43 protein-coding genes (1 of these 43 running past the window's edge) are annotated in these 49,738 nt (G+C 50.0%); 29 read left to right on the top strand and 14 right to left on the bottom strand.

The window, feature by feature from the left end:
- The 11 genes from mraY to RDU59_07320 form a co-directional block, all read left to right on the top strand.
- A protein-coding gene (mraY, locus tag RDU59_07270) for a phospho-N-acetylmuramoyl-pentapeptide-transferase (protein ID MDQ7838276.1) crosses the window boundary here: on the top strand, nt 1–348 show its end. The gene continues 732 nt to the left of window position 1, outside the view; only the last 348 of its 1,080 coding nucleotides appear in the window; the start codon falls outside the window, past its left edge; it ends in the stop codon at nt 346–348.
- Between the two features lie 18 nt (nt 349–366).
- The gene (gene murD, locus RDU59_07275; protein MDQ7838277.1) at nt 367–1,737 is read left to right on the top strand and encodes a UDP-N-acetylmuramoyl-L-alanine--D-glutamate ligase; all 1,371 of its coding nucleotides are present in this window, start codon (nt 367–369) and stop codon (nt 1,735–1,737) included.
- Between the two features lie 30 nt (nt 1,738–1,767).
- Nucleotides 1,768–2,862, top strand: a complete 1,095-nt coding sequence (gene murG / locus RDU59_07280; GenBank protein MDQ7838278.1) for an undecaprenyldiphospho-muramoylpentapeptide beta-N-acetylglucosaminyltransferase — start codon at nt 1,768–1,770, stop codon at nt 2,860–2,862.
- A gap of 3 nt (nt 2,863–2,865) precedes the next feature.
- Nucleotides 2,866–4,239, top strand: coding sequence for a UDP-N-acetylmuramate--L-alanine ligase (gene murC / locus RDU59_07285; GenBank protein ID MDQ7838279.1), 1,374 nt, complete (start codon nt 2,866–2,868; stop codon nt 4,237–4,239).
- The gene (murB, locus tag RDU59_07290) at nt 4,236–5,156 is read left to right on the top strand and encodes a UDP-N-acetylmuramate dehydrogenase (protein ID MDQ7838280.1); all 921 of its coding nucleotides are present in this window, start codon (nt 4,236–4,238) and stop codon (nt 5,154–5,156) included. The genes murC and murB overlap by 4 nt, the downstream gene beginning before the upstream one ends.
- Nucleotides 5,149–5,955 carry an FtsQ-type POTRA domain-containing protein gene (locus RDU59_07295; protein ID MDQ7838281.1) on the top strand — a complete coding sequence of 269 codons (807 nt, stop codon included), beginning with the start codon at nt 5,149–5,151 and terminating at the stop codon, nt 5,953–5,955. Before murB ends, RDU59_07295 begins: the two co-directional genes overlap by 8 nt.
- Before the next feature lie 12 nt (nt 5,956–5,967).
- A complete protein-coding gene (gene ftsA, locus RDU59_07300; GenBank protein ID MDQ7838282.1) occupies nt 5,968–7,200 on the top strand; it encodes a cell division protein FtsA in 1,233 nt (410 codons plus the stop codon).
- Between the two features lie 27 nt (nt 7,201–7,227).
- Complete coding sequence (ftsZ, locus tag RDU59_07305; protein ID MDQ7838283.1) at nt 7,228–8,448, top strand: cell division protein FtsZ; 1,221 nt, start codon at nt 7,228–7,230, stop codon at nt 8,446–8,448.
- Nucleotides 8,449–8,595: 147 nt separating this feature from the next.
- Nucleotides 8,596–10,299, top strand: coding sequence for a radical SAM protein (locus RDU59_07310; protein ID MDQ7838284.1), 1,704 nt, complete (start codon nt 8,596–8,598; stop codon nt 10,297–10,299).
- A complete protein-coding gene (locus RDU59_07315) occupies nt 10,284–10,655 on the top strand; it encodes a ribbon-helix-helix domain-containing protein (GenBank protein MDQ7838285.1) in 372 nt (123 codons plus the stop codon). The genes RDU59_07310 and RDU59_07315 overlap by 16 nt, the downstream gene beginning before the upstream one ends.
- The gene (locus RDU59_07320; protein ID MDQ7838286.1) at nt 10,652–10,963 is read left to right on the top strand and encodes a type II toxin-antitoxin system PemK/MazF family toxin; all 312 of its coding nucleotides are present in this window, start codon (nt 10,652–10,654) and stop codon (nt 10,961–10,963) included. The genes RDU59_07315 and RDU59_07320 overlap by 4 nt, the downstream gene beginning before the upstream one ends.
- 250 nt (nt 10,964–11,213) lie before the next feature.
- On the opposite strand, the gene RDU59_07325 is transcribed toward RDU59_07320, so the two are convergent.
- Nucleotides 11,214–11,618, bottom strand: a complete 405-nt coding sequence (locus RDU59_07325) for a ribonuclease G (protein MDQ7838287.1) — start codon at nt 11,616–11,618, stop codon at nt 11,214–11,216.
- Between the two features lie 369 nt (nt 11,619–11,987).
- On the bottom strand, nt 11,988–14,939 hold the full coding sequence (locus RDU59_07330) for an AbfB domain-containing protein (protein ID MDQ7838288.1): 2,952 nt from the start codon (nt 14,937–14,939) through the stop codon (nt 11,988–11,990).
- A 555-nt stretch (nt 14,940–15,494) separates the two neighbouring features.
- Here RDU59_07330 and RDU59_07335 point away from each other — a divergent pair.
- Complete coding sequence (locus tag RDU59_07335; GenBank protein ID MDQ7838289.1) at nt 15,495–15,632, top strand: hypothetical protein; 138 nt, start codon at nt 15,495–15,497, stop codon at nt 15,630–15,632.
- 242 nt (nt 15,633–15,874) lie between these two features.
- Here RDU59_07335 and RDU59_07340 read toward each other — a convergent pair whose 3' ends face one another.
- The 3 genes from RDU59_07340 to RDU59_07350 form a co-directional block, all read right to left on the bottom strand.
- On the bottom strand, nt 15,875–16,621 hold the full coding sequence (locus RDU59_07340; GenBank protein ID MDQ7838290.1) for a class I SAM-dependent methyltransferase: 747 nt from the start codon (nt 16,619–16,621) through the stop codon (nt 15,875–15,877).
- Nucleotides 16,622–16,752: 131 nt separating this feature from the next.
- A complete protein-coding gene (locus RDU59_07345; protein MDQ7838291.1) occupies nt 16,753–17,655 on the bottom strand; it encodes a hypothetical protein in 903 nt (300 codons plus the stop codon).
- Nucleotides 17,656–17,748: 93 nt separating this feature from the next.
- On the bottom strand, nt 17,749–20,136 hold the full coding sequence (locus tag RDU59_07350; protein ID MDQ7838292.1) for a DUF4062 domain-containing protein: 2,388 nt from the start codon (nt 20,134–20,136) through the stop codon (nt 17,749–17,751).
- A gap of 411 nt (nt 20,137–20,547) precedes the next feature.
- Between RDU59_07350 and RDU59_07355 the strand changes: the two genes are divergently transcribed.
- From RDU59_07355 to RDU59_07370, 4 genes are all read left to right on the top strand, one after another.
- Nucleotides 20,548–21,018, top strand: coding sequence for a hydrogenase maturation protease (locus RDU59_07355; GenBank protein ID MDQ7838293.1), 471 nt, complete (start codon nt 20,548–20,550; stop codon nt 21,016–21,018).
- 17 nt (nt 21,019–21,035) lie between these two features.
- The gene (locus RDU59_07360) at nt 21,036–21,614 is read left to right on the top strand and encodes a 5-formyltetrahydrofolate cyclo-ligase (GenBank protein ID MDQ7838294.1); all 579 of its coding nucleotides are present in this window, start codon (nt 21,036–21,038) and stop codon (nt 21,612–21,614) included.
- A gap of 193 nt (nt 21,615–21,807) precedes the next feature.
- Entirely contained in the window at nt 21,808–22,098 is a 291-nt protein-coding gene (locus RDU59_07365) for a type II toxin-antitoxin system RelE/ParE family toxin (GenBank protein MDQ7838295.1), read from the top strand.
- A 9-nt stretch (nt 22,099–22,107) separates the two neighbouring features.
- Nucleotides 22,108–22,434, top strand: a complete 327-nt coding sequence (locus tag RDU59_07370) for a putative addiction module antidote protein (protein MDQ7838296.1) — start codon at nt 22,108–22,110, stop codon at nt 22,432–22,434.
- A gap of 216 nt (nt 22,435–22,650) precedes the next feature.
- Here the strand turns inward: RDU59_07370 and RDU59_07375 are convergent, their stop codons facing one another.
- Both RDU59_07375 and RDU59_07380 read right to left on the bottom strand, forming a co-directional pair.
- Nucleotides 22,651–23,664 (bottom strand): potassium channel protein, encoded by a 1,014-nt coding sequence (locus RDU59_07375; protein ID MDQ7838297.1) that lies wholly within the window; start codon nt 23,662–23,664, stop codon nt 22,651–22,653.
- Nucleotides 23,665–23,950: 286 nt separating this feature from the next.
- The gene (locus tag RDU59_07380) at nt 23,951–24,448 is read right to left on the bottom strand and encodes a chemotaxis protein CheW (protein ID MDQ7838298.1); all 498 of its coding nucleotides are present in this window, start codon (nt 24,446–24,448) and stop codon (nt 23,951–23,953) included.
- Between the two features lie 480 nt (nt 24,449–24,928).
- On the opposite strand from RDU59_07380, the gene RDU59_07385 reads away from it, so the two are divergent.
- From RDU59_07385 to RDU59_07415, 7 genes are all read left to right on the top strand, one after another.
- Nucleotides 24,929–27,043: a hypothetical protein gene (locus RDU59_07385; protein ID MDQ7838299.1), complete on the top strand. Its 2,115-nt coding sequence runs from the start codon at nt 24,929–24,931 to the stop codon at nt 27,041–27,043.
- Between the two features lie 10 nt (nt 27,044–27,053).
- On the top strand, nt 27,054–27,617 hold the full coding sequence (gene hxlB, locus RDU59_07390) for a 6-phospho-3-hexuloisomerase (GenBank protein ID MDQ7838300.1): 564 nt from the start codon (nt 27,054–27,056) through the stop codon (nt 27,615–27,617).
- Nucleotides 27,618–27,619: 2 nt separating this feature from the next.
- Complete coding sequence (hxlA, locus tag RDU59_07395) at nt 27,620–28,909, top strand: 3-hexulose-6-phosphate synthase (GenBank protein MDQ7838301.1); 1,290 nt, start codon at nt 27,620–27,622, stop codon at nt 28,907–28,909.
- 514 nt (nt 28,910–29,423) lie between these two features.
- Nucleotides 29,424–30,521 carry a hypothetical protein gene (locus RDU59_07400; protein MDQ7838302.1) on the top strand — a complete coding sequence of 366 codons (1,098 nt, stop codon included), beginning with the start codon at nt 29,424–29,426 and terminating at the stop codon, nt 30,519–30,521.
- 469 nt (nt 30,522–30,990) lie between these two features.
- Nucleotides 30,991–32,025, top strand: coding sequence for an energy-coupling factor ABC transporter permease (locus RDU59_07405; GenBank protein MDQ7838303.1), 1,035 nt, complete (start codon nt 30,991–30,993; stop codon nt 32,023–32,025).
- 48 nt (nt 32,026–32,073) lie between these two features.
- The gene (cbiQ, locus tag RDU59_07410; protein ID MDQ7838304.1) at nt 32,074–32,892 is read left to right on the top strand and encodes a cobalt ECF transporter T component CbiQ; all 819 of its coding nucleotides are present in this window, start codon (nt 32,074–32,076) and stop codon (nt 32,890–32,892) included.
- Between the two features lie 143 nt (nt 32,893–33,035).
- Complete coding sequence (locus RDU59_07415; protein MDQ7838305.1) at nt 33,036–33,848, top strand: ABC transporter ATP-binding protein; 813 nt, start codon at nt 33,036–33,038, stop codon at nt 33,846–33,848.
- On the opposite strand, the gene pyk is transcribed toward RDU59_07415, so the two are convergent.
- Entirely contained in the window at nt 33,777–35,195 is a 1,419-nt protein-coding gene (gene pyk, locus RDU59_07420) for a pyruvate kinase (protein ID MDQ7838306.1), read from the bottom strand. The genes RDU59_07415 and pyk overlap by 72 nt on opposite strands.
- A gap of 284 nt (nt 35,196–35,479) precedes the next feature.
- Here pyk and RDU59_07425 point away from each other — a divergent pair, with 284 nt between their 5' ends.
- Nucleotides 35,480–35,698 (top strand): NifU family protein, encoded by a 219-nt coding sequence (locus RDU59_07425; GenBank protein ID MDQ7838307.1) that lies wholly within the window; start codon nt 35,480–35,482, stop codon nt 35,696–35,698.
- Between the two features lie 4 nt (nt 35,699–35,702).
- Here the strand turns inward: RDU59_07425 and RDU59_07430 are convergent, their stop codons facing one another.
- Nucleotides 35,703–36,179 carry a 23S rRNA (pseudouridine(1915)-N(3))-methyltransferase RlmH gene (locus RDU59_07430; protein ID MDQ7838308.1) on the bottom strand — a complete coding sequence of 159 codons (477 nt, stop codon included), beginning with the start codon at nt 36,177–36,179 and terminating at the stop codon, nt 35,703–35,705.
- 266 nt (nt 36,180–36,445) lie between these two features.
- Here RDU59_07430 and RDU59_07435 point away from each other — a divergent pair, with 266 nt between their 5' ends.
- Complete coding sequence (locus tag RDU59_07435; protein ID MDQ7838309.1) at nt 36,446–36,688, top strand: hypothetical protein; 243 nt, start codon at nt 36,446–36,448, stop codon at nt 36,686–36,688.
- A gap of 150 nt (nt 36,689–36,838) precedes the next feature.
- Here RDU59_07435 and nadE read toward each other — a convergent pair whose 3' ends face one another.
- From nadE to RDU59_07450, 3 genes are read right to left on the bottom strand one after another with little or no spacing between them, the layout of a single operon-like run.
- Nucleotides 36,839–37,573, bottom strand: coding sequence for an NAD(+) synthase (nadE, locus tag RDU59_07440; GenBank protein MDQ7838310.1), 735 nt, complete (start codon nt 37,571–37,573; stop codon nt 36,839–36,841).
- On the bottom strand, nt 37,570–39,450 hold the full coding sequence (mnmG, locus tag RDU59_07445; GenBank protein ID MDQ7838311.1) for a tRNA uridine-5-carboxymethylaminomethyl(34) synthesis enzyme MnmG: 1,881 nt from the start codon (nt 39,448–39,450) through the stop codon (nt 37,570–37,572). The genes nadE and mnmG overlap by 4 nt, the downstream gene beginning before the upstream one ends.
- Nucleotides 39,451–39,492: 42 nt before the next feature.
- Nucleotides 39,493–42,144: an adenylate/guanylate cyclase domain-containing protein gene (locus RDU59_07450; GenBank protein MDQ7838312.1), complete on the bottom strand. Its 2,652-nt coding sequence runs from the start codon at nt 42,142–42,144 to the stop codon at nt 39,493–39,495.
- Nucleotides 42,145–42,502: 358 nt separating this feature from the next.
- Here RDU59_07450 and RDU59_07455 point away from each other — a divergent pair, with 358 nt between their 5' ends.
- From RDU59_07455 to RDU59_07465, 3 genes are all read left to right on the top strand, one after another.
- Nucleotides 42,503–43,846 (top strand): ATP-binding protein, encoded by a 1,344-nt coding sequence (locus RDU59_07455; GenBank protein MDQ7838313.1) that lies wholly within the window; start codon nt 42,503–42,505, stop codon nt 43,844–43,846.
- 110 nt (nt 43,847–43,956) lie between these two features.
- Nucleotides 43,957–44,580 (top strand): DUF4124 domain-containing protein, encoded by a 624-nt coding sequence (locus RDU59_07460; GenBank protein ID MDQ7838314.1) that lies wholly within the window; start codon nt 43,957–43,959, stop codon nt 44,578–44,580.
- Between the two features lie 645 nt (nt 44,581–45,225).
- Entirely contained in the window at nt 45,226–46,047 is an 822-nt protein-coding gene (locus RDU59_07465) for a cytochrome c3 family protein (protein ID MDQ7838315.1), read from the top strand.
- Nucleotides 46,048–46,070: 23 nt separating this feature from the next.
- Here the strand turns inward: RDU59_07465 and RDU59_07470 are convergent, their stop codons facing one another.
- The gene (locus RDU59_07470; GenBank protein MDQ7838316.1) at nt 46,071–46,829 is read right to left on the bottom strand and encodes a hypothetical protein; all 759 of its coding nucleotides are present in this window, start codon (nt 46,827–46,829) and stop codon (nt 46,071–46,073) included.
- A 394-nt stretch (nt 46,830–47,223) separates the two neighbouring features.
- Here RDU59_07470 and RDU59_07475 point away from each other — a divergent pair, with 394 nt between their 5' ends.
- Nucleotides 47,224–48,468 carry a cytochrome c3 family protein gene (locus RDU59_07475; protein MDQ7838317.1) on the top strand — a complete coding sequence of 415 codons (1,245 nt, stop codon included), beginning with the start codon at nt 47,224–47,226 and terminating at the stop codon, nt 48,466–48,468.
- A gap of 76 nt (nt 48,469–48,544) precedes the next feature.
- Here the strand turns inward: RDU59_07475 and truA are convergent, their stop codons facing one another.
- Nucleotides 48,545–49,372: a tRNA pseudouridine(38-40) synthase TruA gene (gene truA, locus RDU59_07480; GenBank protein MDQ7838318.1), complete on the bottom strand. Its 828-nt coding sequence runs from the start codon at nt 49,370–49,372 to the stop codon at nt 48,545–48,547.
- Nucleotides 49,373–49,738 lie beyond the last annotated feature (366 nt).

Below are 49,738 nucleotides of genomic sequence, written 5' to 3' on the forward strand. Positions count from 1 at the left end.
GTAGGCGCCGGTATGGGATTCTTATGGTTTAACAGCTATCCGGCTCAGGTCTTTATGGGTGATGTCGGTTCTCTGTCGCTGGGGGGAGCCTTGGGGACGGTGGCCGTGATAACCAAGCACGAAATTTTGCTGGCCATTGTGGGCGGTATATTTGTGGTCGAGGCCCTGTCCGTCATCTTTCAGGTGGGATATTTTAAGGCCACCAACGGCAGGCGTATTTTCCGCATGGCCCCGCTCCACCACCACTTTGAGCTTAAAGGATGGCCGGAGCCCAAGGTCATCGTGCGCTTCTGGATTATTGCTATTCTTCTGGGATTGGTAGCCATGAGCACCCTGAAGCTTAGGTAAACAGAGGATACATCGGGTATGGACTTGAAAGACAAAAAGGTCTTGGTAGTAGGGCTGGGCGCAAGCGGTAAGGAATCTGCTGCGTTTTTGCTGGAGCGCGGCGCTAAGGTCTCCGTATCCGAATCGGCGGCCCTTAAGGATATCCCTGCAGATAAGCTGGCCTGGATTGAAGAGAACAGGATTCCTTTGGAGGCCGGTGGACATAACATAAAGACCTTCCTTGCGGCCGGGTTGATCGTGGTCAGCCCGGGGGTGCCTCTGGAGATTGGGCCCCTTCAGGCGGCAAGGCGCGCCGGTATTCCGGTCATCGGGGAGATAGAGCTGGCCGCCCGTTTTATAGATACGCCTGTCATCGCGGTAACCGGCACTAACGGCAAGAGCACGACTACGGAATTAATCGGGCACATCCTGGCGCATGCGGGTAAAAAGATATTCGTGGGCGGCAACATCGGCCGTCCCTTGATCGGCTATGCGGGGCAGAAACAGGACAGGGATTTTGTGGTGGCAGAGATAAGCAGTTTTCAGCTGGATACTACCGAATTCTTTCGACCCTGGCTGGGGCTCCTTTTGAACATAACCGAGGATCACCTGGATCGTTATCCATCTTTTAATGCCTATGTCCTCTCCAAGTTCAGGATTTTTGCCAACCAGACAGCCGGCGACTTTGCCATTATTAACGATGATGATCCTGTGGTGACGCAGTACGTAAGTAAAATACCCTCCCGCATACTCACCTTCAGCCATAAGCCGCACGGCAAAGGGGCCTACCCGGAGGGGAACAGGCTGACCTGCCGCCTGGATCAGGAAGCGGGGGAGACATATTCATTAGAGAAGATCAAACTGACGGGCGAGCATAACCTGGAAAACATCATGGCCGCCGTCCTTGCGGCCCGGGTGTGCGGCTGTACGCCATCCGCCATACAGGAGGCCCTGGAGGTGTTTGAGGGTCTGCATCACCGTACGGAATTTGTCTGTGAGATTGGCGGCGTAAGCTTTTATGATGATTCCAAGGGGACCAATGTGGGTTCGGTGGTCAAGTCCCTGGCCGGGTTCGACCGGCCGGTCATACTGATTGCCGGCGGCCGGGACAAGGGCGGCAGTTATGCGGTATTGGAAGATATGGTGCGCAATAAAGTGAAGGCGCTTATCCTTATCGGCGAGGCCGGAGAAAAGATACGCCGGGCCCTGGGACATCTGACCCGGACTATGGAGGCCGGGACGCTGCCGGAGGCCGTGCGCCTGGCCTATGCGGAGTCTGCGTCGGGAGATGTGGTCCTCCTCTCCCCGGCCTGCGCGAGTTTTGATATGTTTCGTAGTTATGCGGAGAGGGGAGATATTTTTCAGGAAGCAGCCCGGAGCTTGCCAAAACAGCAGGCCGCCGCGATATGATAGATCCGTTCGAACGTTCGAACGCTTGACATGTATGAAGCAAAGAGAATACGCATCATTGTAGCCGGGGGTGGAACCGGCGGGCATCTTTTCCCGGGGATTGCCGTGGCCAGGGAACTGATGAGCAAAGGAGACGTGAGCATCCTGTTTGTAGGCACGGACAGGAAAATAAACGTAGAGGCCCTGCGCAGGTACGGATTTTCGTTCAAGACGATACGGGCCGAGGGTATCAAGGGGCGTGGCGTGGTTGGTACGGTTCGGGCCCTGGCCATGGTCCCTCTAGCGATATTACAGACACTGGCTATTTTGAGAGACTTCCGGCCTCATTTAATCCTGGGCGTCGGCGGTTATGTCTCCGGGCCGGTAACCCTTGGAGGTTGGCTTATGGGAATAAAGACCGCGATACAGGAACAGAACTCCATCCCGGGTCTGACTAACCGTATCTTAGGTCGTATCGCAGACCGGGTATTTATCTCTTATCCGGAAAGCGGAGATTATTTCCCCGGCCGAAAGGGCATGCTTACCGGGAACCCGGTACGGAAAGATTTACTGGACTCAGTCGGCAAAAATAAGGGGGTGAACGGCCGGTTCACCGTCCTTATCCTGGGCGGCAGTCAGGGCGCACACCGCATAAATGAGATTATAACTGCTGCCCTGGCCGGTCTGAATGACCTGAAGGAACGACTTTACTTTATTCACCAGACCGGCGAGAAAGACGAGGTCTGGGTGAGGGATGCTTATCAGCAGGCCGGGTTTGAGGCCACGGTCTCCGCATTTATTAATGACATGGGATGGGCCTATGGCCGGGCAAGCGTTGTGGTATGCAGGGCCGGGGCCGGTACTCTGGCTGAATTGACCGCTATCGGGAGGCCTGCCCTGTTAATCCCTTATCCTTATGCGGCCAATAACCATCAGGAGGTAAATGCCCGCTGTCTGGAAAGGGCCGGCGCCGCCAAGGTATTTCTACAGGCCGACCTCAGGCCGGATATTCTGGCCGGGGAGATTAAATCGCTGTATGAAGATCAGAGCGCCCTTAAGAATATGGCCGGCCGGTCGTTGGCGCTGGGCAAGTCAAACGCCGCTGCGCTTATTGCGGAAGAGTGTCTTAAGATGATAGGTGGCTAGTAAATGTATAAGACCGGTCAACATGTACATTTTGTAGGCATAGGCGGCATCGGCATGAGCGGCATAGCCGAGGTTCTAATCAACCTTGGCTATAAGGTCAGCGGCTCCGACCTGGCCGAGACGGACATTACCCGCCGCCTCAGCAGACTGGGTTGTACCGTACATAAAGGACATGATCCCCAAAATGTGCATGGGGCCGCTGTCCTGGTTACTTCTTCAGCCGTAACCAGGGATAACCCTGAGGTACAGTATGCCCGGGAGGCTATGATCCCGGTCATCCCGCGGGCGGAGATGCTGGCGGAGTTGATGCGTCTGAAGTACGGCATTGCCGTAGCCGGCGCACACGGCAAGACCACCACCACTTCCATGGTAGCCACGGTACTGGCTCAGGGCGGTCTTGATCCCACGGTGGTTATCGGCGGCAAGCTCAACAGCCTGGGAAGCAACGCCAAGCTGGGACAGGGCAAATTTCTGGTGGCCGAGGCCGATGAGAGCGACGGTTCCTTCATGCATCTTTCCCCAAGCATTGTGGTGGTAACCAATGTCGATGTCGAACACCTCGACTACTACGGCAACCTGGAGTGCATTAAGACTACCTTCCTCGAATTTATAAATAAAGTGCCTTTTTATGGGATAGCCATCGTCTGCCTGGACGATAACCATATCCCATCTTTGATCCCCTATATTAAAAAACGCTATGCTACCTATGGCCTCAGCGCTCAGGCTGATTTTCAGGCGCGGGATGTCCGCTGGTCAGGGTTGGGAGGACGCTACATTGCTTATCATCTGGGGCAGGAACTTGGAGAGATCAACCTGAACATCCCCGGCATACATAACGTATATAATTCCCTGGCGGCGGTGGCCTGCGGTCTGGAACTCGATATACCATTCGCCGACATACAGACCGCCCTGCAACAATTCAGCGGCGTCCAGCGACGTTTTCAGATCAAAGGGGAAGTGAGCGGCATTATCTTCGTAGATGATTACGGTCATCATCCCACGGAAATCAAGGCCACCCTTACCGCGATGCGACAATGCTGGGAAGAGAAGCGGCTCATCGTCATTTTCCAGCCTCACCGTTACACGCGGACGCAGGCCCTTTTCGAGGATTTTGTGAAGGCCTTTTACCAGACAGACATGCTCATACTGACCGAGATTTATGCGGCCGGCGAGAAGCCGATCCCGGGTGTGGAGGCAAAAGATCTGTGTGAGAGTATCCGCCGGCAGGGGCATAAGGACGTGCAATTTATACCGGACAGAGCGGCTATAGCCTCTCATCTCGAGGCGATAGTCCGTCCCGGGGATGTGGTCTTGACCCTGGGAGCCGGCAATATCTGGCAGGTAGGAGAAGAGCTGCTGACGCGGCTTGGAAAATGAACAAAAGGGTAAAAAAGCAATTAGAGAAGTTATGTGACGGCGCGGTATTGTTTGATGAGCCGTTGGCGCGCTGGACGTCCCTTAAAGTGGGCGGCCCGGCCGGCGCCGTGGTCATGCCCCGCAGTCTCAACGCCCTGGGGCAAATCCTGACCTTTGCGCGCCAGGAAAGCGTACCTTGTTTTGTTATCGGCCGGGGGACAAACCTGGTAGTTAAAGACCGTGGATTTAACGGTGTAGTTATTTCCCTGAAGATGGGATTCAAAAAGATGACGGTCACGGACTTAAAAGACAGGCCCACCGTTTTGGTTACCGTGGAGGGAGGGGTTTATCTCCCGCAACTGGTTCGGTTTACGGCCAAGGCCGGATTTTCCGGCCTGGAGTTTGCTGCCGGTATCCCCGGCTCAACAGGTGGAGCCATATCCATGAACGCAGGCTCCTGGGGCGGTGAGATAAAAGACTGTTTGCAAGAGATCAGCGTCCTGGATGAGGAAGGAAAGGTCGGGCGATGGGAGAGGAGCCGGCTCTCCTTTGGCTATCGCACTCTTTTAGCCCCTAAGGGGGGCGCCATCCTTTCCGGCACCTTTTGCCTGGAGAGGAGCAATCCCGGGCAGGTTCAGGATATAGTTACCTCCAACTTGGCGCGTAAACGCGCCACCCAGCCCCTTCGTCAGCCCAGCGCCGGCTCTATTTTTAAAAACCCGGCCGGCCTGGCCGCCGGTAAATTGATTGAGATGGCCGGATTAAAGGGTATGCGTTGTGGAGGGGCCTTGGTATCACGGAAGCACGCCAATTTCATAGTCAATACCGGCGGGGCCACGGCCTCGGACATCCTCGGCCTGCTGGGCCTGGTTCGCGATCAGGTCCAGGCCCGCTTTGGAGTAAAATTGGAGCCAGAGGTAGAGATCATTGGTGCGTAGCTATAAAAGGATGCCTCAAAGGGCGGACAGCCGCCGTAAAAGGCGCATAATCTTATTGCTTGGGTTGGCGCTGCTGCTGTCTTTGTCCGCGGGCGGCATCTTTTTGACAAGGACTTGCTGCCGCTGGGTGTATCAATCCAGCCTCTTTCGTATTAATTCAGTGCACATTACCGGGTGCCAGCGCATTTCCAAGGAAGAGATACGTAATCTGGCCAATGTGGATATACACAGCAATATACTGGCTATTGATGCGGACAAAATCGGCCGGACACTGGAGACGCACCCTTGGGTCAAACAGGCCATCGTGCGCAAGGAACTGCCCGACCGCCTTTATATCCGCATCGTGGAAAAACAGCCGGTAGCGCTGCTGCAGGATAACGGGCTTTATTACGTTGATAAAGAGGGCGTAATAATCGCACGGACAAATCTGGCTGAGAATATGGATTATCCGATTATAACCGGCTTAAAGAAGGGAGAGCTGCTCTCTGATTCGGAAAAGGTCGGGCATCTGCGGGAGCTTTTGCCGCTTCTCTATGCCCAAAAGAACGTTGAAGATGTGCTGCCGGCCAGAAATATCTCCGAAATCCACATAGACCCCAGGATGGGCCTGGTTCTACATACAGTAGACGGTCGCTTTCCCATAAGAATGGGGATGGGAGATATGGCAAAAAAATTCAGGCGACTGGAAATGGTCCTTTACGACCTTTATTTGAAAGAGGCCTATAATTCGGTCAGCTATGTGGATTGCGAGTATTATAATGGAAAAATTATGATCCGAAAGACCATCAACCTATCCTAGGGGAATTTAATTATGGATAAAGATCAAGGGGATATCATTGTCGGCTTGGATATCGGCACGACCAAGATCTGTGCGGTAGTAGGAGAAGTAAATGAAAATACGATAAAGATCGTGGGAGTCGGCTCCCATCCGTCTATCGGCCTGCGCAAGGGTGTGGTGGTTAACATTGAAAGCACCGTCAACTCTATCCAGAAGGCCATAGAAGAAGCAGAATTAATGGCGGGCTGTGAGATAAAGTCCGTCTATGCCGGTATCGCCGGCAGCCACATCAAAGGGTTTAACAGCCACGGCGTGATTGCCATCAAAGGGCGTGAGGTTGGGCAGAATGATATAGACCGGGTGATCGACGCGGCCCGGGCCGTAGCTATACCAATGGACCGTGAGGTCATCCACATCCTGCCGCAGGAATATATCGTAGATGATCAGGACGGCATACTTGACCCCTTAGGCATGACCGGTGTCCGCCTGGAGGCCAAGGTGCACATTATAACCGGGGCCGTTACCTCGGCGCACAACATAATAAAGTGTTGCAACCGGGCCGGACTGGATGTCTGCGATATAGTGCTGGAGTCTCTGGCCTCGGCGGAAGCAGTCTTGAGCAATGAAGAAAAAGACCTGGGGGTGGCGCTGATCGATTTTGGCGGCGGCACCACCGATTTAGCTGTTTTTACCGGCGGCAGTATAAGGCACACCTCGGTACTGGGTCTGGGCGGCAACAACCTGACCAATGATATTGCTGTGGGCCTGCGCACACCCATGGCCGAGGCGGAAAAAATCAAGGTCAGGCACGGTTGTTGTCTGAATACCATGATCCAGAAAGATCAGACTATCGAAGTCCCCAGCGTAGGCGGCAGGAAACCGCGCATCGTCTCGCGGTATATATTGAGTGAGATACTGGAGCCGCGGGTGGAAGAAGTTTTTAGCCTGATTGATCAGGAGATAATTCGTTCCGGTTTTAAGGAGCTTGTTGCCGCGGGTCTGATAGTTACCGGCGGCTCAGCCTTGCTGGAAGGCATACCGGAGATGGCCGAACAGATCTTCAACTTACCGACACGCGTCGGTTATCCCAAGGGCGTTACCGGGCTGGTGGATGTAATAAACAGTCCCATGTATGCAACGGCTGTGGGTCTTCTCATATACGGACTCAATAATGAACCGGAAAGAAAATTCCGCATCCGGGACGAGCATATCTTTAACCGGGTCACAAACCGGATGAAAAGATGGTTCAAAGATAAGATATTATAGTATTCATATATAAGGGGGTAGGGAGTTATGCTCTTTACGTTTGCAGAAGATGATTATGCGGCGAAAATCAAGGTCTTCGGCATTGGCGGCGGCGGCACAAACGCGGTCAGAAATATGATCAGGTCCGACTTAAAGGGCGTTTGTTTTGTGGCCGCCAACACAGACGCCCAGGCCCTGGAGGTGGCCAGCGCAGACATTAAGATCCAGCTTGGCACAGAAGTAACCCGGGGGCTGGGGGCCGGGGCCGATCCGGACAAGGGCCGCCAGGCCGCCCTGGAGAGTATAGACAAGATACGCGAAGCCCTGGCCGGCAGTGACATGGTCTTTGTTACCGCCGGTATGGGCGGCGGGACCGGCACCGGCGGCGCGCCGATTGTGGCCCAGATCGGTAAGGAGCTGGGCGCCCTCACCGTAGCTGTAGTTACCAAGCCATTTCATTTTGAGGGAAAAAAACGCATGCGGCAGGCCGAAGACGGCATTCGCGAATTAAAAAAACATGTGGATACCCTCATCACTATCCCTAATGACCGCCTCCTGAGCCTTGCAGAAAAGAATGCTACTTTCCTCGACATGCTGAAAAAGGCCGACGATGTGCTTCTTTATGCCGTAAGGGGAATCTCAGATGTAATTACCGTGCCCGGTCTCATCAATGTGGATTTTGCCGATGTCAGAACCATTATGTCGGAAATGGGCCTGGCCCTCATGGGCACCGGCATTGCCTCCGGCGAAAACCGGGCCATTGAGGCCGCGCAGAAGGCTATTTCCAGCCCCCTCCTGGAAGATATATCCATAAGCGGAGCGCGTGGAGTCTTGATCAACATCTCCTGTAACCAGAGTCTGACCATGGATGAGGTATATGCCGCCTCTTCCCTTATCCAGAAAGAGGCGCATGAAGATGCCAATATCATCTTCGGTTCGGTTCTGGATGATGCCCTTGGGGATGAACTCCGCGTCACGGTCATCGCCACCGGCATCCATACAGAGGAAGAAAGCGAGAAGGAGGCATCCCCGCCTCAGACCGTTCTGCCGCGGCTTCAGCCCAGAAAACAGGATGCTCCGGCCCGGCCTTGGCTCGGGAGCAGAGGACCGTCTTCGTCTCCGGAAGGCCAGACCGTGGAGCGTTTTCAGCCCAGGGCCATACTGCCCGGAAATACTAACTTACAGCGAAAACGTAGTTTCTCCGATGCCGCGGCCATGGATGAAGAAGAACTGGATGTGCCGACATTTTTGCGCCGGCAGGCAGACTGATTTTGACGATTGCCACAGAGAACACGGCGCGCCATAGTCGCAACCAAAGAAGTTCACGGTTCCGGGTTCCACGTTCACGGTTTTTTAACCCTGAACTTTGAACCCTGAACTTTGAACTGTGAACCTTGAACCTCTTGAAGGAGATTATTGTACAAAAAGCAGGTTTTAAGCAAGGAACTTCTCGCCGCCGAAAAGGGAGTAATCAGGAAGAAATGGCACGGTAAATTACCCGTAGCCCTCATTTATCCCAACCATTACCATGTGGGCATGTCCAGCCTGGGCTATCAGGTTGTTTATGCCCTTTTTAATCGGAATCCGTACGTGGTTTGTGAACGCATCTTCCTGCCGGAGGAGGGCGAGTCTCCTGTTTCCATAGAGTCCCACCGGCCCCTGGCCGATTTTAAGGTCCTGGCATTTTCCATCTCTTTTGAGAACGATTATCTAAATGTCCTCAAGATCCTCCAGGCCGCGGGTATCCCCATACGGACAGAAGATCGCAGCGATAAACATCCCCTGGTCATGGCCGGGGGGGTAGCAACCTTCCTCAATCCGGAGCCGTTGGCCGGATATATAGACTGCTTTTTACTGGGCGAGGGGGAAGAGACCATCCAGCCTTTTCTCGATCTGTTGATAGAAAAGCAGTTTTTCGGACAGGATCGCCGGAAGGCCCTCCGGGAACTGGCCTCCCGCTTTGACGGCCTCTATGTCCCGCAATTTTATCAGCCGGGCTACGATAAAAAGGGACGGTTAAAATCCTTTGCGCCGGCTGAAGGACTGCCGCAGACAGTAAAAAGGATGAGTGTCCCTACAGGGAAGGCCGCCGAAAGACACACTATTGTCCTTACCCCCAACACCGAATTTGGAGACAAATTTCTCATTGAGATAGGGAGCGGATGTTCGAGAGGATGTCGTTTCTGCGCGGCGGGGTTTATCTATCGTCCGCCCCGGCCCTGGCCGGAAGAAGTCATAAATAGGGTAACTGCCGGGGCCGGGGATATTGAGAAGGTGGGTCTGGTAGGGGTAGAGATTGCCGATGCTGAGGCCATAGAGCGTATCTGCAAGCATCTCATCGCGCACGGTAAGGAGGTTTCGTTTTCGTCTCTGCGGGCGGACTGCCTGACCCCGGAACTCCTGGCCACCCTGAAGACCGCCGGATTGAAGACAGTCACCATAGCGCCGGATGCCGGATCAGAACGCCTGCGGCGGGTAATTAATAAGGGACTGGATGAAAAAACCATAGTGGAGGCAACCGAGAGATTGGCTCAGTGGGATATCCTCAATCTCAAGCTCTATTTTATGATCGGCCTGCCTACGGAAGAAAGAGAAGATGTGGAGGCCATCGTCCACCTGACGAAAAAGATAAAACATCATATCCTTAAAATATGTCGGGATAAAAGGCGCATGGGTACCATAACGCTCAGTGTTAACTGCTTCGTACCCAAACCCTGGACGCCCTTCCAGTGGGTGGCCATGGATGATCTGGAGTCGCTGCAGGACAAAGCCAAGATTATTAAGAATGGATTACGCCATGAGGGTAACGTCCGAACCACCTTCGACGTGCCGAAGTGGGCTTACGTACAGGCCCTCCTGGCCAGAGGAGATCGCCGGGTCGGGTCTTTCCTGGAAGCGGCGCTAAAGACAGGTAGTTGGAAGAAGGCCTATAAAGAGGTGGACTTAAACCCTGATTTCTTTGTCTCCCGCGAGCGGGATCGGGATGAACTCTTCCCCTGGGATTTCATCGGCCACGGCATAAATAAAGACTACCTGTGGGAAGAATACCAGAAGGCCCTCAAGGCGGAAAAGACCATCCCCTGTCAGGTGGGGAAGTGTAAGCGGTGCGGGGTCTGCTAATACACAAAAAGGCAAAGTGCATTAACCGTGAGGTTAAGACGTTAAAGATTTTCTTGACATGGTTATTTATGTGGATTACCATAGCTATGGTAATCCACATACAGGGAGGGCCGATAGTTACTATGAGAACTGTGCAGATGACACTCGATGACGATCTGGTAGAGGCGGTAGACCGTGCTGCGAAACGGCTTCACACATCACGATCGGCTTTTACCAGGGATGCGTTGCGTGATGCGCTCACGCGCTACAGTGTAGCAAGGCTCGAGCAGAAGCACCGCCGGGGATACAAGGCGCAACCCGTCAAGAAGGGCGAGTTCAGCGTGTGGGAAGATGAGCAGGCGTGGGGGGGTGAATGAAACGGGGAGAAGTTCGCTGGTACAAGTTCCTCCATCCTGATAAAAAGCGTCCCGTGCTCATACTGACGCGAGATTCCATTCTTGACTATCTCGGTGAAGTCACCATAGCGCCTATTACTACCACCATCAGGGACATCCCAAGCGAGGTCTTTCTTTCTCGGCAAGACGGGCTGCCTCACGATTGTGTCGTGAACTGTGATCATATCCAAACTGTATCGAAAGGCAAGATAGGCTCACTCATCACAACTCTCCCGGCAAACAAGATGATTGAAGCTGGACGTGCCATCGCATTCGCACTGAATCTCTGAAGAGAAGAAGGGTTGTCCATTGCTTTATAACTTTAAGGCATTTTTGCTCACTTACTCTTCAGTTCCTCGATCCATTCCGGCGGGGCGCCGGCGCGGTAGGCATCCTGGTAGCCCCCTACCTGTGGGAGGAATACCAGAAGGCCCTCAAGGCGGAAAAGACCATCCCCTGCCAGGTGGGAATATGCAAGCGGTGCGGGGTGTGCTGATACACAAAATGGCAAAGCGCATTAACCGTGAGGTTAAGACCTTATCACGCGGGCAATAGATTCTCTTGAGTTTTCTGGTTCGATTGGATCTTTTTTTCAAAAGGCAAACTTATGGTTTCTGAACTCTCGAACTGATATGTTGCAACAAAAATGAACAAAATAAGGGTACAAGAAAACATGACAAGCCCAGCAATTGACCATCGTCTTTGCACTTTCTTAAAATGTTCAATGCTTTCCCATTTCTTATTGTGCCATGCCCACTGATTTCCTTTCGCCCCACAGACAAATGGCATGAAAATGGTACAAAAAGGCACAAAGACAAGGAAAGGGAGATATGAATTATTTCCTATCCCCCAAATCCATGTGGATAGAAATGCTCCCCAATTCCATCCTTTGATTTCAGAAGGTATCTCGTTAACTAAATTTTTTCCGGGTGCATTATTATTCATGATTTTCTCCTTTTTCATCGAACGCGCCGCATAACCGGCTGGTAATGGAGCGCAGCGAATTTGCCAGTCCGGGTTAATGCGGTTGTTGGGCAATTTTTATGATTTTATGGATGTCCCTATTGCCCACTCGGCTCCAGACATCGGCCACCTGCCGGGATGCATCTTTAACGCGCCCATTTTCCTGCATTTTCACTGGGCCGCTGACAGCTCAGTGGTAAACTGCTTCGGAATATTGGATTCGAAGTGGTCGTGCCATGCCTCCTGTTACTCTCCTATGCAATTCAAGAAAATAGATTTGACCCCATATCCCCCCGCGCATTGCTTGGATACCCTTACGTTGGCGCCTGCGAGGCTACCCCGGTTATCTGCCTACCCCCATCCCGGCCTGCTGATTTTGAACGAGGAATCCTTCCTGAAGAGATCGTTTTCACCGCGTGCAAGGCACAGTTTGAAATTCTGGTGCCTGATATAAAAACCAGGGAAGTTGACAGATTCAAACGAGTAAAGAACACCCTCGTTCCAGACGGGAATCATTTTGAAGCTGGCGTCTTTTCTGAACAGGTCCGTATCGACATATGGACTCAGTCTGAAGATGAAATTTTCGTGGCGCAGATAATGGCCGGGGTAATTTACCGATTGAAGCGAGAAGTATCGTTCATACGGATGTGCGGGAGAGGTCAGCCCCGGAGCGATCCTGAATGTTGCATCGCGCCGTTCAGCGGCGGTCTGTATTTTTGCTATCTCACCCAGATAATTTTTATGGCGTATGAAATAACTAGGAAAGTTGAATGATTCTAGTACGATCTGGCCGGATGTTTCCCCCTCGATAAGGGTAAATGTCTCCCAGGGACCGATTGCGGTTCGGTTTGCAACAAGGGAACCGCCCCCGCCACCCTCCGCGCAGACATACTTTCCATTATTGGCGCGTAGCGCCACATTATTTTCTCCAACGCCAATGAGGGTGAATGTTGCAGAAGGGTCAATCTTGTTCAGGCCCGCATCCAGGAGACCATTATTTTTCACGCGGACATACCGGTTGATATAGGCGGCGCGGATTGCCACCTTGCCGGATTCCATGTGAATCAACTCCATATTTCTCCACGGGTCGGTCTTGCCGCACGTTGCCGTGATTTCATAACCGCCTGGATTGCCCAGATACTGACCATTCTGTGCGGCCAGCGCAATGATGCGGCATCCAGGAATATAATTTCCGGTTTTCCGGACGTTTTCAAAGCCGATGCTCTTCATGGTCAAGCTGGTCGGGATTTGACCACGAACCACAATCTCACGATATTGCGGCTCCCGATTCTTTATAGCCCCTGAGGTCATCAGCAACGGGCTGTTTTGCTTCAGCCACTCATATCTAGCGCCAAGCGAAAGAAGTTCGGCGGCATTGATTCCATCATCAATATTGACCGGTACAAAAATACTTTTGGAGTACTCATTCGTGAAAAAGCAAGTCGCCCCGTCTTTCTTCTGACCTACCCGAAGTTCATGCGCATTGTGTGTGTGACCGGAAAAGAAGAGAACCGGCTGGTTCGTTTGCTTCCCGATTTCGTGTGTGATGCTCTTTAACAAGGCGGTATGCCGGCCATCCGCGCAACTGAAGTTCAGGTAAGGGTCCCGAGCGCTGTGTTTGAAATACTCCGTATTATGGACGGGAAACCCCTTGGATTCTATAGCCTTGATAATCGCATTTTTCCCGCCAAGTTCCGGCTCTGCCTTGTTTTCTTCATAATCAGGTATGCTCAGCACTGATTGCAGGTGGCTGCAGAGACGACTCCAATTCTGCGTCAATACAGGCATGCGAGGTCTTAATTCATTTTTCCGCACGGATTCACGGTAGAGATCGAAAGCATCATATTCTCCCATATACCTTGGCAGACTGATCAATGGCGCGTGCGTGAAAATGAAGATCAGTTGTTCCTTTTGCGGGTTCATTGCCTGTGCTAACAAGTTCAGGTGTTCTTGAGTGATTCCACGGCTATGCGGACCTCCCTTAACAAAATCATGAAACCAGTCAGGGAAATCCTTCAGGTCCAACTCATCGTATACGAGGTCCTCCTGCTTTGGAAACTGATCATGCGCGGTATTCAGGCATAGGATGCTGGTGTTTCCCATCTGAAAAGTAAAATCCAGATCATAATTAACCGTGCAGAGATATTGCGAAAGAATCCATGATCGTGGTTTTATTAACCAGTATGAATAGTCTTGGTCCAGGGAAGCTTTCCACTCGTTCGTCCTGAACTCCTTGAAGGTTTTCCGCGAAGCGATGAGCTCATGCTTGCCGGCTTTGCGGGGGAAGGCCCAAAAGTCGTATTCATTTCCCTCCTTTTCCAGCAGACCGAATGAACCATATTCGTCGCGTTTATAGAGCTCTTTGTCGAAGAGAGAAAGCTTGCAGTTCCAATCGAGGAGCACTTCGTTCGAACGATAATCATGATTGCCCAGGATGGTGAAAAGCGGACATCTGAGGGCTTCACCCTTGTGATCCCGGCCGGTGATGATCTCATGAAATTGTTCCACGTTCGAATTCCATGCCGAGCCCGCCGCAGCTTTTCGCCGGTCCGGGGCGAAACCTTGCTGCCCGCAGACATAACGGCCATCCCAGTATCCGTCAAAATAGTAATCAACGATATCGCCCGTGAGAACAACAATCACACTCTCGTTTGCCAGTCGCTGATTGGCCTCTCTGATAAAAGCGCGCAGATTATCGTTGGGATTGATATACCGGTCTTTCAGTTCCTGGGATTCCGTAAGATTGCGGACCTCGCACAAGATCCCGGGGATCAGATCATTTCTTTTCGAGATATGCGTATCGGTGATATGGAGGATGGTAAACTTGTCCGACGTTTTCAACGTTTCGTGCACATACACCGCGTGATAATTCTTCCGGCCCTGCCAATTCACATGAAAAAGGTTGGGCCAGCCGAATGTGTCTTTGAGCTTCTTGGAGGAATCCTTATTAATTCCGACTTCCACTCGCGCTTCCCACCGGAACCCGTTTCGGTATTGCTGATGCTGGTTGGTTTGCGCATGGATAACCTTCCCATAATCATCTTTGTATGATGGATGCCGGAAATACCCATAAACCCGGTATACCGTCAACGGCATGGTAACCGTACCCCGGCTGATTATCGGGGGGTCATTTCTCAAGAGTGCCAGGATCTGAGGTATGGAAGGGTAGGACACTTCTTCTTCTTTCTCCTCTTTGCCCTCGTGCCAGTCTTTTATGTACGCGATGGTGATTTCAAAACGCTCCAGTTCTCCGGGCTCTAATATCAAGGGTTTCCCCAGGTTCGGACGTACGATACGGATCATGGCATCCTCCTCCTTTATGAAGCCCAACGAATAGTTCACCGGCCCACTCGGCGAAGCCGTAGTGGGTCGGGTGAAACGCGAGGTGTACGCCCGGCATGGGCGTGAACTTATGGGGTGAAAACCCCCTGTACGTGAACCCTGCCCACGTAGTGATACGTTAGCAGAAGTACTAGCCGAAGGCAAGGGCGGAATCGTGAGAGACCGTCTGAAGGGTTCGAAGCGCAGCGGAGACCACGAGCCAACGGCGAGAGCGACCGTAGGGAGCGGTAACCCGGAGCGCAAAGCTATGAGCCGACGAACAGACAAAATCGTCAGGATGAACGATTTTGAACAGCTTTGCTGGCCCGAAGGGCGAGCCACAGGACGTGGCGAGTAAACGGCATACAAGGCCAAGTCTCCGGGCAAGTCAGCACCACATGACGAAGCCCCGGGTTCGGGAGATATGGTAAATGCCGCGGTTGTGTAGCGAAAGTCCACGTCCTTATCCGGGGAGATCTGCTCAACGAGCGTCCTTGGTTTGCTACGGGAGCCGGACTGAGGCCCATTTCGAAAGGAATGGATAAGCCACCGTACCCTAAGGCAGCCCAGGAAGCGTCCCAAGGGGTAACCCATGGGGTGATTGAGCAGAAGTCAGCAGAGGCCATAGCAGGCGTGAACCGCCGAAGGGCCGAACATGAAGCAGGGAAGGAGTAGCAATGAGCTTTCATGACACGATGAATCCGACCGGAGGAGTGGACATGGGGCGCGTCATTGAAGTACCCGACCCGGATCAACACCAGACTCGTAGGTGAACATCTACTGTCCGGCTACGGCCCGATAGGCTTCATGAACCGCCTGGTGCGGACCCGCATGCCAGGTGGTGTGGGGGCTGGGGGCTAAAACCCCCTGGCTACCCGATTAGGCTTCTTCATTTTGTCTTTTCATCTGCCAACGCATCACCGCGTCATCAGCGCGAACACGCCCCAGCCCAGGTATTCACGCGTGTAAGCGGCGTAGCGCTCGGGTTCCGAGGTTAGTTTGGCTCGAACATCTTTCGCGAACTCGTCGTCGGGATTGGCTTCAAGCCATCGGCGCATGGTGAGCCACTTGGCCGCCTCGTATCTGTCCCAGCTGTCTTGGTCTGCCAAAACCATTTCCACGACGTCGTAGCCGAGGTGGCCGAAAGACGCGAGAAGTTCTGGAAGCAGGAGAAAGTCGGAGATTGAGCCGGCAAGACACCCCCTGGCAACATCTTCCGTCGGCGGTAACTGCCGCCAGTAGGGTTCGCCGATGAGGATGATCCCTCCGGGGCGGAGGCTCTGCGCCAGAAGCTCGATGGTGCCGACGACTCCCCCAGCGATCCACGTGGCACCGAGACAGGCTGCCACACCGGCCTTCTCGTCAGAGACGAAGCCGGCAGCATCGCCATGGATGAACTTGACTTGATCGGCGACACCGAGTTTTTCAGCGCGGAGTTTCGCTTGCTCGGTGAACAACTGGCTCATGTCGATGCCGGTGCCGATGACTCCGTAATCGCGTGCCCAGGTGCACAGCATCTCCCCCGAACCGCTGCCGAGGTCGAGCACTCGGGTTCCCGTTTCCAGACGCAGCGCCGCGCCGAGAGTGGCGAGCTTTTCGGGTGTGAACGGGTTATGGATGCGGTGAGCACTTTCGGTGATGTTGAAGATCCGTGGAATATCCAATGCAGAAAATCTCCTTACGGGTGTGAATAGATTCGGTCACTGCCTAACGCCGTGGCTAAGAGGCTGGCAAAGGAGCGCAGCGGATTTGCCAGTCCTACTTCAGCCGCTGGTTCGCCATCCTTAATGAATGTTTAGAAACTAAAGGTATTTCCCCCACAAAATTCTAATCCGCCAAGTTTTCCATTTCTTAGTTCGATACATTTTCCCCCATGACAAAAACGACAAGAGATAAAATCAAGTAAAGGAATTTTACCATCCTCACCAATATGATGCGCCACATGCCATCTTACTGCAGTACCGACAGGGTCATTTCTTCTGTATCCTATTGCCGCAATCTCAGGCATAAACTCCTGTATTTTTGAGAGTTCAATGTAAAACTGTTCTAAGTTCTCAATTGGGACTGGCTGACCCACAAAATCAGGCATAACAGGAGTATCTTTTTGGACATATTCCTCGATTTCGCTGGGTGACCTACGAGAATAATAAAATTCAAGACCAATACGACGTTCTTCTGACCAGATTTTTATTCGATTAGCAGAAGCGGAAATTGCAAGATCATGGATAGCGTCAGGAAAGGCGGAAAAGACATTTTCATGCATTGTAGCAAGAATTTCATTGTTTTCATTCTTAAGGACGAAGTTAACAGTTGTTAATCCAACGTCATCTTTTCTAATTTCTAATATTGACTCACTAGAGATAGAAATTCTGCACCAATCTGGAGCATAACAGCCGCCAAGGCGAATAATACAATTCTCGGGCATCCAGGGGAATTTCGTTTTTACGAATTCTATAGGGTTTGGAGTTTGTTTGAAGCTTCTTAGCTGAGCAGAAGAAAAAGCACCGGAATCTGCCATCGGGTGGCATTGTGTGCAAAGGGCAATCATGCCTTCAGGATTGTGGTGTTCTTTGACTGACCAGGGGGGGTCAAAATGGTGCCAACTTAAGAAAGGACTCCCGCAATTCGGCACAGGGCACCCATAGTTAACTTCTTGGCGTAAAATTCTCTTTACATTCAGAGGGGGATCACGATCCATAGCTTATTATTTCTCTTCAATTTTATTAAGGCGAACGACCATGCTCAGGGGCTCTGTCACGCATTCTAATGCATGGAATTGTTATAAGTTTTCTCAGTTTTCATTAATCATGCCAGATAGTTTTGATTTGTAAAAACTAAGATAGGAGCCTTTTGAGTAAAGACATCTATCAAACCATGTCACGACATTATAATAATATGATCCCTGAGAAATATAATCAGTTAGAAGACTCTCCAACTCCTCCGGATTAAATTGATTTGCGAGAATCGCTACTGCCTGCTCACGTCTTTGATCTGTCTTTGATTGAAGAAGACTTTTTGCAAAATCAATAATCTTACCTGACTCACACCTAGAAAGAATTTGGATGGCTATTTTTGCAATAAATGAATCATCATGATTGATTAACCTGTTTAATAAATCATCTTTCTTGTCAGATAAATTATATGCCGTTTCCACTGCTTTTCTTTGCATATTCCCGTAATTTTCAATTGCAGCTTCAATAAGTCTTTCTACATCCGATGAATCACCAAACCTGACCAGTAAATTTATAGCGCCTTTATCAGCCATATTATATTTTGTATTTCCAAGGTATTTTCTAGCGTATTTAATATCCTCATGTTGACCATTCACTGCCAACCCATCCATAGCAGCAGCTATAAACGTATCTCTAATATATTCAATTGCTTCAGGCTGATATATCCCTTCTATGTCTCCATATTTTTCTCTAAGATGTGCCCCAGAATCTTTTTTGAAAGATTCGAAAGCATCATCTAGATCAGATCTTATTCTGGATTCTATAAGGCTAAAGTGATCCTCAGCTAAAATTCTGTATACTTCTTCATCGTTAAGCTTGTAGAAATCAAGCTGATCCAAAAGCTGCTGAGGATCACGCTTTCTTAATAGAATAGGAATAAATTCTTCTGCCTTCACGTCCATAAATGCATATCCAAGCAACCCTTGTCTTTTTTCCTTTGGCTCTGGAAATAATTTCTTAATAAAACCCATATCAATATCTTCATCCAATTCAATTAGTTGTAATAATCCTTCTTTCCTTACTCCAGGATCGGTATCCTTTAGCAACTCATATGCTTTATCTCTTGTGAGTAATTTTGATTTACGGACATACTGCGCGGAGAATCGCCTTACAGAAGAGTCCGCTTTTTTCAATGCATCAAACAATAATGAACTATCGACAGCAAGACTCATATCATCAAGCGTTTTCTTCATTAAAGATGTTATTTTCGCGCCTGAATTAACTAAGTAAGAAAAGCTATCTTCAGGTTTATTCAAGAACATAATATCTACCTTTGCAGAAATAGCAGCCTGCTTAATATCGGAATCATCGGTATCAACGACTTTGTCTAATAGATCAAAATTGTCTTGATTTCCAGAAAGCCTGATAAGATCAATGGTTCTTAATATAACTTGTTTATCACTGTCATTCATTCCAGCTTCAAGCAGATCACGTCTTGCATTAAATCCTGTGTCCACAAGAAGAGATAGGGCGCCACGTCGAACATCAATATTCCTGTCATTGGTAGCTAACCATGTGATTACGAATTCAACCGCCTCATCATTCCTGTCTTTGATCCAATACCAACCGGGGCGGTTGTTAGAAGTATCACTAATAAATGATCTAACCAGAAACCATGCTTCAGAATTTGAAAGTTCCCATTCTTTTCTTCTCGTATACACAAGATTTATTTCATGATTACCAAAGACTTCCCCTAAATGGTCTGCAGAAAACCATGCACTTGATTGTAGATATAGTCGTATTCGATCAGACTCCTCTAATTCGGCTGGCTTGCCTTCACTAAGCTTCTCATTTACTTTATTAAAAAGACTTATCAATTCAGCTGGATATGATTCTATCTTTTCACTAGCTTTTGACTCTGTATCTGATATTGATTCTCTTGCTTGCCCTGCTAAATTTAATTCTTCTTGGCTCTCCTGTTCAGTTTCTTTTGTTGATAACTCGAGGATATATTGCAATAAATAATCATATATATCACGACCCCAAGTTTCTGTTTCATTAAATTCCTTAAACATAAATTGCTTGCTTTCTATTAGTTCTTTTTTGAAATTTATTACTTTTTTAAGTTGCTCACCAGGGTCTTTAGCGATATCTTTATCAACAGCTTTAAAAAACAACCATATTTCAGGAACTCCAGATTTTTCCCGACGTTCTCGTGCCCGAATGAATTCCTCTTCAAATCCTGAGCTGTATTTTCCTGTCTCCTGACCCCACCGGCGCCATAAGATACCTAGAAAAAGTTGGCATGAATCAACATCCTTGTTTATTAGTTCCTGTGGACGATAACCACCGGGAAGCGTATCCTCCCAACCGAGCAGTTCAATATGCCAGCCTACTTTACGCGAAAAAACCTTATTTACTCGTTCTACAGTATTACGAACTATTCGACGCTCGTCCTGTAAGTCATTTGGTGATGCAAGAAATATTGTTAAAACGTTTCTCTTCATAAAAGCTATTAATTCAACCTAAGAATATTATTTTTAAGCTTATAACGGGCCGGATGAGGAGCACCCCGTAGGGGTGTCTGTTCGATTCGGATTGATAGGCCGCGCTTCGCGCGGGCTGGCAATCCGTCCTCATCCAGCCCGATAGGGCGACGCGAAGCGTCGGCCTATCAATATTATTAACTGGTTTCTTGTTATCATACCACCAAATGATAAGCTTGAGAAACAATTTGACAATTTCCTGCGAATTGGACATAAGTTCAACTTGTTATCATCCCAAATGGGATGAATAACACATTCCTTATTATCGTCCTATGCGCGATATTCCGTCTGATATATTTAATACGCACTGCGTGCCGAGCAGGACGGTGAAAGAAGCTAAAAGCCCCCTGGATTTTTAATGTAAGGTGGATTATGCATGATCAGAAGATACTAATTGTCGGCATAGGTAATCTTCTCCTCCAGGACGAGGGGATAGGGGTGCATATCATCCAGGCCTTGCGCGACAGGGAGATGCCGGCCCATGTGGATTTGTTGGATATGGGTACAGCCACCATGAATTTAGCTTTTTATCTGGATGGGGTACAAAAGGTGATAATCGTTGATGCCCTTAAGGCCGGGCAGAAGCCGGGGACAATTTACCAGTGCCGTCCTGAAGACCTCGTCGCAGATAAAGAAGGCCCGGTTTCCCTGCATGACCTCGGTGTGGTAGAGTCCCTTTCCATGTCCAAAAAACTGGGTTATTCGCCGGAGGTGGTAATAATCGGCGTAGAGCCCAGGGCTATTGACTGGGGGATGGAGTTAACGGATGAGATTCAGAAACAGGTGCCGGCCATCATCGATATCATATTAAAGGAATGTCAGGGAAATGGAGGCCAAAGCTGACGGCTACACTTAAGAAAATGGAGACCAAGGCTGAATTAAGACGTCGCATCCTCAAGCTCCGCGACAGTCTCCCCCCTTTAGAGCGTAAGACCTGTTCAGAGGCCATTGCTGCGCGCCTTATGGCCCTGCCGGAATGGAACCGGGCCAGTGGCGTTTTTTTATATGTCTCCTTCCGGAGCGAGGCAGAGACGCAGTACATAATAGAGGCGGCGCTGGAGCAAGGTAAGGTGGTGGCCGTTCCGTACACGGATTATGAGCGGGGTGTCATAGTCCCTTCTGTTTTAAAAGACTTGAAATGCGATTTAGCCCCACGCCGTTTCGGCCTTCTGGAACCGAAGGATACCAGCCTCAGGCCATTATCCCCGGAGGATATAGACATTACTGTAGTGCCGGGTTGTGTTTTTGACAACCGGGGTGGACGCATCGGATATGGAATGGGCTTTTATGATCGTTTTTTACCGGGCCTGCCGGGCAGTTCCTTAAAAGTAGCCCTGGCCTATGAGATCCAGATAGCGCCTTCGATTCCCCTCGATAAACACGATGTTCTGATGGATATGATTGTTACTGAACGGCGCATTATTGCAGTGTCTTCATAGTTAATTTCCATCCGAAGGCCCCGGGAAACCGGATGGCCTATAACCCCACCCCCCTTTTTGCTTGACGCCACCCTCTTTTTTCCCTATGACTATGAAAAAGACAATCGACAGCTAAAATATAATGCTGTGCTTCATCCACAGCGCTACAAAAATGGCATTGACAATATGTAGCCGAGAGGCTACACTATGATTCATGATTGAAATCCGCAAGACTGAAATTTTCGCTAAATGGCTCGATGAGTTGCATGACATCCGGGCACGTGCTCGTATCCTTCTCCGGATCGAAAGATTGGCAGATGGAAACCCTGGAGATGTTAAGTCGGTTGGCGAAGGTGTTTCAGAATTGCGGATTGACTATGGACCCGGCTATCGGGTGTATTTCAAAAAGCAAGGACAGAAGGTGGTCATTTTGTTGGCCGGCGGCGACAAGCATACCCAGGCCAAGGACATCAAAACCGCCTTACGCCTAGCACGGAATTTATAGGAGTGTATCATGACTAAAACCATCACTACCCGATATGATGTCGCTGAACATCTTCGCACCCCAGAGGAAATGGCTGCTTATCTGGAAGCTTGCCTTGAGGAAGCACATGGCGACGCTGCCTTTATTGCTAAAGCCCTGGGAGATATTGCCCGGGCCAAGGGCATGTCACAAGTGGCACGTGATGCCGGTCTGTCCCGCGAAAGTCTTTACAAAGCACTCTCTGGGGAACGAAGTCCAGGTTTCGACACAATACTTAAAGTTATAGGCGCACTCGGCTTAAAACTACATGCAGAAGCGGTTCATGTAAATAGCTCAACGGCCCAACAAAGCGCTTAGGAAGGAAATTGGGGGCAGCCATGAAATAATGCAATTCTTTACGTGCTTGATTGAAAAGATCATAATTTCATAGCCGTCCTTCTGAATTGCCCTAAAGCCATCCGTGTCCGCAGGATGTTTCTACCATGCCTGCGGAAGACCGAGCTTTTAGCCTTCAGCTTTGAGCTTTGACATTCATTTGAACTTTGAACTTTGTCATTTGAACTTTTATACTCTCTACATCTCGGCCACTCCTACCATCTTCTCCAGTTTACCCAAGCTTTCCGGGGATCCCATAGCTATAAGCGTATCGCCTACCTGTATCCTGGCCTCCGGTGGGGGGTTATAAAGCATTTCACCTGAAGCCCTCTGGATAGCAATTATAATCAACCCTAACTCCTGCCTTATCCCGGATTCCCTAAGCGGCACATCTGTAATACGAGACGGGGCGCGCACCGGGATCTCCTCTATTTGCAGCTCTATCCCTCCCCGGTGTACGGCTAACTCGATGAAATCAGTCACGGCCGGCCGCAGGATCGCCTGGGCCATCTTACGCGCTCCGATATGGTATGGTGATATAACCCGGTTTGCTCCGGCCTGTAATAGATTTCGCTCAGCCTTTTCATCAACGACCCGGGCCATGATATAAAGACCCGGGTTCAGGCCGCGGGCGGTGAGTATGATATATACGTTATCAGCGTCGGAAGATACTGTGGCTACCAGGCCCTTGGCCTTTTGAATATTGGCCTTAAGTAATGTGTCTTCCCGTGTGGCATCGCCTTCGATAAATAGATGTCCCTGCTCTTCAATGGTTTTTATCAGGTCCGGACTGTTTTCGATAATCACAAGCGGCAAAGGTTTTTTAGCAATCTCCCGGGAGATAATCTGTCCAATGCGGCCATAACCGCATATAATGTAATGGTCCTTTAATGCGGCAAGCTGTTTTTCCAATTTTCTCCTCCCCAAAAGCCTTCTAAACTGGCCTTCTACCATGATCTGGGTTATGGTTCCGAACATGTAAAACACAAAACCAACGCCCATGATAAGCAGGCAGATTGTAAAGACCCGTCCTGAACCGCCCAGCGGCCGGACTTCCCCATATCCGACGGTGGTTAAAGTAATAACGGTCATGTAAAGGGCGTCTAAAAAGTCCCATTTCTCGATAAGCATATAGCCGCTCGTTCCGAAGGCTATAACGAAAATGAGAATGGTGATGCCGATGAGAATATTGCGTGATTGAGATGGTACCATAGCTGATGAACTCGTAAAAAGTCAAAGTTTGGACGCGATGTTTTTAAATTTATAGCATTTCCTTATAGTCAAGGCAAATGCTTTAACAAACCCGAGGCAAGCCGAAAAGATAGTATCCGTTCACCGTTATCAGGTTACCGTTGTCCCCAGGAACATGAAAAAATATTCCTCGGTAAAGGGTGAACGGTTACAAAAAATAAGGGCTGGTTTTTAGAAAAAAGGAGGCGGGACAGAAGTTATAACCTACTCTATCCCGCCGCCGTAAGGAGAGCCATATTTTGATTTCTTAAAGGGCCAGTTCGCTATTATCAAGAACTTGATCGATGTCCAGCAGTATCTTGACCTGCCCTTTGACCTTGGCCATGCCTAGGATATAGCTTGTATCCATTTCAGCCCCAAAATTAGGTGTGTTTTCTATCTCTTCCCGATTGATGTTTAAAACCTCGGAGACGGCATCCACCACTATCCCGACCAGGGCGGGGCGGCCTTTGACCTGAACATCCACCACAATAATGCAGGTCCGCTCCGTATAAGGGATAGATTCCATACCAAATTTTAAACGCAATTCCACTACAGGTATCACCTTGCCCCGCAGATTGATTACACCTTTAACATAAGACGGTACATTGGGTACGGAAGTTATATCCATCATGCCGATAATTTCTTTCACTTTTAAAATTTCCAGGCCATATTCTTCCTTACCTAACACAAAAGTTAAATATTTCCCTTCCCTGGCCGCTAATTCCTGAAAGCCGGCCTCGGCTTGTGTTACTGCTTCCCCCATGGCGATTACTCCTTTTTGCTTAGGTTTTCTCCTGAAAATTAACGTGTAAAAATTACTTACCTATTATTAACGGCATGTTTTATAAAAACATTAACGATTAGGTGGTGATAATTAGTTTTCATCCGAAAATTGTCGTTTTCGGATTCAAGCTTTCAGCCATCGGCGATCAGCCCTCAGCTAAAAACCAAGATAAACAAGATGTTAAGCTGAATGCTGATAGCTGACCGCTGACTGCTTCATCCGGAAATCTTGGGTCTCCGGATGAACACTAATTAGAATTTTCATAACATTTTTCTGGATTCCTTTTTTAGTCTTTTATGCTATAAGGTGACAAAGAAACACCACATCAACCCACAGAGTAAACCTAGTTAAACCGTTCAAGCCGTTTAAACAGTTTAAGCAGTTTGAACGGGTTAAGCTGCTTGAACTGTTGTTAGTGGTTAGCTTTTGACAATGCTCACGTAAGCGTGGGGGTAATCTATGGATAGAGAACTTATTATAGCAAAACACATAAAAGAATTTCAGTCCGGCCAGCCGGTTGATCCCATAAAATTACTTGGCCCGCTGGATAAGGCAGGGGATGAGATAAAAGATTCTTTAATTACCGCAGTGAAAAAAACTACGGCCATCAAACATGATCTTGGGATTACTGCGGCAAAGACGTTATCTGCAGCTTATGCAGGGTTGACCCCGGAAAAAATAGACCTCTATGCGCAGGTTATTATCCGTTTTGCGGGTAAAAGTTATCGCCTGGCAGCCACAGTCGCTCAGCACCTTCCTGCTTATCTGAATAAATTAACCCCGGAAATGATCTCTGAATATGAAAATATTATCGAACAAACCTGTGCACAAAATTGCCAGGTAGCCGTTACCTTTGCCGGAAATTTGCTTGAATGGATAGACAAGGTAAATAAACCGGCCAGGGCCAATTACTTAAAAACAATTAGTAATATCAGCATGTTAAGCTATCGGGTAGGTCTTGCTGCGGCCGAGAGTCTGCCGTCATTTATCTCTGGTATCAGTAAGGATACGATGGAGACCTATGTAGCCGTAGTGAGTCGGGGCGCAGAAAATGATTATAAGGTCGGCATGATAATGGCAGAGAAATTGCTCCCGCTGCTTAAGGATATGGATGAGGCTATTATCAAAAAATACGGGGAAGTCGCCGGCAACATAGCGGCCAGAGACAGGGAATCCGGCGTTATTATGGCCGATAAGCTATTGCACTATCTGACGGAGATCCCCGCCTCCCTGAGGCGTCGTTACCTGGATACAGTGGGCATGATCGCGGTGCGAAATGGCCGGGTAGGGGTATTTTGCGCGGATAAGATCTTACAATTATTAGAAAAGGTTGATGAGAAGGCCCTTTCCCTTTACGCTAATATTGTAACGCTGTGTGCAGAACAGGATGAGAAGGTCGGTATGGCGGCCGGAGAGAGAATCCCATATTTACTCAGGGATGTAGAATCCAGGTTCCATGTAAATTATCTGGAAGTAGTGCACCGCCTGGCCAAACTCCATGGGCGTGTCGCCCTTAGCGCGGCCAAGATATTCTCCGAGCTTATAGACAAAGAAAATGGGGCCTTAATCGTCCAGTATGAAAGGATATTGGCTCATCTGGCCGGCGGCGATCATAAAATCGCCATGATGGCCGCTGAAAAGATAGCTGCCTTAATGGAAAAATTGGACGGCAGGCAAAGGGACACATATCTAAAAAGCCTCTGGGGCATAGTGGAAAAAGACTTCCGCCTGGGTACTATCGCTGCGGAAAAGGTCTTTGAACTCATAAAAGAAGACCGTACAGAGGACCTGACCAGGTATGAAGGCATATTGCAGCGTATGGCGCGAAAGGATCACGATGTCGCACTGGTGGTGGCAGAGGTTCTTCCCGACCTCTTGCGGAAGTCACCGGATCCGGTCCTGAACCATTATGAGGCGATTATAACCTATATAGCTGAACGAGATCATACGGCTGCGAAAGAGAGCGCACGATTCATAGCGGAGGGTATAACCGAGATGAATGACCAAGAGGCGCTGACCTATACCGAGAGTCTGCGCCGCATAGTGGAAGGAGATTATGAGGCGGGCATCATTTCCGCACGGGAACTGCCGCTTATTATTAAAGGCAACAGACCTGATTTCCTGTCCGCCTATAATGACATCGTCTATCAGGCCACAGTGAAAGATTATGAATCCGGTAAGATATTGGCGGCAAAGTTGTCCGGCCTTTTTCAGAAGCCCGAATTTTCTGAAGCCTTCCTGGAGGCGGTAAATAAGACTTCCCGGCAGAGCCCGCGTCTGGCAGTGCTATTGGTAGAAAATCTGCCCGAACTTATGGCTAAGATAGATGCCAAGACATTCGGGCAGATTGTGGAAACAACAAGCCGGATGATGGCCGTAAACGATGAAGTGGCCATGTTAGCCGGACAAAAGGTATTTGAACTCCTCCATACGTATGAAGCATCATCAGTGATTTCTTTTGCCAGTATGGCCCTGGAGATACTCAACCGCTATGGGCCGGAGGCGGCTATTTCTTTTCTCCGCATGCAGACGGGGACGAGCCGGTCATTCTTTTCTCTCGTATCTCCGGTTTAAAAACTTTGTTATGAAGAGCATGATTAATGATTGCCTGAAATATGTCCAGGAGGAGAACCGGAAACTTTTAAGCAAAATAGATGCGGCAGAGGCGGCAGGTCTCATAGAATGCTTAAACAGCGCACCGGCCATATTTTTTTCGGCCCAGGGACGTTCCGGTTATATACTCCGCGCTTTTTGCATGCGACTGATGCATTTGGGATATGATTGCTATTTCGTAGGCGAGACCATAACTCCTCCCATAAAAAAAGGCGCGCTGCTTGTGGTATTGTCCGGATCCGGCGAGACGGCCTTGCCCTGTGAAATAGTCAAAATAGCCAAACAGGCAGGCGCGCTTACCTATGCGATCTTAGGTGATGAAAAATCTCCTCTGGCCGGGTTATCCGATCGCCGGCTGGCGCTGCCAGGAGGAACAAAACGTATGAGGGATAAAGAGATGCCGTCGGGTCAACCCCCGGGGTCGCTTTTTGAGCAGTCGGCCTTCCTGTTCTTGGAGGCCATTATCCTGACCATCTACAGAGAGAAGGGCAGTGATTACCGGACCCTTCTGGCGCGTCATGCCAATCTGGAGTAAAGATGAAGCCTGTTTTGCAGTTAGCCCTGGATTTTGTAGATCTTAAACGGGCGATTAAGGTAGCGAAGGCTGCCCTGGCGGGAGGGGTGGACTGGCTGGAGGCCGGTACTCCCCTTATCAAGAGCGAAGGATTAGAGGCAGTCCGGGAACTCCGGCGGCTCTTTCCCCATGTGACCATTGTTGCCGACATGAAGGTCATGGACGCAGGGCGGATAGAGGTTGAGGCCGCGGCCAAGGCCGGGGCCAATATCGTCGATGTCCTCGGCGCCGCCAGCCCGGCTACTATCCGTGAATGTATCCAGGCCGGCAAGAATTACGGCGCCAGAATTGTGGTAGATCTCATTGCTGTCCCCGATCCGGTCAGCCGCGCCCGTGAGGCCGAGGAATGGGGGGCTGACTTTGTTACTGTGCACTGTTCTATTGATGAGCAGATGGAGGGGAAAGACCCCTTTGCGGCGCTCCGCCAGGTCAGCGCGGCCCTTACCATACCCGTAGGCGTAGCCGGCGGCATAAATTCAGAGACGGCCTTCCTGGCTGTAGAGGCCGGGGCGTCTATAGTGATTGTGGGCGGGGCTGTTACCAAGGCTGCTGATCCCAAGAAGGCGGCCTCGGCTATCAAGAAGGCCATTACCGAAAAGGCGGCTGTCCCCACGCGTCTTTTCAAACGGGTTACCGGGGCTGAAATCAATACGGTATTAAGCCAGGTTTCCACAGCCAACCTCTCTGACGCCCTGCATCGTGGCGGCGTGGTGCACGGACTGCGCCCCCTTTTTCCGGGCATCAGGATGTTTGGCCGGGTGCTTACGGTGCGGACCTACCCCGGTGACTGGGCCAAGCCGGTCGAGGCCATAGATATTGCCTCTAAAGGCGAGGTTATAGTCATTGATGCCGGAGGCGTGGGGCCGGCGATATGGGGGGAACTGGCCACACATTCGGCAATACAGAAAGGTCTGGCCGGTGTGGTTATAGATGGCGCTATCCGGGATACTCGCGATATAAAGGAACTGAAATTTCCGGCCTTCAGTAAATTGATAATGCCCAACGCCGGCGAGCCGAAAGGCTTCGGCGAGATCGGCATACCGATTAATATCGGCACAGTAAGAATAGAAAGCGGGGACTGGATACTGGGCGATGACGACGGCCTTGTGGTTTTGCCAAAGGCCATAGCCGCTGAATACGCCAACCGGGCCATGGATGTCCTGGAGAAGGAAAACCGCTTGCGGGCCGAGATTAAAGAAGGCGGCACGCTGGCGAAGATAGCCGAACTCCTGCGCTGGGAGAAACAGGGCTGAGACAGCATACCAGCGCCTCCCACGATTGAAGATCCCCACAGCCCGCCAGTGTCGGACCTGGATGGCAAGCAGCGGGGAATCCCTCGCTATGCATGTTCAATCCAAAGGGCTTTTCACTCCCGGTTTTGTTCTTTCTCGTGTAGTGCGTCATAAGTCCCTTTACTTTGATTGTCATTCCAGGCTTGACTCCGTATCAAGTACGGAGCAGGCTCCGGGATCCAATCTTTTGTATCACTTTAGTATTTTGAAAATGCCGCAAGACCCAGGACAAAATCCCCCTCGCCCCCCTTTCCGAAAAGGGGGAATACAATCTCTGTTCCCAACCACGGGCAGATGCGTTCTTTACCTAAAACTTCGCCTCAGGCCTGACTTTGGCTACTTCGGGTGACGTAAAGAATTCGAAAGAGTAAAAGTTCAAGTTTTTTCCTGGAAAACCGATAATTATACATAATATAACCAATGCTGGAAAAAGGACTTTCCGGCATGTTCTCAAACTCAAGGAGGAGGACTGCTTATGGAAATTCAAGATTCAAGCATTGCTATGTTTAGCAATCGGACGTACCTTGAAAAGTATGAAAAAAGTGAAAGTCTGAAAATGTGGGTAGGGAACGTAAGGCCTGATTTTGAAGGCAATAATCAAGCGGCAGGACGCTTACCAGCCGAACATATCCCTAAGCCAAAAGATTACATTTTGGATTTGTCGGTCAAGGCAAAAGAGGCACAGCCGGCACAAAAAAACGGAATAATCGATGGTGAACTAAGCGGTGAGGACCAAATTAAAGTAAAACTTATAGAAAAACTTTTAGAAGCCCTAACAGGCAAAAAGATCAAAATTAGGATCCTCGTCAAACTTGAAGAAGGTGGAGAAGAATGTTCTGAATTAAAAGGCAAAGTATCTGATCTGCAGAATCAGCAGCAACAGGGACAAGCCCCTGAAAGGCAAGGCTGGGGAATTGAGTACGATTATCATGAAGTTCGTTACGAATATGAGGAAACATCACTTTCAGCAGAAGGAATTATCAAAACCGAGGATGGAAAGGAAATAAATTTCTCTGTGAATATCAATATGAGCCGGGAGTTCGTGCAGGAACAAGATATCCATATCAGAGCCGGGGATGCCGCAAAGATTGATCCTCTTGTAATAAATTACGGCGGTTTAGCCGCCGAATTAACAGACACAAAATTCAGTTTTGATTTAGACTCCGATGGAAACAAAGATAATATTTCATTTGTTAGTCCGGGCAGTGGATTTCTTGCCATAGACAAAAATAACGACCAAATAATTAACAATGGCAGTGAACTGTTCGGGCCAAGCAGCGGGGATGGATTCGCTGAGCTGGCTCAATATAACGAGGATGGCAACCAGTGGATAGATGAAAACGATTCAATATTTGACAAACTGCGCATTTGGTCAAAAGACGCTCAGGGCAACGACTACTTGTTTGCACTGGGACAAAAGGGTATCGGAGCATTATATCTGGGTAACTTAAATACACAATTTGCAGTTAAGAATGACGCCAATGAAGTTCAAGGAGAAGTAAAATCCACAGGGTTATATGTAACAGAAAATGGAACGGTGGGAACTGTTCAACAGCTAGACTTAACTATATGACTGTCGTAACTTACTGGGGCTGTCTCAAAAGAGTGCTGATTACGGTCATGAATTTATGCAATTTATAGTTTCACCAAACTTAATTGATTATCCGGCGCCAATTTTCTCCCTCGCAGTAATGCCCTCCCCTGTTGACAGATGACCGGGTTATGCCAGCTAATTTGGCAACTGTAGTACCATTCATCCCCGGTTCCTAACCAGCCCGGACATACCGGGCTTCCTGCTCTTACCCCCTGCGGCTGTTTGCTTGAAGCCGATAACACCGTTCCAATTGTTCATTTTGCCCTTTAAGAAGGGAGCAAGAGTAGCTTCAAAGGCTTCGCCTTCTGCTGGTCAATAATCGACAATGAGGAGTCGAGGGTTGAAGCCTTTCGGATATCGCAAACGGCTTTCCGCTTGACAGCGAACTAATTTCGCATTAAATAACACAAATAATATAATAGTAGCACAGCCAGAAGGAGAAATAATTATGCACATGGCCGATGCCTTATTATCTCCAGCCGTGGGCGCCACGTTTTGGGCCGCCAGCGGAGGGGCCATTATTTACGCAAGCAAAAAAGTGCGGCTGGAAATTGATGAGAAGAAAATCCCGCTCATGGGGGTTCTGGGAGCCTTTATCTTTGCCGCTCAGATGATAAACTTCACGATCCCCGGCACCGGCTCCAGCGGGCATCTGGGCGGGGGCATGATCCTGGCCATTCTTTTAGGCCCATACGCAGCGTTTCTCACCATAGCCTCGGTCTTGATTATCCAGGCCCTGTTCTTTGCCGACGGCGGCCTCATGGCCCTGGGGTGCAACATCTTTAATATGGGCGTCTTCCCCTGTTTTGTGGCCTATCCCTTGATTTATAAGAATATCGTTCGGGACAACCCCACCGCCGGAAAAATCACAGCAGCCTCGGTCAGCTCATCGGTCCTGGCCCTTCAGATGGGCGCATTTTCTGTGGTCTTACAAACTCTGCTTTCCGGCAGGTCCGAATTGCCCTTCATGTCGTTTGTCCTGGCCATGTTGCCGATTCATTTGGCCATCGGCGTAATTGAGGGATTCATAACGGCCGGTGTAGTAAATTTTGTAAGACAGATGCGGCCTGAGATATTGGAGGGAGCCGCGAAATCAAGGCCGCTGAGCGGGCTTCCCATACGAAATATACTGGCTTCCCTGGCGGTTCTGGCCTTATTAACCGGGGGCATACTTTCCTGGTTTGCATCCAGTTTTCCGGACGGCCTGGAATGGTCCATAGCAAAGGTCTATGGAAAGGCGGAACTGCCCGAATCTGCCCATAACCTTGGCCGCATCCTGGGTGGGCTCCAGGAAAAGTCCGCCTTTCTCCCCGATTATGGCTTTAAGGAACCATCTTCGCCGGAGAATGCGATACCCGAAACTTATAAGCCGGAACCCTGGCCCACGGTCAGCGCCGGCACTTCTGTATCCGGTGTGGTGGGAGCCGCGCTCACGGCCGGCCTGGCGCTGCTCATCGGGCTGGCCCTCAGAAAAAAGAGATAGATAGGAGCCTTAAGGGATTTGGCCCCAATGCCTGGTTCCTGAATCGACGTGGCCTCTTTTGATAGCGCATACTTTGATATTAAATACCTCGATACCCTGTCTTACCAGGATACCGCTATCCATCGGCTTGATCCCCGCGTCAAGCTGCTGACTACAGCGATTTTTATACTGACCGTGGTCTCTTTCTCCAAGTATGAACTGACGGGTCTGGCCCCTCTTCTTGTTTTTCCGGTTATCCTCGTATCCCGGGCTGCTCTGCCCGTGGGGCTATTGCTTAAAAAGATAGCGGCTGTCTCTCCGTTTGCCGTCCTGGTGGGGGCCTTTAACCCCCTGTTCGACCAACAGATTGAGCTGTACCTGGGCGGTGTGCCTGTCAGTGGGGGTTGGATTTCCTTCGCCTCTATCCTGATCCGCTTCATGTTAACGGTTTCCGCCGCGTTAATTCTCATAGCCACGACCTCTTTTCCGGGCATCTGCCTGGCCCTGGAAAGGCTAAAGGTACCAAGGGCGCTGATCGTACAGCTTTATTTCCTTTACTATTTTATATTCGTCCTCATGGATGAGGCCTTGCGTATGGTACGGGCCAGGAATATGCGGGCCTTTGACGGCCGGGGAACCGGGTTAAGGGTCTATGTCCATCTCCTGGGGGCCTTGTTTCTAAGGGCCGTGGACAGGGCGGAGCGCGTCCATCAGGCCATGTTCAGCCGTGCCTTTAACGGTCATTTTTATGCGGCAAGGCGCAGCGGCATCACCTGTCAGGATGGCATCTTTTTCCTGGCCTGGACGACCTTTTTTGTCCTGTGCCGGTGGTACAATATAAGCGAGATCATCGGCCAGGCGGCATTAAGGGTCATGCACATGATTTAGAATAGCGAGCAAATTCGCACGCCCAGGCGCATCTTTGACCGGGGCGAACTTTGCGCTTTCGGGAATCAGAAAACAGAATTCAGGAGTCAGGAGTCAGAATACCGATAGCTGAATGCTGATAGCTGACAGCTAATTGCAAAGTTATGAGTCACCATTTCATTGAGTTTACAGATGTCGGATACGTCTATCCCGATGGTACACGGGCGCTCTCCGGTATCTCATTTACCGTCCTGCATGGTGAATCCGTAGGTTTGGTGGGGTCCAATGGCGCGGGCAAATCGACCCTGCTCCTCCAGATAAACGGGTATCTTTTTCCGACCGAGGGGACGGTGAATGTCGGTAATGTCATTGTCTCCAGGGATACCGTAAACGATGTCCGGCGCAGGGTAGGCGTGGTCTTTCAAAATCCGGATGACCAGCTCTTTATGCCCAGGGTTTATGATGACGTGGCCTTTGGCCCCTTCAACCTGGGGTGGGACAGCAAGAAGGTGGAGGAAAAGACGCTGGAGGCATTGCAAACAGTAGGCTGTCTGGATTTGAAACACCGGCCGCCGCACAGGCTGTCTATAGGCCAAAAGCGAGCGGTCTCTATTGCTACCGTACTATCCATGGACCCGGATATCCTGGTCATGGACGAACCCTCTTCCAATCTTGATCCCAGGGCCAGGCGGCAGCTCATAAACCTGCTACGTACCTTTACGCACACCAGGATTATCGCCTCTCACGATCTCGATCTCATACTGGATACCTGTGAGCGTACCATCGTCCTGCACGCCGGACGCGTAGCAGCAGACGGGCCCACGCCGGATATCTTGCGGGATGACGCACTCCTTGCGGCAAATAACCTGGAGAGACCTCTTTCGCTACAGGGCAGGGCAGAAGAGTTATCCCACCCGGCGGAGGCGAAGGAGATTCGTCCCTCCGACTTCCATAGACGAGCCGGCCATAACCACTAAGTGGTCACCCTTGTTGATCAACCCTTCGACTAAGAGTTTGTTTTCCATTTCTCGAATGGCCTCTTGGGTATCGCGGGCGAAATCCATCAGGATAGGAATGGTCCCCCAGTAAAGAGAACCCCGCCGGCACGTCTCCTCGTGCGGAGTGAGGGCTATAATCGGGCATTCGGGCCTGTATTTGGAGATAAGGCGGGCCGTAAAGCCCGTCTCGGTGAAGGCGATGATAAACTTAGCGCCGATTTCCCTGGAGCTGTGATAAGCGGCGTGGCATATCGCCTGGGCAAAGGAAATGACCGTATCTGCCGGGACATCGCGGTGGCCCAAACGAAAGTACGGCGTTTTTTCGGCCTCCTCAATGATGCGGGCCATCATCTCCACGGCTTGGACCGGATACTTCCCGAAGGCGGTTTCCCCGGAGAGCATTACGGCGTCGCTTCCGTCAAAAATAGCGTTGGCCACATCCGATGCCTCGGCGCGGGTCGGTGTGGGGTGCACCATCATGGAATCAAGCATCTGGGTGGCCGTTATGGCCGGTACACCCTGATGGTGACACTTTTCGATGATACGCTTCTGAAGGGCAGGGACTTTGGCCGGCGAGATTTCCACCCCCAGATCGCCACGGGCCACCATGATGCTATCCGCCAGGGCTATTATGGCATCGAGCTTTTCCACGGCCTCCGGCTTTTCCAGCTTGGCTATAACCGGAACCCGTTTGTCGCCTATCACTTCCTTTATTTCAATTATATCCCGTGGATCACGGACAAAGGAAAGGGCTATATAATCCACCCCATTTTCCAGTCCAAAGCGCAGGTCTTCTCTATCCTTAGCCGTAAGCGCCGGCTCCGAGATACGTACTCCGGGGAGGTTGATCCCCTTGCGATCGTAAAGCACGCCGCCGTTTACTACCTCGCAGGTTACGTCTTCCGTATCTGTTTCCAGGACACGGAGTTTGATTAAGCCATCGTCGATGAGGATAAAATCGCCGGGATGAACATCCCGGGCCAGCTTGCTATAAGAAGTAGAAACACCGGTCTCGTCCCCCGGTCTGGGCCTTGTGGATATGATAAAACGTCCGCCCGGTACGAGGTTTGCCGGACCATGGGCAAAAGTCCCGATGCGTATTTTGGGCCCCTGGAGATCCTGCAATATGGCGATGGGCCTCCTTAATCCGGCCGAGACCCGCCGAATAAGCGTAATGTTTCTTAGATGGTCATCATGGGTGCCGTGCGAAAAATTAAGCCGGGCGACGTCCATACCGGCCTGAGCCAGTTGAGAGATGACTTCCTCGGATTGCGAGGCCGGGCCGATGGTGCAGATGATCTTTGCCTTGCGTTTCATATCGGCCATGATAGACCACACTATGCTAAAAGTCAAAGAACGTTTTGGGGTAATATTTTAGGTTTTTGAAGATATACCTAAGCAAGGCGCTATAATAGCCAAAATCCCCCTCAATCCCCCTTTGGGAAAGGGGGAAGCGTTTCTCCTCCCTTTGAAAAAGGGAGGTTGGGAGGGATTTAAGAATACTCTTTCAAACAGCTAAACTGATACGTTTAGGAAATGTTTTTTTATTGGCAATTTTTCGGGGGTGTGTTAGGTTTTAACCCTCTTATTTCTATCCGGAGGCTAATTAAATGAAGGAACAAGTGCAAAGCGTATTGGACAAAATCAGGCCGGTTTTACAGAAAGACGGCGGCGATGTCGAATTGGTGGATGTCAAAGATGGAGTAGTTTCAGTCCGCCTCACCGGCGCCTGTAAGGGCTGTCCCATGTCTCAGATGACCCTTAAAAACGGTATTGAAAAATACCTCAAGAAAGAGATACCGGAAGTAGTCAGCGTCGAGTCTGTCTAGCCGGTTATTTATGGTACTTCTCACCGGCCTTTATCGTGTAAGCCCGATAAACTTGCTCGAAGAGTATAAGGCGGCACATCTCATGCGTAAGGGTAAGTTTTGAGAGTGAAAGGATAAAGTGGCACTCCTTGAGCAGGGTGGGTGAAAGGCCCAAAGGGCCACCGGTTATGAAAATAATCTCTTCCCGGCCCTGCCTTTCGAGGTCGGTCAAAAATCGGGCCAGATCGACGGACGAAAGCTGTTTCCCTGTGCTGTCGAGGGCTATGCGATAAGCAGCGGGGTTTATTCTGGTCAGGATATCTCTACTTTCAGCCTCAATAACCTTGTTTGTGTCCGCTTTAGGTCCAATCTTCCCGGCTTTCACAACCCTGCCCTCAGTAGAAACGTAGCGTCTCAGGCGATGCAGGTACTCATCTATTCCCATCTGAATAAATCGCTCTTTTGTCTTGCCCACAAAAAAGAAGCCTAGCTTCGTGGCCATGATCTATTGCCTCTCCGCTGTCTATAAATGCCCCCTCTCTCCTTTTGAAAAAGAAAGGCAGAGTATATTGCTAAAGAGAAAAATAATTCCACAAAAATGGAAAAAAAGTACCCTTATTAAGGAAAAAATGTTTCTTAGGGCATAATATCGATTATCAAAAATTTATGCTAACCTATTGTATTTACATTATTTATTAATTAGGGCTGATTATCTGGCATTGAATTTGCGTTCAATATATGCATCTATCTGATAAGGAAGTAAGGATTATGCGTAAAAGTTACATTTTTGTTATATTACTGGCCCTATTTCCTATAGGGGCTACCCTATCATACACAGACGGCGAATCACAGGGGTATTACTATAAGGCCTATTCTCCGGCTCAAGTCAAAAAGATGATGCGATATCACGGTACCTTGGCCGCTAAATTTGACGGACAGACCTGGTGGTTCCAGAAAAACGGGCACTGGACCCGTCTGGATACGGACGATGCCAGGAGAAGATGTATATAGTTTTCATCCGGAAAAGCCAAGATTTCCGTATGGAGCAGTCAGCATTCAGCTATCAGCTCTCAGCTTAACATGCTGTTGTCTTGATTTTTTGCTGACGGCTGATGGCTGAAAGCGTGAATCCGGAAACGGTAGTTTCCGGATGAACACTATCTAAGCTTTTTCCCTATAATAAATCGGAAGAGGCGAGCGCTTGTGCTCCGAGGCCGTCATCATAGCGTTAACCTTGTTTTTCACCTGCGAAGCAAGGTCAGATGTGGTTTTCTCATCAAGTCCTTTCAGATAATTATCTATCTCCTCATAGGTCACGCCCATCTCCGACTCATCTGTCTGTCCGGCCCAGAGTCCGGCTGAGGGCGGTTTGTCGATAATAACCTGGGGAACCTTCAGACTGCGGGCCAGCTCCCTTACTTCACGTTTCAAAAAATCTCCCAGGGGTAATATATCTACCCCGCCATCACCATACTTCGTAAAGTACCCGACGCTGATCTCGCTCTTATTGCCGGTGCCGACCACCAGATAATGATTAAGGTTTGCAAAATAATAAAGCGTCATCATGCGCAGGCGTGGTTTAAGGTTGGCGTAAGCCGGTTGAGTCCCTTCGGGCAACATGGCCTTAAGGCTATCAAAAACGGGGCTGAGATCAACCGTTAGCGTTTTAATCTGAAAAGCGTCTGCCACCAGCCGGGCATGGGCGATGTCCTCATCCAGACTGTGGCAGGGCATAATGAGGCCGAGGGCATCTTTACCCGTCGCCTCCTTGCAGAGGGCAGCCACCACCGCCGAGTCAACCCCGCCGCTCAATCCAAAAACAGTGCCCCTTCCCCCTGCCCTTCCGACCTGTTCCCTTATCCAGTTAGAAACGGCCGGGGCCTGATTCTGACTCATAGCGCATAACCTCTCTTTTTAAGATGAATGTGAAGGATGGAAACAGCCGCCGGCGTGATGCCCGAAATGCGTGCGGCCTGTCCGAGAGAGCGGGGACGGATACGATCCAGCTTCTCCTGTACCTCCCGCGATATACCCGGAAGCGTTCTGAAATCTATATCTTCCGGGACCAGACAACCTTCCAGCTTCTTGAAACGCTCTACCTGTTCAGCCTGTCTCCGCACATAACCTTCATACTTAATCGTGACCTCCAGCTCGCCGGCCACCTCCGGCGGCAGATCGGCTAAAGGAGGGTACAATGGAATAATATCCTTCAGGGACAACTCGGGGCGGCGCAGAAGATCAGCCAGCGAAGTGATGTTTTTAAGCGGGGCGCTGTTACGGCTCTTCAGCCAATCGTTGTTGGCGGTATTAGGCGGGAGTTTGATCCCGTGTAATCCGGCTAATGCCTCTTCTATCTTCTTCTTTTTTGCCTGGCAGATGGCATAGGCATTGTCTGTAACCAGGCCGACAGCACGGCCGAGCTCCGTAAGCCGGAGATCGGCGTTGTCTTCACGTAAAAGGAGACGGTATTCGGCCCGGGAGGTGAACATGCGATAAGGCTCATTGGTGCCTTTGGTAACCAGGTCATCGATAAGAACGCCGATATAGGCCTGCGAACGATCCAGGATAACCGGCTCCCTGCCCTCCACATAACAAACCGCATTTATGCCCGCCATCAGGCCCTGGGCGGCCGCCTCTTCATAACCGCTGGTGCCATTTATTTGACCGGCATGGAACAGCCCGTGTACCGGCTTGGTTTCCAAAGACGGCTTTAGCTGTTGAGGGTCAACATAGTCATACTCTATGGCGTAGCCGGGCCGTATAACCTCCACCTTCTCCAATCCCGGAATAGTCCGGAGCATGGCCAGTTGTATATCCACCGGCAGGCTGGTGGCGGTGCCGTTAGGGTAAATCTCTGTAGTATCAAGTCCCTCAGGCTCAAGAAATATCTGATGGCGCTCCTTATCCGCAAAACGCACCACCTTATCCTCGATAGATGGGCAATAGCGCGCGCCCACACCTTCTATAACGCCGGTAAAAAGCGGAGAACGGTCCAGCCCCTGCCGGATAACCTCATGGGTGCGCTCGTTGGTATAAGTTATATAGCAGGGCGCCTGTTTCTGCCTGGCCCCCTTGCTTCGAAAAGAAAAGAGGTGTGGCGGGTCGTCTCCATGCTGGGCTTCCAGCTTACTGAAGTCGATAGTTTTGCCGTCCAGACGCGGAGTGGTGCCTGTCTTCAATCTGCCGATAGCAAACCCCAAGTCTTTAAGGCACTGGGAAAGATGCTGGGAGGGAGGATCGCCCATCCGCCCGGCCGCAAACTGTTTGAGGCCGATATGGATGAGGCCATTCAAAAAGGTGCCCGTAGTCAGGATAACCGCCTTCCCCCCGATCCTTTCGCCCACAGAGGTCTCAAGCCCCCTGACTGCACTATTCTCTACTATGAGGTTATCCGCCATGGCCTGCTTGATGTCCAGGTTGACCTGGTTTTCCAGAACCGATTTCATGCGCAGCCGATAAAGGAGCCGGTCCACCTGGGCTCGCGAGGACCAGACGGCCGGGCCCTTCTTGGTGTTCAGACGCCGGAACTGGATGGCAGTCTCATCGGTATTTATGGCCATCTCCCCGCCCAGGGCGTCAATTTCCTTGACCAGGTGGCCCTTGGCCAGGCCGCCGATAGCAGGATTGCAGGACATAGCCCCGATGGTATCGATATTTATAGTAATGAGCAGGGTAGGATGCCCTAAACGGGCCGCGGCCAGGGCCGCCTCGCAGCCGGCGTGTCCGGCGCCAACGACGATGATATCATAAACCCTGGGATACATAGTTGACATGGGACGAAATTAAACAAAAAGCGGTGCCTTGTCAACTTTACATCAGGATCGCCAGATGTCTTTAAAGGTCTGCGCCACTGCCGTGAGAAATCCGGCTATGCCCCCGATGAACAGAACACCTTTTTGATGTTGCCAGAGGTCATTGAAGGTATTCCATTCAAATACCGGATAGAGACGGTTTACATAAAAAAGAATAACGGGGTACACGGCTATCCCCAGGATGAGCACTACGGCTTCTAATATCAATACGCGTTTCCCGAACTGCCGCAGGTTCCGGAAAAGATTCTCCGTTAGTTCCATCTTATGCACGACAGAAACCATTTCCTTCAGGTCCGCTGCCATCTCATCCACAAGGGTTCGAGCCCGCTTAAACAGACTGGCCTCATCTCTTCCGGCCAGGGCCGCCGCATAATTTAACTTCTCCCGGATCTGCTGCAACCGGGGCTCTACGACCTTGAAAAGCCCCTTAAGCGGGTATGCCTTCCAGTAGAGCTCATATCCTTTTATCTGATGACCATATAATAAGATTATCTTGTGAAAGCCTGCCCTCATATTGATAAGAACCTGACGACAACGGCTGGCAAGCGAACGGGCGATATCTTCAGCCTCTGTATAGCCCAAATAGCTGTTTTGTGCCATGAGTTGCCTCATCTTATCTGCCAGCGTCCTGTTTTCCTTGTAGGCCTCTTCTTCTTTTTCCAACCAGTCATCAAGGACATTAATCGCGGTCTCGGCCCGCTGAACGGCATCGGTGGCGCTGAGTCGTGACTCTTCAAGCATCCCGGCCAGGAGCGGCTCCAGGATTCTCTGCATCGAAAGCAATTGAGGGTCAATGAGGGCGGGCAGGAAAAAGTCTTTTTGTTGCAATATAATGTTTTTTAACCTGCTCATGGCCGAGTCGTAAAGGCCCATCTTAGTGAGCAGCGCCACCTTGCGATAATGGGCCTCTACGCACTGGGGTTCAAGAAATATAATACTGTTTATCAGCTCCTCTGCCTTGCCATAATCTTCAAGTATCTCATGGATACGGGCAACCAAAAAAAGTGTATAAATGCGTTGTAAGGGATTATTTGAAAGTTCCCGCGCCCTTTCAAACTGGTAAAGGGCCTCATAATGGTTTTCCTTTTCCAGATGGAGAAATCCCTTGAGCATGTAAAGCCTGTAGTCTCTGCCGCTTTTATCCTCACCTGCTTTTAAAAAATGTTCAGTTTTTTCCAGCTGTCCTACGCGGAGGCAATCCATGGCCAGCCACAACGTCCCGCCTTCCTCTTTCTGCCCGCTCTCGGCACCCAGGAACCTATTCCAGCCGGTGGCCTCTGCCCGCCAGACCCGCCGTACAAATCTCAGTTGATATATCTCCATAAGATCAAAAAAGGCGTGATAAGCTATCTGCGCCTCATTCTGTTCGGAAATAGACTGCAGGTCACTCTCTTTAAGGTTAGCCAGGCCTTCGTTGTATTGTTCCGGGTTGTTGAATGCCCGGGAAAAACACCGGCTCACCCTGTCAAGGGATAAGTGGCCTATTTGCGTAAGGGTCTTGGCTGGAAGTTGCAGATTTTTTGAGGGGCAGGCGCTTAAGTGGTGGCGACGCGAGCCACAGTAAAAACACTCCCTTCTGTTGCCCAAGGCCATGATCTCACGATGTGGGAAAAGTACTCTATCTTCTATAAGGCCTGCACCGTCTGTCTCCACACGGTAAATGTCCTTGCCGTGCGGAACCAGCTTAAAATCGCAGTCTCCCGGCCTGTTTTCCAGCCAGGAATCATAGGCCGGCTTTGTCAGGTAAACAACATCCGGTTTTAAGTTTTCCCATCCTATGGACAACGCTCCAACAAAGGAGTCATCTTTACAGTTCGTTGTATCTTTATGCAGAATAATCTGAAGGGGGAGGCTCTCCAGGGGTGTTTCCATTAAATACTTGCCCCGCAGGGCAACCAACAGATCAAGAAGGCGCGATAAAGTCTCGGGCAGATTGTCATAGCAGGAAAATATCATCTTATTTTCCAGAATCCTGGTTTCAGTGGCCCCTTCATTCAGGTAGCTATATACAGCCTGGAGAAAAAACGGCCACTTTTTGCCAAAAGCCTTCTCACCAAGAAATGGAACCGGATTGACCAGAATGATAATGTTGGTTACGGGCAATAGATCCAAATCGTCTTCCCACAATACCCGATAGACCCCCTGGCCCGGCAAATCGGAGTCGTCACCCGGAGACACCTCTTCATAACGAAGCGGCAACCCGTTGCCAATAATTAATCTTACCTCCTCACTCACATAGATAGTATCTGATTCCGCCAGAGGTAATATTTTGGCGGCGACATTGACTACATCCCCAAAAATATCCTCCTGTTCGATAAGACCGTCACCGTAATGGGCAGCTATCCGGATACGGATTTTGTGATTTGGCGGTTGGTTTAAGTTAAATTGAGTCAGTCTCTTCTGCATCTTTATCGCTGATTTTATGGCCTCAGCGGGATTTAAAAAGTAAGCCATGATAGAGTCGCCGACCGTCTTGACTACAAGACCGCTGTGTTCCTTAATGATTGGGATGAGCATCTTATTATGCTCTTCGAGCATCCGGCGTCCGGCCAGGTTACCGTATGTCTTGAAAAAGAGGCTGGAGGCGACTATATCCGTAAAAACAACCGTTATCTTCCGGGTAAGCGGCGGTATTTTTTGGTCTGCAATAGCCATTTAAGACATCCTGTTTAAAGACAGTCCACTCCGGTGGAATGTATTCATCTGTTTTTATCGGCATCCTGGGCTAAGATTTTAAATTCCTTTACGAGCTTATACCTTTTTGGTTGTATTCCTGACCCCAAAACTGATACAATTGTTTCGCTCCGTCCGTCCATGGCGGTAAAATAGCCACAGGTTTCACGGAGAAAATTAAAGATTTTCCAAGGAACAAAAAGAAAACAATAGTGTCAGTTGATTATTGAGCTTTGGGATTTGTCATTGATTTGAACTTTAAACTTATTAATACCTTTTTGTTTCTCTGTGTGCTCTGTGGTTAATCTGACAACACAAACAGCGCTCCCGGGAGATGATTATGAAGCCTGAAGACCTGGCTGCATCAATGAAGATCGACTTTCAAGCCGGACATATCCATCTGGGTAGAAATCGTTTCCTGCTCTTTTCCACGGATGGGCTGGGTTTTTTAAGAAAGGATCTTATTAACACCTTGGGCGACGAGATAACCAAGGGGGTCCTCTTCCGGTTAGGGTACCAGGCCGGTTATGTAGAGGCTGTCAATCTGGCCAAGGACTTTTCCTGGGAAAACGACCGGGAACGGCTGCAGGCAGTCTGCGATTTACACACTATAAAGGGCCTGGCCCAGCCTGTTGACATCAAAATAGCGGTTGCCCCTGACAAAAAACATCTCTATATGGAAGGAAAGTGGCTGGATTCCTTTGAGGTCGAGCAACACCTCAAACATTTCGGGCTGGAAAAACATAGCGTATGCTGGACCCTGGAAGGCTTGGTATCGGGCTATGTCAGCGCCGTTATCGGTCATACCGCCCTCTGTTTAGAAACAGCCTGTCGCGGCAAAGGCGACCCCGCCTGTTCCTGGCAGGTAAAGCCGGCTGCGGATTGGGGAAAGACAGGCAAGGAAATGTCCGATTTTCTCCGTTCCATTGATATCAGAGGACGTATAGACCTCTTGGAACAGATCGTTGATGAAAAAACCAGGGCACTTAAAGAGACCCACGAATATCTCCTTAGGGCGGAAAAGTTGATCGCCATCGGACAGATCTCCGCCAAAATCGCCCATGAGATACGCAATCCGCTGACCGTTGTCGGCGGTTTTGCCAACCTGATCCAGCGCCGGACCAGGCTAAAAATGCCGGAAAAAAAATATGTGGAGATTATCATAAGCGAGGTCGGTCGCCTGGAACGCTTTTTAAATGATGTACTGACTTACTCTACGGAATTTCCTATAGAACAGCGTCAGTTAAATATCAACAAGTTGATTATAGATGTGTTGCTCCTCTTTGAAGATACACTTGCCAGGAGCGGCATTGCCGTGCATCAATACCTTGAAGAAGACATGCCCCTGGTATTAGGCGATAAGAAAAAGCTGGAGGAGGTTTTCATCCACCTGTTTTCTAATGCCGTAAGTGCTATGCCCAAGGGAGGACACCTCCGCATCATAACCAGCCACGTAGCGGATCCCCCGCCATCCCGCCTGCGCATTGAGATAGCCGATTCAGGAGTGGGCATACCCGCCGATGTCCTGGACAAAATATTTGAACCGTTCTTTACTACCAAGACCATAAGCAGTGGCCTGGGGCTTACTGTTTCCCGAGAGATATTAAAAAGGCATAACGGTACTATAAAGATATTGAGTGAGGTAGGCAAAGGCACTACTGTATTTGTTGAGCTCATACTCTGACCTTATCCCTCCTTTACTAAAACGGGGGCATCCCTTAAGCCCCCCTTTGGGGAAAGACGGGGTCCCATCAACTCCCCCTTTGGAAAAGGGGTATACAGGGGGATTTTCAGATGAAAATATCCTTTTGGTTTAAGCTGGTTATCGCTACAGTCTGTGTAATTTCTGCATCCATTTCCTTCGCCCAGGGTACGATATATAAATGGACAGACGAGAAGGGCGTAGTACATTACACAGATAATCCGGAAAATGTACCTTCCAAATTTAAAGGCTGCGCAGAGCAAAAAACCATAGATAGGCGGCTATCCCCGCCGCCCGCACCGGAGAAATCCGCAGCGCCGCCCGTATCACCTGTGCTGCCGCAAGTATCATCGGAGGAAAAGCCGGATACCCGCACCGATGTCAGGGGACGGAATAAAGAATGGTGGCTGGGGCAAAAGAAAAAGTGGCAGGATGAGGTCAAACGGTTAACCGAGCAAGTTAAAAAAAATAATGAAGATATAGTGACCTTACGCCGGGGAAGGGTACGACAGGGGACACGAACCGAAGAAGGCATCATCCTTAACCAGGGCCCGCTCATTGATGACTACCGGGAATTAAAGCGGTTGCAGGAGATCACGCCGGAACTGGAAGAAAAACTTCAAAAGGCCAAGTACATGCTTGAAGAGGACCTCATCCGGGATGCCTACCGCGCCAGTGTCCCGCCGGAATGGATTGAGGAACTGAAGAGTAAGTAACCAAGGGACGAGGCACATCGGCCTTGCGCTTAACCAACCCATAACAGCAACAATACCTGTCACTGACGTAGTTGTTGCCCTTTGCTCACCCATAGAAACAAATACAGGTCCACTCACCTGTTGCGGTTTAGTTTTAGGAAAAAGCGCAAATGGAAGTCTATTACCAATAGTGTGAAAAGTTTTTCTCAACCGAGGGAAATACTCTTCCACAAGACCGTGTTTTTTTCACTTGTAATTCATAACGTTTTAGAATATTAGATCAAAATGTGTGTAAGATTGCGCGTATAAACAATTTCCCTCGCAGCAATGAATTTGGCATATATATTGCGTAAAGCTTTCGGCATGCGCCTGACTCCCTCAAAAAACCATGTTTGTATGATCCTGCTTCTCTTATCGGCCCTTTTGCTGTTTATTCCTGCAGCAAGTTGGGCGTCTGTAAAAGGCGCCTGTGCGAATTGCCACACCATGCACAATTCGCAAAACGGTGCGGAAATATACACGGAAAGTGCAAAGCGCGGGGGTCCGGGCTACAACTTGCTGAACACAACGTGCATTGGCTGCCACTCCTCAACCGACGGCTCCCCGACAAAGCCACTTGGGGAGAGTACGATCCCTATTGTTCACAATACGGTTGAACCCGCACAGATGACGGCTGGGGGAAACTTCTACTACGTTCAACATAACGGCGACAATTACGGGCACAATGTGATAAGCGTGGATCAAACCCATTCTTCGGCGCCGGGCGCTTCGGAAACAAATGTCGGTTGCGGATTCGGCGGATGCCATGCATCTCTCGCCAGTATCCGGCTTGGCCCGGGATCCGACTGGTTACATAATCCTATCAGGGGCAATGGGTGTATAGGTTGCCATGTGCCCAGACACCACGCCACAGACCCGGCTCCAGGCGGCGTGGTAAAAGAAGAAAACGGGTGTTATCGCTTCCTGGGTAGGCCGGCCTGGGTATTTGACATCCCGCCGCATTCCAGCAGGCCGGGAGTGGAAGGAATTGAAGATCCTGACTGGGAACTGACGGTGGGCCAGGCAGATCACAATGAATACCGGGACGCTGATAAACCTGCTGCTCCATGCTCTCCGGGCTCTGCAAATCCTATGGGTATCAGCGACTTCTGCGCCGGGTGTCACCGGGACTATCACAGTTGGGACCTGCAGAATCGCAACCGTGATGCGGCCGGAAACTGGCTGAGACATCCGGCCGGAGATACCGAGATACCCAACCGGGGCGAATATGCCGCCCACACCGCCTATAATCCCCAGACGCCGGTCTCCCGTCCCGTTGTAAGTATCGTTTCCGGCACCGTAACCCCGGGAGTGGACAGGGTCATGTGCCTCTCCTGTCACCGGGTCCATGGCAGCCCTTATCCTGACATGCTAAGGTGGGATTACGAAAACATGGCAAAGGAAACCGGATGTTTTGTCTGTCATACGGCCAAAGATGACCATCTCTAATCCAAAAGAGGCATTCGGGGCAGTTAAAACCTGTTTTCTATTTCTTTGCGCATTATCTCATCTTCCGGAACATTTTCATCGAGTATCAATATTTGATGGCTGATCTGTTTGATCTCACCTCCCGGGGTCACGGTTACATCAAAGCGGCCCAGCCAGTGGCCTTCCTCCTTAGGAGAACATAAGTAGGTATTTTTTATCTTCCACGGGGTGCATAAGGCACCGCTCCCGCTTTCAATAATGATGTCCAGGCCGTCAACCTCTTTAGCGATGTCCGTATCCAGCCTGGTCCCCAGGTTAGACAGCATCACCACAAGGGAACACTCCTTTTTCAGCCTGGGAACAATGTCCCTAACCACGACCATAGGATCACTTACTACTATCTCCGGATGCCCCTTAATCTGTGCGATTCGATTACTCATAAGACCAAAGATGCCCACCTTACAGCCGCAAACATCTATGACAGTGAAGGATGGAGGCAAGGCTAAACCCGAATCAGCGCTTTTTAGATTTGTGGCCACAAAAGGGTACTTTTTTTCTTTTATCCTGGCGATCAGAAAGTCGCTATCCGCCCAGTCTTCCAGTCCAATATTTATGGCCTGATAACCCATGTCCATATAGCTTTCTAAGATAAAGTCCGCCCTTTCCCGGGCCAGCGGCAACTCACCCGGGGAATACTTGCACCTCCCAAAAAGGCTGTCGCCAGCATCGAGCAATAACACACAATTGCTGCGCCCCCTTATCTGCCCGATAGCCCCTGCCCGCCGGGCCAGACCGCCCAGCATCCTGTCGCCTCAACCCGGACAGGGCCTTACATGCCCCCATGTATTGCCCGAGTACAGTATTGTCAGGTGGCAGTCTTTATCTCCTGTGGGCTGATCAAAGGCAAGACATAAGCCACTGCAAGAGCATAAGATCAAAACAAAAAAGAAAGACAAAATGCCAGCCTTCATGACGCCTCCCATGGTGCACGACATCCCTTTCAATTAAGGATGCATATTCATCTATACTTTACGGCACAAGCCCACAAGAACATGACCCAGCGCGACTATTTTCCACCTGATCACATATGAAAATATTCTTTATTCACCTTGTTATTGACTTTCAGCCAACATGCCGATAAGTAAAATAACGCTTACATCAAGAAAGTTTTCCAGACTAACATCAATGCACTGCTCCATGCGTCTTAAACTGTTCCCAGGTGGTTGCCGCGTCATACTCCTATGTCTCGGCCTGTTGTTATCCGGGGCCGAAGCGCTCTTTGCCGGTACCTACTTTAACTCGGCCCATGGGAATACCGGCTACGGAGTCAACCGGAGCGCTACCGCTACCATTGGCTATACCAAAGGCCACTGTGGCCACTGCCATGAACAGCATGCCAGTATTGATGGAGAAGAACCTAATCCAGCCGGAGGAAGCGCCTCAAAATATGCCATCTTCGCGGATAATTTTACCAGTCAGACAGAGGGCTTTTGCTACTATTGCCATAAAGGGGCGGGTTCGGTGCAGGTATCCTTCGACCGGACAAATTATAGCTATAGTTACTGGTTTGGGGGTAATGTAACTCTCGCAACACCCAATAATATCTATGATACCTTTAACCCCGTATCCGGCTCTTCCCACAATCTCCAGGATGTACTTGACTTTGTAAAGACAAAATGGCCGGACACCTTCGGCAACGAATCAAACCCGTGTAACACCTGTCATAACCCGCATCTCTCTTCGAGAGGCTATCCTGTCGTCAGGCCGACGGACAGGGATAATATGTGGGGGGATGAACCCGGAGAGAAGATGAGTGACTTCGCCGCTGCCCATGGTGGGCAATATCATGCCCCATACCGCTATAATACCACCTCCACCTATGAACCTGATGGCTCGTCCACTACCGATGGTTCTAATCTGCCGGATTATGTGACCTTTTGCTCTGATTGTCACAATGCGACAAATGACATCTATAGTACGACACTGGGCAGAAACCTTCGCAAAGTCGATTTTGGTCAAACGCAGCGAACATGTTACCTGCCCGGTGATTATCACGGATCCATCACCCGCTGTTTTGGTGTGGACGGAAACACCACCGACCAGGGATGCGGATGTTCAGAGCCAAACTGTTCCAACTGGGGCAGCCTGAAAGACCCCTACCATACGGCCAATTACATTAATTTCATCCTCGGCTGTACCGACTGTCATGAACATCATGGGTCGCCCAGCCCTTATCTTCTCCGAAAATCCGTCAACGGAATCACTGTGGCGAGTTGGAGCGATCCACATTCCAGAGACCTTTGCCTCGCCTGCCATAACCACAATTCCCATTGTGGCGGCACAGGGTCTTGTCTTAACTGCCATTATCACACTGCCTACGTCAGGTGCTTTGCCTGCACCTGGTGCGTAGGAGCGGGCGGAGTTCACGGACATTCATTTTAGCACCTTCAACTGATTTAATACCCTACCACTTACAAATACCTACAAGACACAGACCCCGCCGGAATGGGTTAAGCAATTAAAGGGCAAGTAAGCGAAAAAACCTGGATTTTAAAAAAGTGGGCGGGATTTCTTCCGAACTGATAAATCCTTTTAGCTCTTCATCGTTGTAAAAGGCACGTTCAAAGAAAAGGCCGTGGGCTGGGGCAGTAAAACGGTTCAAGTTCACCGGCTCCACAAGAAAACGCCGCACCTCATCAACACTGAGGCTGCCATTTCCCACGGCAACCAGCACGCCGACGATCCGGCGGATCATCTTCCAGAGGAAATGGGAGCCGACAATACGGAAAAGGATGATGTCGTCAGTTTCGTGCAGCAACGTATTGTTGACCATAACCAAGGGAGACTTCTTCTTGATGGCCTGGTGGTCGGTAAAGGAGGAAAAGTCATTCATCCCGGTCAGTAAGGCTGACGCCTCCCGCATGACCGGCACCTTGAGGGGGTCTTTCACCCACCAGGCGTAATGCCTGCGGAAGACGGTTTTACGCTTGGCAATCTGATACAGGTAACTGCGTCCCACGCAATGATGACGGGCATGGAACTGGGAGCCCGCCCTTTCCACTTTCAGGACATTTATATCCTGGGGTAGAATGTCATTGAGCCGCCGGACGATCTCCTGCGGGCTGAGATCGGTCGCTGCCTCCAGGTGGGCAACGTACTCCAAGGCATGGACGCCGGCATCGGTACGCCCATTGCCCTGGATATCCACCTGCTCCCCGAAAAGTTCGCCTGCGCACCGCAAGAGACTCCCCTGGATGGTTTTTGCATCCTTCTGCTTCTGCCAGCCACTGTAACGGCTGCCATCGTACTCCAGAATGAGTTTAAATCGCTTGTGTTTCGTGGGCATACAAATATTACCGCCTTTTCCTTAATGAGCGGAGGGACTTTTTCAAAACGTCGCTCATGGCATCAAACCGGCTGTCTCTTTCATAAAAAATGAGTTTAAAAATATTCTATAGTAACGGCTCCAGTTATAGGCTAAGAAACAAACTCAAAAAGGCAAACTGAGGGGGTCAATGTTATTTACGGATAGGGGGTCAAATCTATTGATAATCAACAAGATACGATCGGCCTCTACCCCATTGAGTAGAGCCTACTCCTATAATAAGCAATGTCAAGCCATATTCGGCGGTGCGAATTGCCTCAAATTAAATGTTGCCCAGCGAGTAATTAAAAGGGGATCGTTGACTCATAATTAAGTGTTACCGAACGC

This window comes from Thermodesulfobacteriota bacterium, from assembly GCA_031082315.1.
Lineage (GTDB): Bacteria > Desulfobacterota > QYQD01 > QYQD01 > QYQD01 > QYQD01.

Bases quoted from the DNA above. Each gene is read 5' to 3' on its own strand.
- murD (MDQ7838277.1), top strand. From the start codon at position 367: ATGGACTTGAAAGACAAAAAGGTCTTGGTAGTAGGGCTGGGCGCAAGC.
- murG (MDQ7838278.1), top strand. From the start codon at position 1,768: ATGTATGAAGCAAAGAGAATACGCATCATTGTAGCCGGGGGTGGAACC.
- murC (MDQ7838279.1), top strand. From the start codon at position 2,866: ATGTATAAGACCGGTCAACATGTACATTTTGTAGGCATAGGCGGCATC.
- murB (MDQ7838280.1), top strand. From the start codon at position 4,236: ATGAACAAAAGGGTAAAAAAGCAATTAGAGAAGTTATGTGACGGCGCG.
- ftsA (MDQ7838282.1), top strand. From the start codon at position 5,968: ATGGATAAAGATCAAGGGGATATCATTGTCGGCTTGGATATCGGCACG.
- ftsZ (MDQ7838283.1), top strand. From the start codon at position 7,228: ATGCTCTTTACGTTTGCAGAAGATGATTATGCGGCGAAAATCAAGGTC.
- RDU59_07320 (MDQ7838286.1), top strand. From the start codon at position 10,652: ATGAAACGGGGAGAAGTTCGCTGGTACAAGTTCCTCCATCCTGATAAA.
- RDU59_07325 (MDQ7838287.1), bottom strand. From the start codon at position 11,618: ATGAATAATAATGCACCCGGAAAAAATTTAGTTAACGAGATACCTTCT.
- RDU59_07330 (MDQ7838288.1), bottom strand. From the start codon at position 14,939: ATGATCCGTATCGTACGTCCGAACCTGGGGAAACCCTTGATATTAGAG.
- RDU59_07335 (MDQ7838289.1), top strand. From the start codon at position 15,495: ATGGATAAGCCACCGTACCCTAAGGCAGCCCAGGAAGCGTCCCAAGGG.
- RDU59_07345 (MDQ7838291.1), bottom strand. From the start codon at position 17,655: ATGGATCGTGATCCCCCTCTGAATGTAAAGAGAATTTTACGCCAAGAA.
- RDU59_07350 (MDQ7838292.1), bottom strand. From the start codon at position 20,136: ATGAAGAGAAACGTTTTAACAATATTTCTTGCATCACCAAATGACTTA.
- RDU59_07355 (MDQ7838293.1), top strand. From the start codon at position 20,548: ATGCATGATCAGAAGATACTAATTGTCGGCATAGGTAATCTTCTCCTC.
- RDU59_07360 (MDQ7838294.1), top strand. From the start codon at position 21,036: ATGGAGACCAAGGCTGAATTAAGACGTCGCATCCTCAAGCTCCGCGAC.
- RDU59_07365 (MDQ7838295.1), top strand. From the start codon at position 21,808: ATGATTGAAATCCGCAAGACTGAAATTTTCGCTAAATGGCTCGATGAG.
- RDU59_07370 (MDQ7838296.1), top strand. From the start codon at position 22,108: ATGACTAAAACCATCACTACCCGATATGATGTCGCTGAACATCTTCGC.
- RDU59_07375 (MDQ7838297.1), bottom strand. From the start codon at position 23,664: ATGGTACCATCTCAATCACGCAATATTCTCATCGGCATCACCATTCTC.
- RDU59_07380 (MDQ7838298.1), bottom strand. From the start codon at position 24,448: ATGGGGGAAGCAGTAACACAAGCCGAGGCCGGCTTTCAGGAATTAGCG.
- RDU59_07385 (MDQ7838299.1), top strand. From the start codon at position 24,929: ATGGATAGAGAACTTATTATAGCAAAACACATAAAAGAATTTCAGTCC.
- hxlB (MDQ7838300.1), top strand. From the start codon at position 27,054: ATGAAGAGCATGATTAATGATTGCCTGAAATATGTCCAGGAGGAGAAC.
- hxlA (MDQ7838301.1), top strand. From the start codon at position 27,620: ATGAAGCCTGTTTTGCAGTTAGCCCTGGATTTTGTAGATCTTAAACGG.
- RDU59_07400 (MDQ7838302.1), top strand. From the start codon at position 29,424: ATGGAAATTCAAGATTCAAGCATTGCTATGTTTAGCAATCGGACGTAC.
- RDU59_07405 (MDQ7838303.1), top strand. From the start codon at position 30,991: ATGCACATGGCCGATGCCTTATTATCTCCAGCCGTGGGCGCCACGTTT.
- RDU59_07415 (MDQ7838305.1), top strand. From the start codon at position 33,036: ATGAGTCACCATTTCATTGAGTTTACAGATGTCGGATACGTCTATCCC.
- pyk (MDQ7838306.1), bottom strand. From the start codon at position 35,195: ATGGCCGATATGAAACGCAAGGCAAAGATCATCTGCACCATCGGCCCG.
- RDU59_07425 (MDQ7838307.1), top strand. From the start codon at position 35,480: ATGAAGGAACAAGTGCAAAGCGTATTGGACAAAATCAGGCCGGTTTTA.
- RDU59_07430 (MDQ7838308.1), bottom strand. From the start codon at position 36,179: ATGGCCACGAAGCTAGGCTTCTTTTTTGTGGGCAAGACAAAAGAGCGA.
- RDU59_07435 (MDQ7838309.1), top strand. From the start codon at position 36,446: ATGCGTAAAAGTTACATTTTTGTTATATTACTGGCCCTATTTCCTATA.
- nadE (MDQ7838310.1), bottom strand. From the start codon at position 37,573: ATGAGTCAGAATCAGGCCCCGGCCGTTTCTAACTGGATAAGGGAACAG.
- mnmG (MDQ7838311.1), bottom strand. From the start codon at position 39,450: ATGTCAACTATGTATCCCAGGGTTTATGATATCATCGTCGTTGGCGCC.
- RDU59_07450 (MDQ7838312.1), bottom strand. From the start codon at position 42,144: ATGGCTATTGCAGACCAAAAAATACCGCCGCTTACCCGGAAGATAACG.
- RDU59_07455 (MDQ7838313.1), top strand. From the start codon at position 42,503: ATGAAGCCTGAAGACCTGGCTGCATCAATGAAGATCGACTTTCAAGCC.
- RDU59_07460 (MDQ7838314.1), top strand. From the start codon at position 43,957: ATGAAAATATCCTTTTGGTTTAAGCTGGTTATCGCTACAGTCTGTGTA.
- RDU59_07465 (MDQ7838315.1), top strand. From the start codon at position 45,226: ATGACGGCTGGGGGAAACTTCTACTACGTTCAACATAACGGCGACAAT.
- RDU59_07470 (MDQ7838316.1), bottom strand. From the start codon at position 46,829: ATGCTGGGCGGTCTGGCCCGGCGGGCAGGGGCTATCGGGCAGATAAGG.
- RDU59_07475 (MDQ7838317.1), top strand. From the start codon at position 47,224: ATGCGTCTTAAACTGTTCCCAGGTGGTTGCCGCGTCATACTCCTATGT.
- truA (MDQ7838318.1), bottom strand. From the start codon at position 49,372: ATGCCCACGAAACACAAGCGATTTAAACTCATTCTGGAGTACGATGGC.